The sequence below is a fragment of the Legionella qingyii genome (assembly GCF_003990155.1).
Classification (GTDB): domain Bacteria; phylum Pseudomonadota; class Gammaproteobacteria; order Legionellales; family Legionellaceae; genus Legionella; species Legionella qingyii.
In genome coordinates this window covers 1-57671 of sequence record NZ_RZGX01000024.1, presented here as the reverse complement: position 1 = coordinate 57671, position 57671 = coordinate 1, and the positions used below count along the sequence as shown (strand labels likewise).

Here is a 57671-nt window from a genome sequence, read left to right as displayed (position 1 = left end):
ATTACTATCTCTCAAGAAGTTTTTGAGAAACTTTTAAGCATGCTGTATCAGTGTGCTATTCAGACTCAACAAGAGAGTCCTCACTATGGCTAAATTTTGTGAGGATCTCTCAGGCTTTATGCGCGGGCTCTCTACAGAGACACACTAAAACGCACCTATTTTTAATGCGGTCTTTACTGGACTCCGAGCATAAAGCGGGGAATGTAGGCTAATGCAGCATAACCTGAACGAATCGGAACCCCGAGTTTATCATTCTCACTTCACCCGGCATCCCAATTTTTTCCGCGCAGAAAAAAACTATTTTTCCAAAATTTCTTGCAAGAAATTGCTCATTGCTTGCCATGAACGTTGAGCGGCAACTGCATTGTAAATGGTTCCCAATTGCGTATCATGCGCCAATGGGTTAGTAAAAGCATGCTGTACATGTCCGTACATATGCATTTGCCAATCTACATTCGCATCAGTCATCTCTTTGCAAAATGCCTGTGCTGTATCGGGTTGAACCATGGGGTCATCATAGCCATGTAAAGCTAAAATTTTAGCTTTAATCGGTTCGGATTTCAGATTTCCAGGTTTGTGCAGCAAACCATGAAAACTTACTACACCTTTGATGGATGCTCCAGAACGTGCTAACTCAAGAGCACACATACCGCCAAAACAAAACCCAATAATTGCAACTTGCTTACTATCAACCTCAGACATAGAACTTACAGCAGTCAATCCAGCTTGAACACGACGTCGTAATAGGGCCTGATCAGAAATCAAAGGAGTCATTAATGCCTGTTTTTCTTCTGTAGTAGAACCAAGCTTGCCTTGACCATACATATCTACAGCAAAACCAACATAGCCCATCTCTGCAAGTAATTTTGCCTTGTCGCATGCAAATTCATTACGACCAGACCAATCATGAACGACCAGTACAGCAGGACGCGGGGCCGCAAAAGATTTGTCATAAGCAACAAATCCATGGAGTTCCTGTCCATCATCATGATAAATATAATTTGAAGTATGCATCTCAAGCCCCCTGAAATAAACCCGAATTAACTTTTAGGAGCTCTAGTTTATAAAATTGAGCTAAAGAGATAAAGTTATGAAATGCATTAAGTTCTACTGCTGCATATAACATCATTTGCATTTTCCACCCTTTTTTTTACCGTAAAACGTTTGCCAGGTTTAAACCAATTAAAGATAAAACGATCAAATACTCCATTGATAAAATGTTGTATTTTAGATGCTACACTTAAAATAAAAAGGACTTACGAAAAACTCCAAGGTCGAGGCAAACAATGTTTTTAATGAGGGAGTTTAGATAGACTAAATGACCGAAGTAAAAACATTTTTTAACGAAGAGATTGGGGTTTTTCGTAAGTCCCGACAAACTCAGAAGGGGATATAATTATGATAACTTCATCATTAATCCATGTACGAGATATTTTACATGCACAATTGTGTTATCAAGCGTTTATTACTCCTATCTTTTTTCCTTTGGAAAAGGAATATAGAGATTTTGCCAAACTGGCTTGTGAGTTTATTGAGGGAAAGCGAACGGAAGTAATTCACCAAGAGTTCCCACGACACCATGTACTGCATCGTTTTGTAGCCCCAAAAAACTCAAATGGGAAAAAAATACTGATTACTCATGGATGGATATCACGTGCAGCCTATATGGCACGCATTATCCAGGCTCTATACCAGCAAGGTTATGAAGTATATGCTCTCGATTTTCCCGCACATGGAGAAGCAAAAGGATTACAACTCCCCTGGACTGATGCGGTTGCTATTCTGAAGGATGCCATCAATCAACATGGACCATTCTATGCCGTCATTGGACATTCTTTCGGTGGCTCGATGTTACTCAATACCCTCAATATAGCGGGTCAACTTCCTGAATGGCAATTAAATCATAAACCTGAACGCGCAATTTTAATTGCATCACCAACACGAATGCGCAGTCCTGTTAATCACATTGCAAAAAAATTCAAACTAACTGGCCATGGGTATCTGCAGTTACGCCAGGTTATGAAGCAACAAGCACAATTTGATATTAAGCTAATACGGTTACACCATTTCATTGCTCAATCCCCTGACATCTCTTTTTTATGCATTCATGGTGAGTTAGATAATACAATTAGCACTAAAGAATCAATTGTGTTTTGTGAAAAATATCCAAACTCCAAGCTTTGCTTACTTCCCGATGCAAATCATGTAAGTGTTTTATTGGATGAACGAGTTGGACCATTGGTTTGTAATTTTTTGGAGTGAACGGTAACCGGGGTGAAGCGAAGCCCGGTATTTCTATCATAGATTGCCCGGGTTCCGCCTCGCTTCACCCAGGCTAGATGTTATGTGTTCGCGAGGATAGGTCAATCCCGAACGCAGTGAGGAAGCTCCAGAATTAAGGAATTACTCACTTTCTATATATTGCCGCAGTTTTTTCATGGCATTTTTTTCAAGCTGACGAACCCGTTCAGCAGACACGCCGTATTTCTTAGCCAAATCGTGCAATGTTAGCTTTTCTTCAGCTAACCATCGTTGCTGTAAAATGTCTTGGCTGCGCTCGTCTAACTGATCCAGAGCAAGCATCAGTCGTTCACGCCCATGATCGCCAGCATTTTCCTTTTCCAACAATATAGAAGGGTCGTCATTCGCGTTAAATAAATAACGCTCTGGTGCTGTATAAAACTCATCATGCTCATCCGCATCAGGAGCATCATAAGGTGTGTCCATCGCGTTCAGACGTTGTTCCATGACTAATACGTCTTCGCGGCTTACACCCAAATCATTTGCTACAGCATTCACCTCTTCATTACTCATCCAGCCTAAACGATTTTTCATTTGGCGAAGATTAAAAAATAATTTACGCTGTGCTTTGGTTGTTGCAATTTTCACGATACGCCAGTTGCGTAAAACAAACTCATGGATTTCTGCTTTTATCCAGTGCACGGCAAAGGAAACAAGACGAACACCCATCTTGGGATCGAAGCGTTTGACCGCCTTCATCAAACCTATATTGCCTTCCTGAATTAAATCGTTCAGAGGTAAACCATATCCTAAATAACCACGAGCGACTCGAACAACATAACGTAAATGAGCAAGAACCAAAAGTCGTGCAGCTTCAAGATCCCCTTCAGTATGAAAACGCTCGGCATAAGCGATTTCTTCCTCTAAGGATAACATAGGAATTTGATTAACCCTGTGAATGTACGAATCAAGACTGCCCACAGGTAAATTCATTTCGGCAAGTTGCAAATATTGACTCATGCTTCTTCCTTTAAAAATTTCTCTGTAAAAACAAGATGTAAAATTAAAGAACAACTCATAATTGTGGTTCAATGGAAGCCAATTGTCGTTTTACAGATAAACGCGCCCCCATCCATCCTAGTATAATTGCAAATAAAATAAGTAGCAAGATCTGTCGCATTGATAAGCCAGTTAACGGATAGTGCATTTGATAAGCAACGGCCAACTGATTTACCGCAGCTCCCAAGCTAAAAATAAAAATATTCACCATAAAAATCGCAAAAACAGCACCTAGAGCACCATACCAAACCCCTGAGTATAAAAAAGGCCTGAGAATAAACGGATCTTTTGCTCCAATTAACTTTAAAACCTGAATTTCTTCTTGTCGGCTATGAAGGGCCAGGCGGAGTGTAGTACCCACAATCATAATGACCGCCGTTGCTAGTAAGGCCAATAATGCATCTGCAAACTTGGCTGCAAAACCTAAAAGTGCATGCAAACGACTAATCCACTCCATATCAACCTTTGCATTTTCTACTTGCGCTATAGTTTTTAATTGCCGTGCTAATAAATCTAATTTTGCGGGCGAGTCGATAATCAAAGCAGGGACAACATCCACTACGGCAGGTAAAGGGTTTTCAGGAAGATAACGCATAATATCCTGCATCCCCTCTTGATGAATTAATTCAGACAACCCCTCCGCAGAAGTTTTTAAGGAAACTTGAGCCACGCCATCTGTTCCACGAACTTTTTGCAATACTAATTGCTGTTCTGTTTCTGATAACCCAGGTGTTAAATAGAGCGAAATGTGCCCTCCACGTTGCCAACTCGCGGTTAATTTGGCCAGGTTGTCAGAAAACACCCAAAAAAGAGCCGGCAAGGCTAAAGCAATAGCAATCACAAGGGAGGTCATCATGGTAGCCAATGGTTTGCGGCATAATGAATTTAAACTGAGGATCGCTGCTTGCAGATGATAAGCGAGGATTGCTTGTGCTCGTTTTAACACATTCGTCCTCCTTTAAGCATGACAATACGATGTTTCATTCCTGCAATCAATGGCAAATCATGTGTGGCAATGAGTATACTGACACCCACTTGATTAAATTGCTCAAAAATAGTCATGATTTCTGCTGACAGTTTGGGATCAAGATTTCCAGTAGGCTCATCAGCCAATAACAAGGCCGGCTTATGTACTACAGCGCGCGCAATTCCCACGCGTTGCTGTTCACCACCTGATAAATGGACAGGAAGCATTTTTTCCTTGCTTAATAGCCCCACCATATCCAAAGCTGCATGCACTCTTTTGGCAATCATAGGATAAGCCATGCCTTGAATTTGCAAAGGCAAAGCTACATTATCAAATACGGTGCGATCATTAAGTAAATAGGGGGATTGGAACGTTATACCCAATTGGCTGCGATGTGCAGCAACATCGCGTTTTTTTAACTGGTTCAAACGCAAACCATTCACAGTTAGTTGACCGGAAGTGGGCCACTCTAAAAGAGCTATCAATTTAAGTAAAGTACTTTTCCCCGCCCCCGAATGACCGGTAAGAAAAGCCATCTCTCCTTTTTGCAAAGAAAAATTTACCTGGCTTAACGCTTCAAATCCACCTGGATAGCGTTTAGTCACTTGGTCAAATGTGATCATTAAATAGTGCACCAACAAATTGCGCTGCATCAAAGGGTCGTAAATCCTCTATCCCTTCACCAATCCCTATGTAACGAAAGGGTATTCCTAGTTCATTAGCAATAGCAAATAAAATTCCACCTTTAGCAGTACCATCTAATTTTGTCATGGTAATTCCGGTCAATCCAATTGCTTCATTAAATTGTCGTGCTTGAACTAAAGCATTTTGCCCTATGCTTGCGTCCAATATCAACATTGTTTCATGAGGAGCCTCAGGACATAGTTTCTGCAATACACGTTTTACCTTTTTCAATTCGTCCATTAAATTCCCTTGTGTATGCAACCTACCCGCAGTATCTGCGATTAAGACATCTATTTTGCGTGCTTTTGCCGCTTGCAGAGCATCAAAAATCACCGAAGCACTATCTGCTCCTGTATGTTGGGCAATCACTGGGATATCATTTCGCTCCCCCCAAACATGCAATTGCTCCACTGCGGCTGCTCTAAAAGTATCACCCGCAGCCAGCATAACCTTTTTGCCTTGCTGCTGAAATTGCTTTGCCAGTTTCCCTATGGTAGTCGTTTTACCTGCACCATTCACGCCGACCATTAAGATAACAAAAGGAGAATGATCTGCGGTTTCTATAGTTAAGGGCTGATTGTTTTGACTCAAAATTGATTGTAAATGCGACTTCAATGCGTCATAAACGGCATTACCATCAGATAACTGTTTACGAGCCAAGCTATCAGTCAACTGATTTAATACAGCTTGTGTTGTCTCCACACCCAAATCAGCACTGACTAAAAGAGTTTCCAACTCATCCAATAAGTCTTGGCTAATTTCCTTTTTACCTAACAAAAGTCGGCCAAGCCCATCACCAAGTTGGTGACGGGTTTTACTTAATCCTTTCCTGAAACGTGCAAAAATCCCTTCCTTTATCGGCTCTTGTTCCTGCTCGGTCACCTCTATAGGAGTTTGACGCAACGAATCAGTTTCACCTTGCGAACGATCGGGCTCTGCAGGAGTCGAATTATGACTTTTTTTAAACCATTTAATCATTTACTGTACAAATCCTGTAAAATATGGAATTCTATCATCTTTTTCACTTTGAGGTTAAGTTGTGCGCAAAATACTCTTTACTCTATTCATGTTACTATCTTGCCAGACCTTTAGCCAAGTTCAAGAGTTTACCTTGAATAATGGTTTAAAAATATTGGTTAAAGAAGATCACCGAGCGCCTATCGCCGTATCCATGATTTGGTACAACGTAGGATCCGCAGATGAGCCAGGTGGAATCACAGGTGTATCTCATGCTATGGAACATATGATGTTTAAAGGTACTAAAAAATTTCCTTTAGGCGTCTTCTCTAAAACTATAGCATCAATTGGTGGCCAAGCGAATGCATTTACCAATAATGATTACACCGCTTTTTTTGAAAAAACAGATGCCTCAAAACTTGCCAGCAGTTTCGAGTTGGAAGCCGATCGCATGAATCATTTACTTTTTGATTCCAATGAATTTGCTAAAGAAATTAAAGTAATCCAGGAAGAACGGCGTCTTCGTACTGATGATAATCCTCAAGCACTTGCCTTTGAACGTTTTCTGGCAACTGCTCATCTAAACGCTCCTTATCATCATCCGGTGATTGGTTGGATGAGTGACCTAAAAAACATGAAGGTTGAAGATCTACAAGAATGGTATAAAAAATATTATGCGCCGAATAATGCAACGTTGGTTGTAGTAGGCGACGTTAATCCCGAAAAGGTTCGTATTTTGGCAGAACAATACTTCGGCGCCTTACCAAAATATCCAATTCCTGAGCGTAGATTGCAAAAAGAACCGCCTTCGTTAGGTCAAAAGATTGTTCGAATTCAAGCCCCGGCAAAACTACCCTTATTGATGATAGGTTATTCAGCGCCGAGCGTAAGCACGACAAAAGAACCCTATGAGCCTTATGCTTTGGAAATCATCGCAGGAATTTTGGATGCAGGTGAAAGCGCTCGTTTTTCTAAAAATCTGATTCGCGGCAAACACATTGCCACAGGTGCGGACACTTATTATAACCCATATACAAGATATCAAACTCAATTTATCATATATGGTTCGCCCAGCCAAAACCATACCCTAGATGATTTGCAAAATGGGCTTTTTAGCGAATTAGATGATTTGAAGAACAATCCTGTTAGCGAGATAGAATTGCAACGAATTAAAAATCAAATCATTGCGCAAAAGACTTTTGAAAAGGATTCAATCTTCGGACAAGCCTCAGAATTGGGTCTTTTACAAACTATTGGGATCGGCTGGCAAAAAGCAGATGATTATACCAAAGCAATCAATGCGATTACGCCACAACAAGTACAACAAACGGCTCAACGTTATTTTCAAGAAAAGAACATGACAACGGCAATATTAGAACCTCAAACACAAAAGGTGACAGCATGAGAATTTTTAGCGCATGTATTGCGGCATTGCTGATTGCACTGCCACATACAACAGCAGCAAATACGTTCAAAACAGAAAAATGGTTCACTAAAAATGGAGTTCGGGTTGTTTTTTACTCTGCCATGGAAGTGCCCATGCTTGATATCAGCTTAGCATTTGCTGCAGGGTCTGCATATGATGAAAATCAATTTGGATTAAGTGCCTTAACAAGCCGTGTAATGAACCAGGGTAATGCAGGTCAAGATGCAAACAAAATAGCTGAGTCTCTGGCAGATGTGGGTGCTCAATATGGAGCCGAGATCAACAGAGATATGGTGATATTTAGTCTAAGAACTCTAGTCGACCAAAAGGCATTGCCCAAAGCAGTGAATACCTTTGCCCAAATCATTAATCACCCGGACTTTCCTGAACAAGCGTTTGCAAGAGAAAAAAAACAACTGCTAATGGCTATTGAACAACGTCAAGAGTCACCCGAAGAAGTAGCCAACCTGCATTTTTTCCAAGCTTTATATCAGCAACATCCCTATGCGCATCCTGTTAATGGTACGGCCGAGACTGTTAATGCCATTAATAAGAACCAGGTTATTGAATTTAATAAACGATATTATGTCGCAAAAAACGCTATTTTAGTTTTGGTAGGTGCAATTAATAGTGAGACGGCCCATCAGCTTGCCGATCAACTGACGCAAGAACTTCCCGAAGGACATTCAGCTCCCCCCATTCCCAAAGCCACCCAATTAGCTAAGGCAGAAACAGTAAATATTCCTTTCCCCTCCTCCCAAACGGTGATACGGCTTGGCCAGATTGGTATTGATCATCATGCACCAAACTATTTCCCTCTCATTGTAGGAAATTATATTTTAGGCGGTGGTGCTTTAGTGTCCCGACTCGCGATAGAAGTTAGAGAAAAACGAGGCTTGACCTATGGAATCGATAGTCAATTTGTTCCTATGTCAGGAAAAGGGCCTTTTCTTATCAGTCTATCCACGAAAAATAAACAAACCAAAAACGCATTAGATATCATTCAAGATGTTTTGCGAACCTACATTAATAAGGGACCAACTGATGAAGAAATGAATGCGGCAAAACAATACCTTACTGGAAGTTTCCCTCTTTCTTTATCAGGTAATCGCAGTATTGCAAATATTTTATTGCGGATGACTTTTTATCATCTGCCAGAAGATTTTCTCGACACTTATACTGATCGTATTAATTCGGTAACCAGTGATCAAGTAAGACAAGCATTCCAGCAACAAGTTAATCCCGATAAATTATTACTGCTTACGGTAGGCAAATCGTGAAACAGGTTATTCGCATTATAGGCGGGTTATATCGAGGAAAAAAATTACATTTCCCAGATGTAGAGGGGTTACGCCCCACCCCGGATCGGGTGCGCGAGACTTTATTTAATTGGCTCATGCATGACATCAGAGATGCACGCTGCCTGGATGCGTTTGCAGGCAGTGGTGCCTTGGGTTTGGAAGCATTTTCCAGAGGAGCAGCACGAGTTGTTTTTCTTGAGCAATCGCCAAAAGCATATTCCAATTTACAGAAAATAATCACTGCGTTTAACAGTCCAACACTCAAATTACTGCAAACAGATGCATTGCAATATTTTCAGCGCAGCCAGGAAGAGTTTGATATCATTTTTCTGGATCCTCCTTTTGCTCAAAATTATCTCCCTCAGTGCCTTGCAGATATAACACAAGGCAATATTCTAAAACGAGGAGGTCTTATTTACTTGGAATCTCCGACTATTATCGACTTGGATGAAAAGCAGTGGCGTCAAATAAAACTTAAACACGCGGGACAAGTTGTATATGCATTATTTGAAAAATTAAATTAATCTTCATATTTGCCATCTCTGTGCAGCGAAATAAAAGGCGATTCTATGCTATCAAATAACAAATTTTGCTTCGCTGCATCTAGGCTACGATATGATTAATAGCAAAAATTTTGCAAAATTATTTCCATTTAAATTCATACAATTCCTCATTTATAGGCTTGACAAGCAGCCTAGCTCCTGTTTCAATCAAACGAATATTTCCAGACATTAAAGAAGATTGAATGAACAATAAGCTTCTCATGCTATTTATTGCCTCAGTCCTGCTTGTGGGTTGTAAACATGGTGGAGTACTCTTTAAAAAACCACCGGTAAACAATCCTAGCGATGATGCTACAATTAAATTAGCAGAAGCAGCTGTATCTGTAAGCGATTCCATGCATGAAATGGCACGCGTCGAAAAAGTAATTCTACCACCCCATAAAGACAACACGCTTACGATACCTAATGCATATAACTTACAAGCTAGAGCCAGTGTGGATTGGTCAGGACCTATTGAGGAGTTAACTGCCCGTATTGCCAAATCAGCCCATTTCAGGCTACGTGTTTTAGGAAAAGCCCCTTCAATTCCAGTTTTAATCAGTCTTAATATTAAAGATCAAAGTTTAGCTGAAATCCTGCGTGATATAGATTATCAAGCAGGTAGAAAAGCTGATATTCATGTTTATCCTAACAGTCAGGTTGTTGAATTACGCTATGCCAAAATTTATTCCTAGCTTAATAGTTGTTGTATTATCGGCTTTGTTGCTTGCATGCCACTCTTCAAAAAATATGGGTGATACTGGCTCATTAGAAGGGCTACAAGCTATGGCCAATGTGAATGTAAAGCAACGGAATAAAAAGCAAAACGGTAAAATTCGGCAGATGGCTTTGAAAGAAACTGCTTTAAGTCTCGGCGCGCAAGCAGGTTTAGCCTGGCGAGCAAAAGTCATTGATGAACATTTGATTAAGCAATCACGCAGGCTTGATGCTATTTATGATTTTAATTCCCTGATTCTGGAACACAATATCTTACCTCCAGTGCTCTTGGAAGGTAGAAACACCCTCAATCTTGCTGATGCGCAAACCATCCGCATTTCTGACCGTACTTATAGAGTTGCAAAACAGGCACATTTTGTTACCACCCCACCAACTTGGCGGCAATATTTATGGCTCGATTATGTTAAACCAGAATATCCTCACTATACGCTGTTGCCTAAAACTAAAGTAGAGAAAAAAATATGGTGTATCTATACAGCCAAAGGTTGGAAAAATGGTATTGATCAAGCCAATACCATTCTTGAAGAAAATATCGCTCGCATTAAAGAAGATTTTGGCGGAATGATTCTTTATAGAAAATTATTAGCAATGAATATGGTAACTCCTCCTTATGTCTCTCATACAGACTTAGGAATCACAGGTGATGCCTCAGAAATTCATATTGATGATCGCGTATTAAGAATTACTGCATTACCAGCTCTGAATATAAACAGTGAACAATGGCGCGCTGCGGTTTCTAAGGATGAAAATGCTTTAGAACAATTCAAAAACATGGAAAAATTGGCAAATCGTTCTAAAATTATAATAACGGATAAATCCTGGCAGCCGACAATCGCTCCAATTAACGATAACAATAGAATTCACTGATACGAAGTATGAATAACAATTCTTATTTGATGCCCGATGAACCCACGCGTTTTACTCCACTGTTCATGGACAAAATGTTGGAGCACACAGAGCGTCTGAGTGCTTCCGATATTACAATCCAAACGGGTGAGCCTATTTATGCTGAAGTTTATGGAAAGCTATTACGAATTACCAATCGTCGTTTATCTAATACCGAACTGGGTGATTTAATAAATGCGATATATGGCCCCAACGCCACAACACAACTTCTTTCAGGTAAAGATATCGATACCCACTATGAATTTCGCCCTAATCGGGGTGTTCGATACCGATATCGGGTCAATGGAACAGCATGCCTTGTAGAGGGTCACGATGCAATCCAAATCACGTTAAGAACTATCCCGACCACACCTCCCAGGCTTGAAACCATGAATCTGCCAGAGAATATCCTTCAAGCCATCGCGCCTCAGGAAGGTATTGTATTTATTACAGGAGCAACCGGCTCTGGTAAATCAACATTATTGGCATCTATTATTCGTGATTTGATAGAAACAGAAGATTCAAACCGTAAAGTACTGACCTATGAATCTCCAATTGAATTTGTCTATGATGAAATTGAAACCATATCTGCCGTAGTTAGCCAATCAGAAATTCCTCGGCATTTGCCGAGCTTTGCAGATGGAGTAAGAAACGCTTTGCGACGTAAACCGCGCTTAATCATGGTAGGTGAGTGTCGTGATGCGGAAACAATTAGTGCCGCATTAGAAGCAGCACTTACTGGACACCCCGTATATACAACCTTACATACTTCAGGCGTTGCCGAAACCATGCGTCGGCTTGTAACCTCATTTTCCGGTGAAGAGCGATTAGGAAGAACCATTGATATCCTAGAAACAATTAGATTGTGTATTTGGCAAAAACTTGTCCCTACCGTAGACGAAAAAAGGGTGGCATTAAGAGAATATCTTGTATTTGACGAAGAAGTCCGGGATATTTTACTTGAAAGTGACCCTAACGAGGTAACCTCTGCTACGCGTAAACTGGTACGGCAAAAGGGACAACTTATGACCTGGGATGCGAAAGCAAAATTCGAGCAAGGCATTATCAGTGAACGAGTTTACAAATTAATTATTGCCGGTGCAAAGGAATATCAACAATAAGCTGACCGAAGAATCTTTTTAGAAATTCGCTTTATCGATGCAACACTTGCTGGCATGGGTAAAGGAATTGGTAATTTGAAAACAGAGTTTTTTGTTGCTTATTTACATTCGATTCAACGAAACAAATACAATCTGAACAGCATATTAGAGGCAGCAAACTTTGTCCGTAGCTCATTAAAAATAGGTCAAGAGTCGATTGAAATGTCGGAGTTTATCCGTAGAATTTCTGATCGTTCCGTTGAAAATCATAAACCTGAAAAATAGCTATGTGAATTTAATTGATTATTGGGAATCCCTCACTGCGTTCGCAGTTCGAGGAATTGGAGATATCCTGGGACAAGTCACTAGCCGTAATCTGGGCAGCTATTTCACGAAAAACCCAGGCTACACTTCTTTTCACCCAGGCAAGTATAATGCTAATTCATAGGATCAGCTTTTAGTTAAGGCTTATTCATATTGATTGACTGTTGAGATTCTTCTGCAACCGCAGCGCTCAATCTATCAGAAGATTTACTATTAGTTTTTTCCAAATACCCTTTGGCTAGAGCTTTTAAATCTTGATTTTCAGGATCGTTCTCTAAAGCTTTTTCTAGTTGCTGAATTTTTTTATCTCTCATGTCACTGGTAAAATCTTTATAGCGTTGTTTTACTTCATCACGTACTTCTTGATTCACATGCTCAAAACCGCCTTTGCGATTTGCTTCTTGACATAGAAGTATTCCATGAATATTAGCGCGCGTATTTGCTATAGTACAATTATCATATTTTTGTGGTTTTTGATCGATAGTACATACAGGATCTTTGCCTTGAGTGACCTGCTTAATTGACTCCATAATTTGTGCATGGGATTTTCCATTATCATGACCGCTCATCACATTGTTTATAAAATCTGGAGTAATATTTTTATTATCTATTTCATAAATTTGTGTCCCATACTTTCCTGCAGCACCTACCCCTCGGTTGGTAAATACTAAATATGTTTTATCAGGATTTCCTTCGACTGGCATAAAAGCAAGTCCCATGGCGTGTCCTTTACAATTAATAGGGACGCTAGTTACATCTCCTGTTTGTATTCGTTTACAAAGCGCATCTCCTGCTTCTGGACTTCCTTCAGGGGTACTGTGTTGAAAATTAGCGGTTTTATTTGCAAAAGCAAAGGCATCTGAAATTTGCTTGAAGTCCTCTTTTGCGGGTTCTTTACTACCGCTCTGGCTATATTCCTTTACAGTATCCGTCATCAATTGATATGTAGGTCCTACATGAGCGCGTTGAGAAGAAATACCATCTTGGCTGGTCATTACTATACCCAATACAAGACCAAATTCTTTAACTGGGTGTAACTTATCCGGAGCTGAAGGAGTATAGGCTTCGGGAGGGGTAATTATCTGTTGTTGAAGCGCCTCTTGCCCGCGTTTACTGTTTATAGCAATATCATATTCCTCTATTGCCTGAGCATCATAATCGGCACCAGAATCGAGTAAAGCTCTTGCTACGGAGAAATCCTGATCTTGCAGCGCTTGCACTAGTGGTTTCTGCCCACGTGCATTTTTTGCATTATTTAAAGCCGTAGGAAGATCTTGATAGCCACAATCCTTCGCAAGTTCTGTTAATGGGGTTTTCAGGTCAAATTGCTGTTCCAGGATTGATGCACGTCTATTTTGCAAAAAAATAAACAGTTCCTGCATGAATCGTTCTTCATCCATTTTTGCTTGTTGCACAATCTTAAGTTTCTCTTGAGCCAGATCAGAATGACTCATTATAGTACTCTGAGGAGCAGATAATTCGACCATAATAAATACAATTTTAAGTGTTTATTTTATGCACAATAATAACATGCTGGATAATATTTTCCATCTAAAATGACCATCAAATTTTCATCCCTGAAAAAAGATGCTCATCTTCATCAACCGCTACTTGACTATTGGCATATCGGAGTCACCCAAATCGGAGTTCTTGGAGCCCTGCTGCTTAGACTTTTTTTTATCTTTTCCCCCATCACCTTCGTCATCAGGACTACTTGGAGTAGAATTACCTTCAGCAGAAACACCGCCACCGCCGCCACCTTTGCCAAGAAGGCCCTTCGCCATGCCAACACCTTTCACACCATATCCACCCAAAGTCTTATCGATTTGACCTTGTGCAGTCTGGGTTTCTTTACCTGCTTCCTGGGTCTTGCCTTTTACTTCCTCGCCCCATTGCGCTGCTTCTGCGCCTATTCCTTCAGGAGTACCCCCAATCCAACGTAAGACCTTATCCGGTAAATAGGTTATCAGAGTGAAGGATTTTTGTATGATCGTCAGATACAAGGTGGTATAAGTCAATATCGAGAAAAAGAATGCATAAATTCCAGCCCAATCGGTATAACTCACGCCCCCAATTCCAGAACCTGAAGAAGATGGAGAAGATCCAAGGAGTCCTTCAATAAGGACAGAGTTGTCAGTGTGTTGCTGTTGCATGAATGACACTGCTTGATCGTATCCCGCATTTAAAATCCAGACACCCACATAAGAAAGTGCAATAGCAGTAATATAACCAATAATCATCATGGAAGGTCTTAGGAAGACATTCAACAGAATCATGATTGCTGCCTCACCTTTACCAAAGGCATCGTGTCCTTCGGGATGAATCACTCCCAATGCGACAATCGGTGCAGCAACCATCGCTTCTATAACTGCAATCAACCACCCTAAAGCACTAAAAGTAAAAATCACATAGGGCAACAATGGAATGTAATAAGCTGTAGTAAAACCAACACTGACCATTACGCCGACCCAAGCAATTACAAGCGGCATTGCTAAAGACATCATGGCAAAAATAAAGATACCAAATATCGGAATAATTGCACTGGAGATTGCCATATTTAACAGCATCATCCACAAATTACCGGCAAAATTAATGTAATAATTTCCCATATTTGCTAAAGCAACAATTGGATTTACTCCAGGTTCAGCAAGAATCTTCACTCCTTGTTGAAAAATATTTGCCATTCCCTGCAATGGAATCATTAAAAACGCTAAGACCACCTGATTTATAATCTGGCCAAATATATCCAGAAACAGATTATATATAGTCACTAAAATAATGTTATAAAATATATTTCCAAGAATTTGTCCCAAACAAATTGAAAAGAACGGTTTGACTTCACCACAAGAAAAATTTTGCCGCTGCAAGCGATACAAATCTGTATTAATCGCGAAATTGATTGAATTGGCAAAAGTGAGTGGCTGGACTCCGGGTTGACCAGGCGTTTGCATCATTAATGCATTGTTTATATACCCATAAACTGTAGACGAGGGAGTACTTCCCACTGCAGTCATGTTGGACGACAAAGAAGGTTTTTTAGGTGGAGATGTATCAGTAATTAACGCCTGAATCTGTTGTACTTTTTGAAGTCCATCACTATTTTCACCCAACCAAGTACATAACGTACTAAAATCTTTGTCTTTCATATTTCCTGGACCACAGCTAATGGATTTTCCATCGCTGCCTACAACAAACGGACTCGCCATCACTGTAGGGTCAAAAGAACTTGAATCCAGTCCTGTCTTTGAGTCAACTTGTCCTGCATTCTCTATTGAAGACGTTCCCTGAATTTGTACAAGATTAAAGAAATACGCACCAGCCATTATCCATCCCTGCGTCGTTGCCTTATTGATAAAATCAGTAGATTTACTTTCATCTGATGATTGAGAAATAAGACGGGCCAGATTAACCGTAGGCATCATAATACCGTTATAATCATTAATCGCATTGATTATTTCGGCACCATTAAACAAGACTCCACCAACTGATGAACCTTGCACAGGTCCCCAAATCACACACTTATCTTGCGATGACGTACTGCTGTTATAACTTGTACAAACGGTTCCATTTTCTTTATAAGGAACACCAAATTGCTGCAAGGCAACATCAGAATAAGGAGTCATATTGGTATTCATAGTCGGAGACAGCTGAGGATCATTACCCACCATCGTTCGTGCTACTGAAGTCAGATCCATATACATTTGCTGCACAGCAATCCCGCGCGACAATTGCGTCGCTGCAACTTCTGCTGGAGTCAGCGTGTTATTTCCAACTTTGACATTGTTTCCTGCAGTAGGTTTCGCTGAAAATTGTGTACTACCAAAATTAGAGTTCAGGGAACTAATATTGTTCCAGGAGATGGTGCCACAAATCCCATTCAAAAAACTATAAGGTGAGCTGGAGTCAAAATTGGGCATGCTCACAGTCCATGAAGGATTCTTTGGAGCCGCATTTTGCACAGCAACCGCATTGACCGAACTTAAAAAATCAGGGACTACGGTAGAGCAATATTTCTGCATCAAGCCACCCGGTTCAGCAGAGTTACATGCTCCCGAATTTTTGGATTGAGCATTAAGAAGATCTTGTCGTGTATTTTCCAATTGTCTCTGTAAGCCCAGCATACATACTTGGCCAGCAAGCATATTTACCGCACCCGTAGCAATACCTGCGATTCCAGAGGTGCTCGAATTCTCAGTCAATGAGGCCGTAGGATTTATCTGTTGAGCCTGAATAATAACACCGCCGCGATTCAAATAACTTAATGCAGCACCCCATATTTTATCTGCTGCGCCAACTCCTTGCACAACGATCCACATGACTAAAATTTGCATTAAGCAATAGCCAGATGTTTTGGGAATTAATAACGCTAAACCTATAACACAACGGATTGGAATCCAAATAGAAGACCATTTTTGACCCAGCATCTGACCTTCATGAGCTGTATTCATGGTAGCCACTATTAGGGTGTACATAATGACACACCCTCCTAATGCCAACACCGCAGCATTTAATACTGCAAACATACTTCCCATGATTTGGCTGCCGGTACCGCTTAAAACTCCATCTACAACACCAAATAAATTACCAAGAAATACAACAGAATAATCGCTAGCAGGAGGGGCAAAACTCAAAGAACCATCCGCTAAAACCAGACCAGGACAAACAAGGAGAATCAGCGTTACTAACAACTTATTCATTTCTTTCTCCCAACAACCCCTTTCTATACCATTCATTAAAGGTGCACCCTAACTTACGATTTTTTATTTGATAGTACCAAAAGTGGTAACGAAAGGCTAAAACCAACGCAATCAAAGTAACAATGAGGCTTACAAAAAACGATTTTATCGAACCATAAAAAAGCTGAAATCCAGCATATCCCAAAATCAAAAGAGCGGTTAATAGCATAATAATACTCAACCGAAATAAAGATTTTTGTTTGATAAGTAAACTCTCATCAGTCAGATTCAGGAGTTTAACTGCATCGTTGAATGACTCAGCCTCACCTTTTTTCTGTGGTACAAATAAACGCCTAAAACCGTTTACCAAATATAAAGTAAAGGCCTTCATTCGATCCCAATCAAACCACCTACGAACATTAATGATTCTTCTGAGCAGATTACCAATTCTCGACTGCTTTTTCATATTTTTTACTTCTTTCTTTTATCTTTCATAATATACTATAGTAGTAAGTGATGATTTCGTCCATCCGCTAAAAATACAGTAAAGAAAGAGTAAAAGTATGCCTGATCTTAGTCATGAAGCGTCCGCTCAATATTGGTTTGAATATATCGATCCTATGATTTATAGGGTGATTACCTTTATGGAAAGTGTAGAAGATTGGACTCTGGATGGAAATCCAGAGTTTGAACGAGCCATGGAGCAATTAGGCAAAGAACTTGATGACATAGAAAAGATAGATATGAGTCTCTTATCGGAAGAAGATAAATTTATTCGTATTGTAGGGAATATCAAATCGGGTCGAGGGCTGCGTCTGCTGCAAGCAATCGATACCGTGCATCCAGGCAGTGCTTCACGTGTTTTGATTCATGCCGAAGAAACAAGCACCGGAAGCCATGATCCCGCAGGGGTTTTTCTCAAAAGAAACATCGTGTTTGAACGTTTAAGGTTGTTGTCGCGAGTTTTTTGTCAGTACCGTCTAAAACTTGTATTACGTGCACTTGAAGGGGAAGAATAAATGAAATTAGTGTCGAAACTTGTATTGCTTAATCTGCTTTGTTTTACGGTGTTTCCTGCCATAGCAGATGAGGCAACCGATTCATATAATCAGCAACAAACAGCTACTAATATGCAAAAATTAGTAGAATACTTCAAAAATCTTGGTGATTATTTAGGTTACAATGTAATGCAAGAACCTACGCAAGGCAATCAAAACTACTCAATAAGCTATTCGCTCATCAATTTAACAACCTCACAACTCGCTCAAGCCTATCAGTTTTACACTTTATTAGGTTCTATTCCAGTAAATACGTTTACTGCAAGTGGCAATGCAGGGGGAGGTGGAGGAACAAATACAGGAAATGCAGGCAACCCCTATGCTCAGTTTCTGCCTAGTGAAAGCACTGCCACATCAACTCTTAACCCTAGTGCATCAATCCTTAACCCCCTGGCAAATAATGCTTTTCCCAGTTACAGTTCAACTTCATCTTCCGGACAAGTTAGTGTAACTGAGTTAATAGACCAAAAAACCTATCAACAAGATCCAGTAAGTCAAGCGGTATTAAATATTTTGGGAACTCCTGACTATACGTACTGTATGGATTATAAGAATGCACAAATTTTTGATGGAAAGTGCTCCTTCCTCTATGAAACCCTGGTACCCACGAACGTGGTAGGAGAAATTCCCGATGCGACTACTTTTTTCAGCCCCAATTACCTCCAACAATTCTTAAACCATCTTAATAGTAATGCTTTAACTGGACCATTAATGTATTCAAGTCAAGACCTTGGAAGTACTCAGGCCACCAGTAATGTAGCAAAAAATGGCTTAACTGCACAAAATCAAGAACAACTTGCAGCGAATTTCATTCGTTACGTTACAGGAGGCGTAATTCCCATTGCATTACCCAAATGGAAAGATTATGACACGTTATACGGTAGGACCCTTCTTAAATCGACTACCGGCACCCCCTCAACCCCACAAATGCAAGCAACGCAAACACTTGCTAAATATCTTGCAAGCCTACGCACCTATGCAGCGCAAAACTCTGTAGGAATAAGCAACCTTTATTACATCATGTCAAAAAGAATGCCTCAAACTCCGCCTAATCAGCAGAGCGGGAGCCCAACGAGCCAAGCACTGAATGAATTTAATATGGCAACATGGAGATTATATAATACTACCAGTGCAGGCAGTACTGATACAGCTGGAACTGGTACTGGTGGGGCTGGTGGGACCACTGGTACGGGTGGTACAGAAACGAAAAATACCGCATGGATCAATAGCCTGAATAACGCACCACCGGCTGTAGTAGAAAAAGAAATTGCCATACTGCTTGCCGAGATCAATTATCAGCTTTATTTAGATCGTCAAATCCATGAGCGCTTATTAATGACTAACAGCATCTTGTTATTACAAAGTGTTCGTACAGGTGCCCCCTCAACTGATTTTACTGCAGCACAATAACCGTCGTTAAATTTCGGGGTGAAAGAAACACCTTTCATCCCGACCACAAACTCTTGGTAGCTTAATCACTACATCATAAAGTTCACCATAATTTTCAGACTAGATTTTTATAAATAAGCTACCATCAAATCATTTTTAAAAAACATGGTGCAAAAAATGATGCATATGATATGATTTCACTCACATTGAAACCTCTAGTTTTTAAGAAAACTTAAGGCTTGATATTTTCTAAACTCAAGTAAAAACGTCTTGTTTTTCAATGATTAAGACCGACACATGGAACACATGTACATAATTAAGTTCAGAAAATCACGATGTATCTCGCCTATATGAAATATCAAATCTTAACAAATTAACCTTAATCAACGAGCCAATATGTCCAAATTTAAAACCTATACTTTTTATGTCGACGGAATGACCTGTATCAGCTGTAGTAAAACTCTTGAGAACTACTTAAAAGAAAAACTCGAGGGCAGATTCAAAGGGTTCCATGTAGATGTCACCACACCTGATCCTAAAAGGGCAATAATTACTCTAGAGGAAGATCAAGAACATGATGACCCATATGAAGTATGGACCGAAGTAAAAGGCTATATCGATGAACTATTTAGTTGTAGAGAATTTGGATATCGACCAATAAATGAAGAACCCAGCGAAGAGGCTCAAGTAAAAAATCAGCAACCCAATAATTTGGAGAAAGCCAAAAGCTTTTTTACATCGCATTGGTTTCTTGGTGGGGTTGGGTGTGTATCAGGGCTTGTCGTGCTCATCATTTGCCTCGCAACGAGTGGGCTTCCATTAGCAGTGATGGGTTCACTTGCTGTTTTTAGTACTTTATTAACTTTAATCTTAGGCGCAAATTCCTATTACGACGCCTGGATCAAACTAACCAAGGCTAAAACGTTAACTATGGATAGCTTATTTGCGCTCAGTACCGCCTCCATATTAGTCGTATCCTTTGCCTCGCTATTTGTCCCCTGGCTTCCCATGATGTTTGAAGCCGGTTTGCTTATTTATGGTTTTAGACATATAGGAATTGCCATAGAAGAAACCATTAAAGAAAAAATTGGTACAGCAAAATTCCAGGACAGAGCCCCAAAATCAGTGAGAAAAAAAGCTAATCAAGATTTTGATGAAATTAAAATAGATAAGATCAATGTAAATGATGTAATTATTGTATATCCGGGTGAAATTATTCCTCTTGATGGCATTTGCGAGGATGAAAGCCTTATTTACAAGACAATTGACACAGGAGCAATCCTACCACAATATTTTCCTCCGCATACTGAAGTACTCGCCGGCATGCGCCTAGCCGACAATGAAAAACCGTTAGCAATACGTGTTACGAAAATACAAAGCGAATCGTACTTGGCTCGACTCGACAAAGCAATAGAAATATCCGCATTGGAAAAAGCACCTATTGAAATAAAAACAGGGCAATTACTCACGTATTTTATCCCAGCCGTAATTGCACTGGCAGCGGCTTCTGGCGTAATTATTGGAGTTTTTTTTCCTGCAGCCGTGGCAATTCAATGTGCTGTGTCTGTTTTAGTAAGTGCATGTCCTTGTACTTTAGGGTTGATTACGCCTCTAGCAGTAAAAACTGGGATGCATAAAGCAGCAGAGCATGGGGTACAATTTAAAAGTGCCAAAATACTACAGCAAGCAGAACAAATAGACACCGTAATTTTTGATTTGAATGGTACCCTGACTACTGGAGTCCCTAGTGTAAGAGAACTGTATTTGTTTGAAGAAAGTAACCTTTCAGAAATAGAATTTCTTTCCTATTGTGCTGCCCTTGAAAAGGAATCAAGTCATCCTATAGGGAAGGCCATTTATTCTTTTGCAAATCAAGTCGAGATTAAAAACGTTGAAGCAAATTTGTTGGATCATACTCATCATTCTGGAATTTCTGGGATGATAAAAAATAAAGACTATGTCATTGGCAGCATGACTGTAATGAAGGAAAAAGGAATTGAAATCCCACTCAATTTCAAGCACCCCAACTTACAAGCAGGTGATCAAATAGTCTATGTAGCACGTAATAAAGTGGCAATAGGATTTCTGGTCATAACAGATCCCCTGCGGGATGATGCGTACTGCACTATTAGAGCATTAAAAGCAATAGGAAAAAAAATCTGTTTATGCACTGGAGCAGATGAAGAAACGGCTCATCGTTATGCTCAAGCACTGGGCATTGAAACAGTTTACGCCAACTGTGTTGCAAGCTCTCTTAAAAGAAACGAAAATCATCTATCAAAAACATCCCATATTAAAGCCCTAAGACGCAAAGGTCATAAGGTAGCCATGATAGGAGATGCTGGGAATGATACTCCTGCAATTACAGCCAGCGACTTAGGTATCGCGGTGGTTTCCGATGGTAGTGATATCTTAACCCAACAAGCAGCCGGTATTGTAATTCATAATGGAGCATTATTATCTATCGCCTCGGCTTTTGCTGTCTCCAAACAAACCGTGTCCAATATAAATCAAAATCTGGTGATGAGCCTGATTTACAATCTTGGATCAATCCTGGTTTCAGGAGGATTATTGGTTGCTATAGGATTAACTCTTAATCCTGTCGTCGGTGTTGCATTAATGATCTTCCAAGCGTGCATGATTTTAATGAATGTTTATCGCTTTAAACAACAACCACTGGAACATTTACAACAAGAGAAAAAACAATATCAGGAAGCAAGTTCTCCGAGAGAGTCCTCTCATGCAAAAATGAACAAATACAAATCTGAAAATTCAAAAGACTGTCTTTGTGACCAAGAGCCAACCCATGTTAAACCTGCAAATGCGCCAGCCCCCTCCTTTTGGAGTTATTGCATGCCTAATGGGTCTTCAACTAAAGAAGAGGAGGAAGAGCTTCTTTTACTTAGGAATATTAAGAATGAATCTATTATGAATAGTGCAAACTGTTCCTTTAAGTACTAAATCAGAGTCCAGATTTACCCACGTGAGAATCGCTCACGAGAATATTGCCATCCTAAACGCAGAGAGGGGACTCAGTAACTGTTTTGACATTAGAATAAAAATACAATGTTCAAAGCAGGAGCTCCCTCGTCGTAAATTCCTTTGGCATAGGCGTTAAGTTTTGCCGCGCGGCATGCAGACAACAAGAAAGTCAGCTCAATTAGTCTGTTGATTTATATCCATCTAAAATAATTGATAGCTTCTCCATCACCTCATCGACAGGAATCAGTTGCATGGGTTCGTCACCATGCACATGCAGCCCCCAAACATCTTCGATGCGTTTACTACCTAAAATTTTTTCTGCCGCTTCAGGATAATGATTCACAACCAAATGTTGAAAAAGATAAGGCCCCGAAATAAGGGGGTTAGTCACCGCATGTAATGCAATAACTGGAGTATTTACAGCAGTAGCCATATGTGAAGGCCCTGTATCAGGACAAAGAACAACTGTTGCTTTACTGATAAGCGCCAATAATTGCTTGGGTTTCGTTTTGCCAACGAGATTAATTGCAGGAATAACTTGGGTAATTTGGTCCGCCAAGTGCTTATCAAAATCAATTGGCCCACCTGTTATGATCACCTGTACATTCCATTTTTCCCTAGCCCTTCGCAACACGTCAATATAACGAGCCACAGGCCAACTTCGTTCCGGTTTACTTGCAGCGGGATTAACCACCAAAATCGGACCTTGCTTTGGTAAATGTTGTTCTGCCCATTCATAATCTGCAGAAGTAATAGGTAAATCCCAGCGAATAACCCGCTCCTTTATTCCTAAAGATTGAGCAAACTTCAAGAACCCATCTAAGGTGTGCTCTAAACCTGGTGTTATTCGTTCATTTACAAATAAGCCATGAGCATCATTCGCTCGATGCTCATCATAGCCAATTTTTCGTTTCGCTTTGATAAAAGGATAGAGTAAATTCGTCCTTAGACTCGCTTGCGGGGCTAATAATACATCAAAGGTACGTCCTTTCATTTGCTTTTTAAAGCGCCAATAATCTGCAATATTGTTCGGTTTATCAATTAAAATAAATTCTACTCCATCCATCCCCTCTACCAAATCAAAAGCAGGTTTGGAAATAATCCAAGTCAACTTTGCTTGCGGTAGATTCGCTTGCAAGGTTCTAATGAGTGGCACCGCCATTAGAACATCGCCTAGTGCAGATAATCGTACAATACAAATGGATTTAATCATTCTGTAAAACAAACCGGGAACCACAATAAGGGCAAACCTCTACGCCAGTTTTTTCAATTGGCAAATAAACCTTTGGATGAGCGTTCCATAATATCATATCTTTTGTCGGACAGCTCAGAGGTAATTCATTACGATGCACTACGTAATTTTTTTTCGTACTTGCTGGTTCTTTTTTAGCTTTTAACATAATGTTCCTTTAACTCTTATTTGGTAAGATTATCTAATATTTCCCCGATTTTCGCTATAATCTCATCGCGAAAAGCCTCATTTTGTGGATCATAAAAAAAAGCATCTCCCCAATGCCTAAGCCAAGTTAATTGGCGTTTCGCTAATTGCCGGGTAGCAGCAATACCTTTATCACGCATGATGGAGTAATCGTAATCGCCTTGAAGAAATTCAAGAGCTTGTCGATACCCTACACAACGCATTGCAGGTAAATTCATGGTTAAATGCCATTTTTGCTTTAACTGCTTTACTTCCTCAATAAAGCCTTCGGCTAACATATGATCAAAGCGTTGTGCAATACGTTCATGCAGCCACGCCCTTTGCTCTGGAAAGAGAATAAAATTTACAAAATGATGTTCTGGCTTTTCCTTATCCTGCTCAAGAAAAGCAGATAAGGTTTTACCTGTCACATAATATACTTCCAGTGCACGTTGAATTCGTTGTGCATCATGCGCATGGATTCGTGCAGCAGATTCAGAATCAATGCCTACTAACTTCTGATGGAGAACAGGCCAACCATATAAAGCGGCTTCATCTTCCAATTGCTGGCGTATAACCGGATTAGCTTCGGGTAAAGTTGATAGGCCCTTTTGTAATGCATTAAAATACATCATAGTCCCCCCTACAAGTAAAGGGATTTTGCCTCGCTTGTCAATCTCATCACATAAAGCTAAAGCATCAGCACAAAATTGAGCAGCAGAATAAGACTCAATGGGATCTTTAATATCAATTAAATGATGTGGTGCAATTCGTAACTCTTGGGGTGTGGGTTTGGCTGTTCCGATATTCATATCCCGATAGATCATTGCAGAATCGACACTAATAAGTTCAAAAGGATATCGTGTAACTAATTCACAAGCTAAAGCCGTTTTGCCGGAGGCAGTCGGTCCCATCAAACAAAAAACTAATTTACCCATTCATTATCTCAATAAAAAGCAAGCGGTGGTCATATTATTAAATATGAGGAATCTCCTTACCCACTCCAGGGAGAGGGTGAGTGTTCTTTATCGTGTCATGCCCCTAATCATACCTACATCCTCCCTAACGGACTCCTTCTCTCTTATGGGCGGCTTTGTTGAAAACAATCGTATGTCATTCCCGCGACGGCGGGAATCCCTCCATAAAATAGGCACAATGCGATTTCTTTAATTTAATTACGCCTCAAACTATGCATCTACAATTTTTTTACAATCTTCATTTGTTAATACTTTAAATAATCCTGACCGCTGATTGTTCTCTCTATAAATATTCAGCAACAGTTCATTTAATTCCATTTTTTCCTCAACACTTAAAAGTCTGGGATCAAATATTTGCGCTCGATTCATCAAATCAAGCAATACATTCTGATTAATTACATCACAAGCAGCAACAGAGTCCAAGAATAACCGTAAATCTAAATAGGGCATACAAAGTGGTATGCTACGAATGAGTACTTCATTAGCTCCCGTCCACTCAAGATTTATACCTAACGGCTTGAGGCCCTCTACTAACTCCATAGTTCTACTTTGGTGCTTTTTCGGAAAAGAATAACGAATTGGTACTAATAAAGGTCTACTTGCGAAAGGGAAGCACAACTGAGGTATTTGTTCCTGCATTCGACACTGGTACAAAGTCACAATATCAACAACATAAGGTAGTTGATTTATGAATACTAAAATGTATCTGCTATTTAAAATGACCCAAGATAACTCTGTTTCAAAATTATAAATGCTTTTACTTGGCGTCGCCAATTTGGGATAAGGTTCATAAATCATTTGAGTTTGATTTTGATGCTGCTGTTCGCTTAAAACATATGACACTTCTTCACTTGTTTCTTTTTTAGACTTCAATGCCGCTGTCAATTGTGAGGTAAAAAAATCAAACACTAAACGTGGCTGCTGAAAGCGGACTTCGTGCTTGGTGGGATGCACATTTACATCGACCTCTTCATGATTGATCATTAGATACAATACGCATGCAGGAAAGCGACCAGGATATAATAAACCATCATACGCTTGCTTTAGCGCCTGGTGAATTAGCTTGTCTTTTACCATCCGCTGATTAATATAAACCCACAATCGATCATTCTGACTGCGCTGAAAATTAGAGTTACTTATCCAGCCGCAGAGTTTCATGGCCCCATGTTCCACATCAAGATAAATTGATTCTTTAACAAAAGCACTGCCAAATATACGGCTTATGCGTGTTAAACGGGTTTGTTCATTGGTTGCAGCTGGAAGCGCTAAAACCTGTTTTCCATTATGTTTTAGCGTAAGCGCAATGCCTGGAGCACTTAAAGCAAAGCGTTTTACCGTGGTTTCTATCGCTTGAAACTCCACTTTTTCGCTTTTTAAAAATCGTTTTCGTACAGGTGCATTAAAGAATAGATCAACAACATCCACCGTAGTTCCTACACTACGAGCACAGGGAGTAATAGATCGCTCGACACCATGTATTCGTAGCATTGCTGCTGCCTCTTGGTGTTCAGGTCTTGAACTGATTGTGACTTTTGCTATAGAGGCAATACTGGCTAATGCTTCACCACGAAATCCCATACTATCAATTGAATATAAGTCATCAAGGGTGCTGATTTTGCTGGTCGCATGTGCAGCAATTGCCAATGGCAAATCTTCTGCCACAATACCCATTCCATTATCGCTGATCTTGATTTGATTGAGACCACCATAGCCTATTTCGATGGTAATCGCATCTGCGCCTGCATCAAAAGAATTTTCCAGTAACTCTTTTACTACTGACGCAGGTCGCTCTATTACTTCTCCCGCAGCAATTTGATTTGCTATGAGCGGCGGTAATTGTTGAATTCTTATGCCCATGCTGGAGGAATCACCAGTTTTTGCCCCGGCTTAAGTCGAGTGATTCCACGCAAATGATTCGTAGATTGTAGGGCTGCCACTGAAACATGATAACGCGCAGCAATAGCAGGTAAGGTTTCTCCAGCGCGAACCAAATGGACATTATTCGTCGTCATGGCTTCAATGCGTGATCCGTGAGGAGGATTTTCCCAGAAATATCCTTTAATGCCCTGAAAAATTGCCTGGCTCAAACGAGTTTGATACGCTGGATTAGTTAAATTACGTTCCTCAATAGGATTTGAAATAAATCCTGTTTCTACTAGAATCGAAGGAATATCCGCAGATTTCAAAACGACAAACCCCGCCTGCTCCACTTTATTATTATGTAAATTAGTGAAATTACCGAGCTGATTTAAGACACGCCCTCCCATTTGCAAACCGGAATTAATCGTTGCAGTTTGTGATAAATCAATGAGAACGGAACGCACTACACCATTTCGGTCATCCAAATCTCCTAGATTCACCCCTCCTAATTCTGAATAGTTCTCCTTTTCTGCAAGCCAACGTGCTGCTTCACTGGTAGCACCTCGTTGCGATAAAGCAAATACCGAGGCGCCATTTGAGTGAGGATTATTAAATGCGTCCGCATGAATCGCAACAAATACATCGCCATTATATTTTCTGGCAATGTCCAGACGTTGGCGCAGACCCACATAATAATCTCCAGAACGGGTTAGCACAGCGCGCATACCTGGTTGCCTATCTATTAATTGTTTGAGTTTCAAAGTAATTGCTAATACGACGTCCTTTTCTCGACTGTTGCGTGGGCCTCTAGCTCCTGGATCCTTACCTCCATGTCCTGCATCCAAAACAACAATAACATCACGCAGTTTAGAAGGCCTAGCACTTACCTTAATTGGCTGTCGGTTTGCTAAAATAGGTCGTGTTAGCTGCTTTGTTTCAATTTTTACAGGTAATTTTGCCTGTTGTATTTTCTGTGTTGTGTATGTTTTCGCTGCTACAGACAATCCTTTTTGAGGAGCGCTTGCAGCAATTGGCGCAACAAGATGACCACTATGTAATAAATCAACGCGTACGCCTCCAAACGCGCCATTGGGTTTCCATGGAGAAGATCTTAGTTGTACTTTTTGATTAACTTCAAAAACAAGCCTCAAGGTTCTAGGCTCAGAATGCCCGCTACGAACTTGTCTGACTAATCCATTGATTAAACCCAATTGGTTTAAATCTACAGCCAATTGGGTCTCTTTTAAGTCCAATACAACTCGCTCAGGATTATTTAACGAGAATACTTTGTGGGTGAATGGACCATTAATTGTTAGAAAAAGTGAAGTTTGATTTCCTTGTTGTTTTAAAACAATTGATTTCAGTTGGGCACCAAATGTTGTTACTGAGCAGAGAAACAGTACCACAAAAAACCATAAGCGAAATATCATATTTCACCTGCAAGACGCGCTAAAATTCTTTTCCCAGCTGTGCTCAATGCCATAATTTGCATTTCACGTCCAGCCCCCTTAATAGCTAACTTAAAACGAATATCGACTTGTGGCAATGCTCCTCCTGCATTTTCAGCCCATTCAATACAACAAATACTCTCTTGGGTAAAATAATCTCGAAATCCAAGATATTCCAACTCTTCCTCATGATGTATGCGATACAGATCAAAATGATGTATGGTTAGATGATTACATAGATAACTTTCTACTAGAGAAAAAGTTGGGCTTTTAATTGTAGATTGAACGCCCATATGTCTCAACATAGCGCGAATGATAGTTGTTTTTCCTGCCCCAAGATCACCACTAAAAGTCATGATTAGAGAAGGACAAAGACAAGAAGCCAGTTGAGAGGCAAAATGTTCACTCGCCGTTTCATCAGGTAAATCCAGTGTTATAACGGCATCTAATTTATTATTTGTCATCATTCAGGATAATTCAATACATGAGGTAAAACATCAAATAAATCACTGGCCAATAAACCAGCCCCCCCTAATTTTTTTGCTACTCGATCTCCCGCAACCGCATGGGCCCACACACCGCATTGTGCGGCTTCAGATAAAGAATATCCTTGAGCACAAAGACCAGCAATAATACCGCTTAATACATCGCCCATACCAGCACTCGCCATGGCCGGATTACCTCGAGGACAAACAGAGGTATCTTTGTCTGCTGTTTGAATCACAGTACCAGCCCCTTTTAATACAACGACCCCGCCATATTGTTTCTGGATGTTTGCCGCTGCCTGGTATCTATCCTTCTGAATCAAATCAGTAGAGCAAGAAAGTAAGCAAGCCGCTTCGCCTGGATGTGGTGTTAAAATCCAATTATCATCCAGTTGTGGGTTCTCAGCTAACAATCTTAACGCCGATGCATCAATTACCATAGGCAATTGTGATGTAATTGCAGTTAAAAAAAGGTTAGTAGCCCACTCACTTTCCCCTAGACCTGGACCAATAATGCAGACTGTGGCCTGAGCCAAGAGTGGTTTTAAATCTTGGGCAGTTTCAACACCACATACCATAGCTTCGGGGATTAATGATAAAGCACCCTTGGCATGTTCCGGCCACGTTGCAACTGTTACTGCACCAGCACCAGTTCGCATTACTGCTTTTGCAGCCAGACTAATAGCTCCAGGCATTCCAGGCCCTCCACCAATTACTAAAACATGGCCATAATTTCCCTTATGCGAATTCTTTTTACGTTTAGCAATGGGTAAAGGTAAGGTATCCCAACTTAAAAGGCGAGCAGCTGGAATCAATTGAGACACACACGAATCAAGTTGTAAAGAGCAACTATGAATTTCACCACAATAATCCGGCCCATCGGCAGTATACATGCCTTTTTTTTGAGCAATAAAGGTTAAAGTCGTGTTGGCTTTAACACAAAAGTTTTCTATCTTTCCTGTATCTGCATTAAGGCCTGAGGGTATATCCAAAGACACAACAGGTAGACCACTTGCATTGATCTGATTAATTGCTGATGCAATAACCCCATGCACAGGCCCAGTCAAACCAATCCCTAAAAGAGCGTCAACAATTAATTCGACTTCGCTGTCTAATGGTTCATCTGCAGCTTGACACTCAACTCCTGCATTTATAGCCATTAACGCCGCATGTTGCGCGGCAAAAGGTAGATCAATCACTGCCTTACATTGATAAATCGTGACTAATAAACCCTGTTCATGCGCTAATCTGGCAACAACATATCCATCGCCAGCATTGTTTCCAGCACCGCAATAGATAGCAATATGTCGCACATTCGGATAAAGCTTTGCTATATGAAAAAATGCCTCTGCACCTGCGCGGGACATGAGTGTATTTTCATCTAATTGATATAAAGAGGTAGCTTGTTGCTCGCACGCTCTAATTTGCTCACAACGATAAAGGGCATTTGCTGGCATGATCATCTTGTGCTCCAAATCTACTATTTCGAACACGTTCTTAGTAGTCTAGTGTAGTATCGTAGTCTTGATGAAGCACAGCGAAACCCGGGGATTTGCTGGATGTAAATAAAACCGCTTTACCTAGGTTTCGCTACACTTCACCCAGGCTAAAAAGCCCAGGCTACGTCCATTTACTTAACTAATTTTAATGAAGGTTTACTTTTAGAAACAGTTGAGCCATCCGATTCAGCGCCAGAAGTCCCAGAAGATGCTGGAGGCGGTTCTTCTTCATCTTCAACAGCAAAAGCAATGCCTCTACCATTTTCTTTAGCGTAGATTTCTAATACTGCTCCTGGTGGAACAAAAATTTGTTCTGTTTTTCCTGAAAAACGTGCAGTAAAGATGATTCGATCGTTTTCTAATAAAAGACCGCGAGTTGCTGCTGGAGAAATATTTAACACGATACGATCATGATTCACATGCTCTCTTGGAACCTGGACTCCCGTATATTCAGCATTAACCATGATATAAGGGGTTAATTCGTTATCTACTATCCAATCGTAGGCAGCGCGAATTAGATAGGGTTTGTTTGATGTCATTGTCATATAATTATGCCGCTCTTAGTTGTCGCTCCGCGTCAGTCAAACTTGTTTGAAACGATTCACGTTTGAACAAGCGCTGCATGTAAGCAATTATTCCTTTAAATTCCGGTGCAATTTCAATTCCCAATCGAGGCAAACGCCACAATAAAGGTGCCAATGCACAATCCAACAAAGAAAACTCATCACTCAAAAAATAAGATTTATCTGCAAATACAGGGTCAAGAGCAGTTAAACTTTCAAATAAATTTGCTCTGGCCTGATCCGCATTATCATCTCTTAAAATTCGGTTCATTAAATAATACCAATCATGTTCTATCCTGTGCATCATTTTTCTTGTTTCAGCACGAGCTACAGGATAAACAGGCAATAATGGTGGATGAGGAAATCGCTCATCTAAATATTCCATGATAATACGTGGCTCATAAAGCACAAGTTCTCTATCAATTAAAGTAGGAACCGTTCCATATGGATTAACTGATAACAGATCAGCGCTGGGTTCAGCCTGCTTAGCAGCAAGAATTTCTACATTTACCCCTTTTTCAGCCAACACAATTCGAACCTGATGGCTGTAAACATCGTCTGTATCAGAAAATAAAGACATTATAGTGCGCTTTGCAACAATTGCCATGAGCAACTCCTATTTAATTCAACCTATAACAAAGGTAAGTACACACACACAAAAACGCGCATTTTACCACATTTTTACCTTTTTGGGTTACTTTACACCGACTTTTCGCCAATAAATTGTTTTTAAACCCAACGCGGCGATAAATAAAATCAATAAAAAACCAACTACAAAAAAACCTAAATAGTGACGCAGTGACTGTACTGGTTCACTAACATAGGCAAGAAAAGTCACCAAATCCTGTAAATTAGTATCAAATTGTCCACCGGATAAATCATGATTCAATGTTTCTAAAATATTGGGCATGGCAACATCAGGAACAAGATGATTATTTGTACCAAATTGTCGAGAGTCATCCTTATAAAAACCATTTAGATAACTATAGAGCCATTTCGTCCCTTTCTCTCTAGCAATCAAAGATAAATCTGGTGGTACTATCCCAAACCATTGTTTTGCATCTTCTGGAGGCAAGGCGATACGAATTGGATCATTAATCGTTGCTTGGGTAAAAATCAGATTATTTTTTAATAAATCTTGATTTATTTGACCATCAAATCCTATTAACCCTAACCCCTTGGCCATATGATTATAGCGTAAATATTTTAAAGAGTGACAACCAGAACAATAATTCATAAATAGTCTAGCACCTCTTTGTAAGCTAGCCTGGTCTTGGACATCGATTTTTAGAGGATAGGTCCATCCGACCGGATTTAAAGCGACGCATCCAAACCATACAGCCAAGTAAAAAACAACTCCTTGCATCCGCATCATTGCCCTCCCAGGCGAGAAGGTACCGGGCGTGGTGCTTCAAAACGAGTATAAAAAGGCATTAATACAAAATATGCAAAATAAAATACTGTACTGACACGGGCCAAAAACAAACGCATGGGAGTTACAGGAATTGTTCCTAAATAACCCAATAGCAAAAACGCAGTGACACCGAAAAACAACATAATCCTTGAGCAATTTCCTTTATAACGCATTGAGCGAACCGGACTGCGATCAAGCCAAGGTAAAAGGAACAGGAGTAATAAAGCAGATCCCATACAGATAATTCCTAATAATTTATCCGGTACCGCCCGCAACATGGCATAAAATGGCGACATATACCACATGGGGGCAATATGATCTGGGGTAATTAACGGATTTGCGGGTACAAAATTATTATGTTCTAAAAAATACCCCCCCATTTCAGGGGCAAAAAATACAACCGCAAAAAATAAACTAAGAAAAGCAAGCACCATGACTAAGTCTTTAACAATGTAGTATGGGTGAAATGGAATTCCATCTAAAGGCTTGCCTTGTGCATCTAATTTATTTTTGATCTCAATTCCTTCTGGATTATTAGAGCCGACCTTATGTAAGGCAACAACATGCAAGAACACCAAGAAAACGAGTAAGAATGGAATGGCAATTACATGTAGTGCAAAGAAACGTTGTAGCGTAGCATTACCCACTGAGTAATCTCCTCTGAGCCAAACAACAAGGCTTTCACCAATATATGGAATAGCACTAAGCAATGAGGTGATTACTTCTGCTCCCCAATAGGACATTTGTCCCCAAGGCAATAAATAACCAAAAAATGCACCAGCCAAAAGTAAAATATATAAACACATTCCCAAAAGCCAAATCAACTCACGTGGTTTTTGATATGAGCCATAAAGTAAGCCACGGAACATATGTAAATAAATAACAATAAAAAAAGCAGATGCGCCAGTTGAATGCATATAACGCAGTAACCAGCCAAAATTTACATCGCGCATTATGTATTCTAAAGATGCAAAAGCCTGCTCAGCGCTTGGAGTATAAAACATGGTAAGCCACAAACCAGTAATCAATTGATTGATTAAAACGACAAGCGCTAGTGAACCAAAGAAGTACAAAAAATTTAAATTCTTAGGAAGATAATAGGCACTGAAATAATTTTTCCAGGTGCTCATCAAAGGAAAACGCTCATCGAGCCATTTGAGGAGTCTATTCATTTAATCAAGCCTTATCTGTTATCAATCGTACATTTTAGCCTAGGTGCAGCGAAGCGAAACCCGGGGAAACCCTATTGTTTATTATCCCGGGTTTCACTTCGCTGCACCCGGATTACAGATTATGTAGGCATAGAATTTATGCCTTGTCCTCGCCAATAACAAGAGTATGCTGATCGATAAAATAATATGGTGGTACTTCCATATTAATTGGCGCAGGGACATCTTTAAAAACCCTGCCAGAAAGATCAAAAGCAGAACCATGACAAGGGCAGAAAAAACCACCTGGCCAGTCAGGCCCTAAATCACCTAGATTGGGTTTGTATTTTGGAGAACAACCCAGGTGCGTACAAATCCCTATAAGAACCAAGTATTCTGGATTAATTGAACGAAACTCATTTTTTGCATAGGAAGGCTGCTGCCTCGTCACAGAATTGGGATCACGCAATCTTGAAGAATCTATAGTCAAACGCTGCAACATTTCTTTGGTTCGTCTAATTATCCATACTGGTTTTCCACGCCATTCAACAACCGCCTGCTCCCCAGGCTCGAGTTTACTTAAATCGACGTGTACAGGCGCACTTTCAGCTTGAGCTTTAGCGCTAGGTAACCAAGAAGCAACAAAGGGAGTTAAAGCACATAAAGCACCTATGCCTCCTAATACACATGTTGTAGTTAACAAAAATTGGCGACGACCTTCATCTACAAGATCGTTTTTCTCTTGCTCGCGATCAGGATCAGTATTTTCATTCACCATATCATTTGCTTATGTAATGTTATAGCCTGGATGTAACAAAGCGGAACCCGGGGTCGCAAGGCAGTATGGATTCCCCGGGCTCCGCTGGCTGCACCTAGGTTACAAACTACTCCTACCCCAAACATGCAAAATAAAAAACCCCGCAAAAGCGGGGTTCGTTAACCAATAAACGATTAACGTTTTGAGTATTGAGTTGCACGACGTGCTTTGTGCAAGCCCACTTTCTTTCTTTCAACACGACGTGAATCACGAGTTAATAAACCACGTGCACGTAATCTTCTACGAACAGAATTTGGACTAGGCTCAGCATCTTCTGCTAATCCTGCTTCATCGTACGCAACTAATGCTCTTGCAATACCTAAACGTACAGCACCTGCCTGGCCAGAAACTCCACCGCCAGATACTGTAATGTAAGCATCAAATTTATCAACAAGGTCAACGGTTTCTAGTGGCTGCATCACAACCATGCAAGAAGTTTCACGGCAGAAATATTCCTGTAAAGTACGGCCATTTACTTTGATCTCGCCTTTACCTGGACGTAAAAACACACGAGCTGTTGAACTTTTTCTACGGCCTGTGCCGTAGTATTGCTTCACTTCAGCCATAATACTTATTCCTCAATATCAAGTTGCTTGGGTTGCTGTGCAGTATGTGGATGCTCGTTGCCTGCATATACTTTTAGCTTACGATACATCTCTCTACCTAAAGGATTTTTTGGTAACATGCCTTTAACAGCAAGTTCGATAATTCTAACAGGATTTCTAGCCTGTAATTTTTCGAAACTATCTGATTTTATTCCACCAGGATATCCGGTATGACGATAGTACATCTTGTTGGTAAATTTACGGCCGGTCACAATAACCTTTTCCGCATTAGTCACTACGATGTAATCGCCAGTATCAACATGGGGGGTATACTCAGCTTTATGCTTGCCACGTAAACGACGAGCAATCTCACTTGCTAAGCGACCCAAAACTTTGTCGCTGGCATCAACCACTAACCAGTCACGTTTGACTTCATGGCTTTTGGCACTAAATGTCTTCATTAAATGAACTCCGAACCGCCTAAATTGGTAATCTTCTATCATGGACGGGCGATTTTAACCAAAACAGAAACATCCTACAAGTAAAAAAGGATAAAAATTTATATACAATTATTAAATCCGCATAAATATAACAAATTTCAAACAAGAATCACAATAATTTTTTGTTCTATTGTGTAGTCTGGGCGAAGTAAAACGGCACTGCCAGTAAATTAATAGTAGTTCGATAATGCAAAACCTGAGAAATTCAAGCATTTCATAATTTTAATTTTGGGTTCTGCTTCACTACATCCAGGCTACACTTGATATATTGTTCATTCCCGGTCAATTAATAACTGCTCGACAATATTGCCAGAAATTAAATGCTTTTCAATGATTTCATCAATATCAGCAAAAGACGCATAAGTGTACCACACGCCTTCAGGGTAAATTACAATACATGGGCCAGAACTGCAACGCCCGAGACAACCTGATTTACTTACACGAACTTTACCTGGACCATGCATTTCCAGTTCCAGAAGTCGTGATTTCATATAATCAAAATAAGGCTCACCACCAGCATTGGCGCAGCATTGTTTGCCTGCCGCCTTTTGATTGGTGCAGATGAGAACATGTTTATTGTAATAAGCCAATGGACTACTTTCCTATAGATTCAATTTTTGTTTTTAACTTTAAACCGGGTTTAAAGGTTACAACTCTCCTGGCTACAACCGGAATTTCCTCTCCGGTTTTGGGGTTCCTACCGGGCCTTTGTGGCTTATCCCTTAGTGTAAAATTACCAAATCCTGATAATTTTACGTGATACCCATGCTCAAGAGCATGCCGCAACTCTTCAAAAAAATTCTCGACCATTTCCTTTGATGCAGGTTTGGACAGATTTAATTCATCACACAGGGTTTCTGCCATTATTGCTTTGCTTAGTGCATTCACGATTATTCCCTCAATATGATTGAAAATTTATTTTCTAACATGTTGATTATAGCACTAATTAAAGAGTTTATCTCTGTATCGACTAAAGTACGATTTTCATCTTGTAACGTCATAGCAACGGCAAGGCTTTTTTTTCCTTGAGGAATCCCTTCCCCTGTGTACACATCAAATACATCAAAAGATTTTAACCAGCTTTCTTTTATGGTTTCTCGGACCGCTGATTCAATCAGCATGACGCTGATGTCCGCATCGACCAAGAATGACAAATCACGACGAATTTGCGGGTATTTTGAAATGGTTTTATAGCGTGGCGCTTCATGGCCAATTAATGCCGCTAAATTGATTTCAAAGAGCAAAACATCCTCTTGTAAATCTAATGCATCTGCCAAACGTGGGTGTAACATCCCCATCCATCCGGCGAATACCCCATCGATATTGATTTGAGCTGATTGTCCAGGATGTAATGCATCATGCACAGCAGCTACGAATTCGACTTGTTTTAATTTAAGTGACGCAAATAAAGATTGAAGATCACCTTTTAAATCAAAAAAATCAAAAACCCGAGTAGGCTCACTCCAATTGACACTACCTTGTTCTCCCATCAACAAGCCTGCAATACAAGGACGCTCTACAAGTTGTTCCTTGTTCAAATCAAAAACGACACCTATTTCGAAAAATTTAACTGCATTTTGCTGGCGGTGAACATTATAAATCATTGATGCAATCAATCCTGGCCACATCCCGGCACGCATTTGTGATAATTCCGAAGAAATTGGATTAAGCAATTGCATAAATTCTTTGTGTGGATAAAGTTCACGTTGTAATTCAGGATCAACAAAACTGTAACTTATCGTTTCATGATACCCTCTGTTACTGAACCAGTGTGAAAGCTTCGCTGCTATTTCTTCATTACCACATGTTGTTCCTGCCTGCACTAATGTTGTGGTAGGTTGAGCATGCAAATTATCATATCCATAAAGACGGATGATTTCTTCAACTAAATCGACATCATGTTGAATATCAAAACGATGAGAAGGAATAGTGACATCAAGAAAATTATGGTGCTCTTTTCCTACTACGACACCAAGCCCTTCTAATAATGTTTTCATCTCTTGCAGTGAAATACTAAGCCCAGTTAATTTTTTCACTTTATCGGTATCAAAAGTAAAGTTCACCGTTTCTGGTAAATATTTGTTATCATCAGCTTCAATAACTGGCCCTACTTCTCCACCTGCAATTTCTAAAATTAATGCTGTAGCTCGTTCAAGAGCTTTCATTTGCAAGCATGGATCGACGCCGCGTTCATAACGTTGAGATGAATCACTGAACAAACCAAATTTTCTTGCTACTCCGGCAATAACAATCGGATTAAAATAGGCACTTTCTAAGAATACGTTTTGGGTATGTGCTTGTACCGAACTTGCTTCTCCACCCATGATACCAGCCATTGCCAAAGGTTTCTCTTTGTCTGCAATAACCAATACTTTTTCATTTAATGTTAATTCTTGACCATCAAGCAACGTTAACTGTTCTTGACTATTACTAAAGCGTACATTTATTTCACCTTTGATTGTTGCTAAATCAAAAGCATGCATAGGCTGGCCTAATTCAATCATTACATAATTCATAACATCCACAATCGGATGCAAAGTACGAATACCGCTGCGACGTAAGCGCTCACTCATCCATAAAGGGGTAGTTGCTTTAGGATTTATATTACGAATTACTCGACCACAGTATCGCGGACAAGCCTCAGGACTTTTTAACTGTATTGGTAATACATCATCGATACTGGGCGTCAGTTCAGGAATTGATTTTTCTAATAAGGGCAATTTGTTTAACACGGCTACTTCGCGAGCGATACCTAAAACGCTAAAACAATCAGCTCGGTTGGGAGTTAAATCTATATCAAAAATATGATCATCCAGAGTCAAATATTCGCACAGATCCATACCCACAGGCGCATCACTTTCCAATTCCATGATGCCTTCAGATTGCTCTGCCATACCTAGCTCGGTGACCGAACAGAGCATACCTTGAGATAATTCGCCACGCAATTTGGATTCTTTGATATTAAAACCTCCCGGCAGGCGTGCACCAATCATAGCCAAAGCTACTTTTAATCCAGCTCTTACATTGGAAGCACCGCAAACAATTTGCAGCGGTTTATCCATGTTTGCATTGACTTCACAAACAGTTAATTTATCTGCATTGGGATGAGGTTTGGTACTAAGAACTTCAGCAACGATTACATGAGTAAACTCTCCTGCTACTGGACTCACCGCATCTACTTCCAGGCCAGCCATAGTCAGTTGACTTGCTAATTCTTGTTCAGTTAATGAGTAATTTACCCATTCACGTAACCATAATTTACTTAATTTCATTTATAGTCCTTACCACCTGATTAAACTTTTTATTAGGTTCGCAGAGCTTCACTCGGATACCGAACCATAATACTGAAAACAACAGATCAACAGTGCAAAATATCTTAAAATTGATTTAAAAAAGTAAGATCATTTTCAAACATCATCCGTAAGTCATCTATTCCATAATACAACATTGCTAATCTATCCAACCCCATGCCAAACGCCCAACCTTGATATTCATCAGGGGAAATATTCACGGCCTTAAGTACATTAGGATGCACCATGCCACAGCCTAAAACCTCAAGCCATCCAGTAAACTTACAAGAACGACATCCTTTACCACTGCATTGGGTACATTCAATATCAACTTCTGCAGATGGCTCAGTGAACGGGAAATAGGAGGGTCTAAACCGCAATGCCAATTTTCGACCGAAGAAATCTGCGAATAAATCTTGGAGCAAGCCTTTTAAACTGGCTAAAGTAGCCTGCTTGTCAATTAACAACCCCTCAACTTGATGGAACATAGGTGTATGGGTTAAATCTGAATCGCAACGATAGACACGCCCTGGAGCAATTAAACGAAAAGGAGGTTTACGTTGTTCCATAGCACGAATTTGTACTGGAGACGTATGCGTTCTCAATAAACGACCATCACCAAAATAAAAGGTATCATGCATTGCACGTGCTGGATGATGTCCAGGAATATTCAACGCTTCGAAATTATAAAATTCAGTTTCTATTTCCGGGCCGTCAACAATGTCAAAACCCATACGACTAAAAAACTCATTAATTCTATGTTTTACTTGAGTTACAGGGTGCAATGAACCACCCTCTTTCTTCCGTCCTGGAAGAGTCACATCAATACGTTCTGCTGAAAGTTTTTCTAGTAATTGCTTTTCTTTGAGTTCAAGCATTTTTGTTTCAATCAATGCACTGATTTCACGTTTTGCCTGATTTACTAATTGACCTACTTTAGGTTTGTCTTCGGCGGATAAGTGAGCAAGTCCTTTTAAAATTTCAGTCAGCTTGCCCTTCTTGCCTAGAAAATCAACGCGAATTGATTCTAATTCAGATACATCTTGTGCATTGTTAATTGCTTCAGAAGCCTGCTCTTGTATGGTGATGATATCCTGCATAATTATACCCACAAGTAAAAAGGAGGCCGCAGCCTCCTTAAAATAAATTTCATCTTTAAGCTAGTGTTCTTAAACTAACGTGTAGCCTGGCTGCAAGTTAGTGGAACCGGGCTACAATAATTATCGATACTTTATAAAGATTATTTTGCTAATGCAGCTTTAGCTTGTTCAGCAATTGCAGCAAAAGCTATTTTGTCATGAACAGCTAGATCAGCCAATACTTTTCTATCCAGATCAATTGATGCTTTTTTCAACCCATCAATTAAACGGCTGTATGATAATCCGCACTCACGAGCTTGTGCATTAATACGCGTAATCCACAATGCACGAAATTGACGTTTTTTCTGACGTCGATCGCGATAAGCATATTGACCCGCTTTGATTACTGCTTGTTTTGCCATGCGGTAGGTTCGGCTACGGGCTCCGTAATAACCTTTTGCTTGGTCTAAAACTTTCTTGTGACGCGCTTTCGCTGTCACACCACGTTTAACTCTTGGCATTCTTCATTCCCCCCTTAACTACCGTGCAACATGCGTTCTGCCAAACGTGCATCGCATGGCTTTAAAGTACCAGCCTCTACACGCAAATGACGCTTTGCCTTAGTAGACTTTTTGGTGAGGATATGGTTTCTATAAGCGCCACGACGTTTAATCGCGCCACTTGCTGTCTTACGGAAGCGTTTAGACGCTCCGCGATGTGACTTTAACTTCGGCATAACAATGTACTCCGCATTTGATTTCAGCTACTTGGTTTTTTTGGGTGATAAAACCATCAGTAATTGTCTTCCTTCGCGTTTTGCTTGCTGTTCTACAACAGCAAATTCAGCGGTATCTTGCTGTAAACGCTCAAGAATCTTCATACCCAGTTCTTGATGAGCCATTTCACGACCACGAAAACGCAGCGTAATTTTGACTTTATCACCATGATTTAGGAAACGGATCAGGTTGCGTAGCTTGACCTGATAATCCCCATCTTCCGTCGTAGGACGGAATTTCAATTCTTTGACCTGAATTTGCTTTTGCTTTTTCTTTGCTTCAGCTTGTTTTTTACTCAGTTCAAAGAGAAACTTGCCATAATCCATGATCCGGCATACTGGAGGTTTGGCTGTAGGCGATATTTCAACCAGATCCAAGCCACCTTCTTCCGCTGCACGCAGGGCTTCACGTGTTGAGACAATTCCTGCCTGATTACCATCGACATCAATTAAGCGTACCTCAGGTACATTGATCTGTTCATTAATTCGTGCGCGATCATTTTCACGCTTAGTTGGTGCACTAATGGTTTAACCCCCCCTGCTTGTTAATTAGGAATTGATCCTTTCCGAGCAATTTCTTGCGCCAAGGTATCACAAATTGTATCTATTGTCATCACACCCAAGTCTGTTCCTTCGCGAGAACGCACTGCGACTTGGTTTGATTCAACTTCTTTATCCCCTATCACTAAGAGATAAGGTACTTTTTGTAAAGTATGTTCACGAATTTTAAAGCCAATTTTCTCATTTCTCAAGTCATAGTTGGCCCGAATACCTCTTTTTTGCAAAATTTGAGTTACCTTTTGGGCATACTCATTCTGTTTTTCACTAATTGTGAGCACAATCGCTTGTACAGGGGACAACCATAAGGGAAACTTCCCTGCGTAATGTTCTATCAAAATCCCCATAAAACGCTCAAAAGAGCCTAAAATTGCACGATGCAACATAACAGGAATTTGTTTGCTACCATCTTCAGCAACATATGAAGCATCCAAACGACCCGGCATCGAAAAATCAACTTGTATGGTTCCACACTGCCAAATTCTGCCTAAACAATCAGCCAAAGAGCACTCAATTTTAGGTCCATAGAAAGCACCTTCACCTGGCGCATCAACCCATTCTATATTGCGATCTTTCATTGCTTGTTTTAAAGCAGCCTCTGCTTTATCCCATACATCATCACTACCAACTCGTTTTTCAGGACGTAATGCCAATCGATATTTAATTTCTTTAAAACCAAAATCAGCATATACGGATTGAACCAATTCGAGCATCATCGCTACTTCTGATTGGATTTGATCTTCAGTACAAAAGATATGAGCATCGTCTTGAACCATATTACGGACACGCATCAAACCATGCAATGCACCAGAGGGTTCACAACGATGACAATTACCAAACTCAGACAATCTTAATGGCAAATCTCTATAACTTTTTAAACCTTGATTGAATACTTGCACATGGCATGGGCAATTCATAGGCTTAACAGCATAGTGACGATTTTCAGTTTCGGTAACGAACATTTCATCTCTAAAATTAGCCCAATGACCTGATTTTTCCCAAAGAATCCTATCAACTAATTGAGGGGTCTTAATTTCTTGATAACCAAAATCAACCAGACGATGACGCATATAGCGTTCAAGCTCTTGATAAATTGTCCAACCTTTGGGATGCCAAAATACCATTCCAGGAGCAATATCCTGGAAATGGAATAACTCTAAGCTCTTGCCTAATTTACGATGATCGCGTTTTTCAGCTTCCTCAAGACGGAATAAATAGTCGGTTAAGGATTTTTTATCAGCCCAGGCAGTACCATAAATGCGTTGCAACATTTCGTTATTGGAGTCACCACGCCAGTAAGCACCTGCTAATTTAGTCAGCTTAAATGCCTTTAAAAATCCCGTGGAAGGAACATGAGGACCACGGCAAAGATCTTCAAAATCGCCTTGCTTGTACAAAGACAACACTTCATCTTTAGGAATATCAGCAATAATCTTGGCTTTGTATTCCTCGCCAATACCCTTGAAATATTTAATTGCCTCGTCACGGGGTAACTCTCTACGTGTTACGGGGTAATTCGCTTTGGCTAATTCCATCATTTTCGCTTCGATTGACTCTAAATCTTCTGGCGTAAAAGGTCTTTGAAAGGCGAAGTCATAATAAAAGCCATCTTCGATAACAGGGCCTATAGTCACCTGCGCTGTTGGAAAAAGACTTTTAACTGCTTGCGCTAATAAGTGCGCTGTAGAGTGGCGAATCACTTCAAGGCTTTCATCTTGTTTTTCTGTAAGGATGACTAATGCACAATCATTCTCAATAAGGAAAGAAGTATCGACTAAGCGATCATTGATGCGGCCTGCTATAGCCGCTTTAGCTAACCCAGGACTTATGCTATGAGCTACATCATAAACAGTTAAAGGCGCTTCAAAATGTTTTATACTTCCATCCGGCAATTTAATGTTTGGCATAATTTTATCCGTAAGCACTTCTTTTCAAAAAAAAACCCTGCATGGCAGGGCTTAAACCTTAATTTAAAAGGAGTCAATCTTAAGCATCATCCCAAATGAAAGCGGGGCTCCTGGAATACGATTTAGTTGCATGGTAGGCACGAGTGGGATCGAACCACCGACCACCACCATGTCAAGGTGGTGCTCTACCACTGAGCTACGTGCCTATAAAACGACCTGCATACCCAATGTGGGGAAGTATATAATAAGGTTATATTACAAAGCAATCATTTACCTAGAAAAAACGGATGAATCTATCGTGATCGAGTTAAAATTGCACAATGGCCTTTCCAAGCTACATTTTCAGGACTTACGAAAAATCTCAAGGTCGAGGCAAAAAATGTTTTTAATGAGGGAGTTTAGATAGACTAAATGACCGAATTAAAAACATTTTTTAACAAAGAGATTGGGGTTTTTCGTAAGTCCTGATTTTATTTTTAAGAGAATGACAGTTTACGTCCATATAAAGGCACTTGTAAGTATGTTGTAAGCCCCTGTTTGATATTTTTAAAGGGTCATAGATAGGCTCAAATGGAGGGGAACCATTCAAGCCATGATATTGCGAGGTAAACTGCTACGAGTCATACCACTTTTTCTCGATTGGACTATACTGTGATATTTGTTCCATCGTACATCACTGTTCCTTTTGGGGCTGATAACCTTTCCATAGGTTTCTCTGGCATTATACTTCGTTTGCCATTTTTGTCAACAATCGGTTTCCATTAGAAACCAATGGTTTCGCATATTATAATATTTTGCATGTTTCGTTTCTATTGATTATAATTTATTTACTCTTAAATTGGAGCTCTATACACCATGGAAAAAATCAACCTGGCAAAGCAGTTCGCTGATCGCCTGCGTGATGCCATGATCGCGGCAGGATTTAATTCACAACGATCTACTTCGGGAGTTTGCATTCATAAATTGTCGGAAATTACCGGCTATTCGTTACAAATATGCCGCAAGTATCTTCGCGGCGAAGCCATTCCTGATCCTGTTAAACTGATAGAAATCGCAGCGAAACTTCATGTTTCACCAGGGTGGTTGTTATTTGGCGGCTCTCATAATGACCAAGGAATTGCCCAAGAAAAAGTATGCATTAGTAAAAATTTACTTCACTATATTTTTACTAAAGCTTCCTGTCTTTATAATGAAATGCTTCCAGAACAAGAAATACCCAATTTTTTAATTGAATTAATCAATGATGTCAGCCTAATTAATGCAGACGAAGAACAGTCTAAAAAAATTATTGATCTAGCTTTGGCTTCGCTCAAACATTTTAGTCATTCACACCAAACATAATAAAACGGCTCTTTATAAGAGAGTCAGAAAGACATAATGACCGTCATCGGCAATTCATGTTTAAAGATAGGGTAATTTAACAATTAATAACCATTCGAACCTGACTCATCAAGCCTTTGGCAGCGGCATCTTTATTTATTGATATAGAGCCAAAAATCAAAATTTGTTTGATAATACACATTTTGCAAAAGAACTCCTTTCTATATATTTCGCCATTTGGCCCAATAGTGATATCATTGCATTTTAAAAACACACTGAGTTTATATGTTACTCCATTGTCTTTTCATCATTGGTATTTGTGTTGAAGCAATCACTGGCGCCTTAGCGGCTGGTCGTAAAAAAATGGATTTCTTTGGAGTTATGTTGATTGCAAGCATTGCTGCATTAGGTGGTGGCACTGTACGAGATGCCCTATTTAACACGTACCCTCTAACTTGGGTTATTCATCCTGAATATTTATTATACACATCAGTATGTGCATTCCTGACTATATTTATTGCACATTCATTGATTCGAATCATGAAAATATTTTTAATCCTCGACGCATTGGGATTGTCTACATTTGTGATTATTGGTACTCAAAAAGTACTCAACCATGGTTTATCACCCAGCATTGCCGTCATTAGTGGCATGATTACCGGTATTTGTGGTGGTATGTTACGTGATATTCTATGCAACGACATTCCTTTGGTATTAAGAAAAGAACTTTACGCAGTAATTGCTTTGGCAGGTGCGGTACTGTTTACCACCCTTCACTATTTTGAGATTTCAGAAAATCTCAATGTGATTATTACACTAATCAGTATTTTTAGTGCTCGACTTATAGCCATTTTTTTCCACATTGAAATACCGATATTTGACTATTCAGAAAGTATCAAAAAACGGAAGCGAAAATCGTAGGACAAACAGAACTGTAGAAATATAGCCTGGGTGAGGCGAAATGAGGGAAAAACCGTTAGCAAAACCCGGGTTCCGCTTCGCTTCACCCAGGCTAAAAATCACTCTTAGACTTCTTTAACTTCGATAATACTCACTTCTTCATCGGGTACATCAGCGTGTCCCATACGTTGCCCAGTTTTTACTTTAGCAATCGCATCTACAACGTCCATACCCTCAACTACCTCACCAAATACACAATATCCATATCCTTGCATATGATCACCACTGTAGTTCAAAAATGCATTATCAGCGACATTAATAAAAAATTGCGCTGTTGCAGAATGTGGATCCATAGTTCTTGCCATTGCAATAGAACCTCGTTTATTGGGCTTAGCGTTCTTAGCTTCGTTTTTAATAGGCTCACGAGTTGATTTTTGTTTCATCTCTGAGTCAAGTCCACCACCTTGAATCATAAAGCCTGCGATAACACGATGGAAAATTGTATTATTATAAAAACCGCTGCGCACATAATTAAGAAAATTTTCTGCTGTAGCTGGAGTATTTTCTGTATCTAACTGTAGATGAATATCACCTTTAGATGTGCTAATTACAACCATTAATATCTCCTGTCATTTTTTAAATAAATTGATGAATCTTAGTATAGGTAAAAAGACTATGCTTTTTACAGGATATTATTCGTAATATGACTTAAATGCATGAGTGCCTTTTAATTCACACGTTCGTTAATTATTAACTCACGCATTTTATCACAAACATCATGCATTACATGAACATTATGAATGCTTGCCAATGCTGTAAATAAATTTGCTTTTTGTTTTGTTAACTGATGTAGATAAGAACGTGAATAGTTACGGCAAGTGTAACATGTACACTGTGCCATAATCGGCGACATATCATTAGCAAAGCATGATTTTTTTATTTGAATGCGTTCATTCTCATACTCACTGGCAAAACGCAACCAATTGCCTTCTCGAATCAATTCACCGCAATATAAAGATCCATGTCGCGCATTACGCGTCGGAGCAACACAATCGAACATATCAATTCCTTCAGCGACTACATCCAAAAGGTCCTGAGGTGACATTCCAACACCCATGGTATATCTTGGTTTATTTTCGGGTAAGTAATCGCGCACCCAGCGTATAACTTCCACCGTAGTTTTCATATCAAAGCCAATAGTTTCACCACCTATTGCAATCCCTTCGGTATCCATTGAAGAGACAAAATCCGCACTTTCACGACGTAAATCTTTAAAAGTTCCGCCTTGAATAATGCCAAAAAGCGCTTGCTCATAACCATAGCGTGAATTGGGATATTGTTGATGATAATGTATGGATTGGTTTAACCAACGATGAGTACGCGTCATGATATGACTGACCTCATCTTTAGTACAACTATCCGGCGTGCACTGATCAAAGGCCATAATAATATCCGCACCAATAATCTTTTGGGTTTCTAAGGACATTTCCGGCGTCATATGAATTAGCCGCTGACTCCCAGGCAATCGAAAATGCGCGCCATCCTCATCAATCGTACAAATTTCTTTATTCTTGGATAAACTAAAAACCTGAAAGCCGCCACTATCCGTTAACATCGGTCCATGCCACCCCATAAAAGGATGCATTCCTCCCGCTTTTTCGATGACCTCCATACCTGGGGCACATAACATATGATAGGTATTACCCCCTAAAATGATTTGACTGTGTGCGTCATGCAATTCAGCGGGAGTCATATTGTTTACACCAGCACGCGTACCAACTGGCATAAAAACTGGTGTTATAAATTCACCGTGAGCTGTAGTAACACGCGTCACTCGCGCTTGAGTAGATGAGTGTTTATGCAACACATCGCAAGAAAAGGTTTTCATCGGTTAGAAATAATTCAAAAATGCCGATAATAGCTAAGTCAAACTCAGATTACCAGCATTAGCCCTGTTAATAATTAATCAATAGACTACTTTCGCAATGCACACAGGTGAGTAAAAGTCGGGGAGAAATGGAGCAAAAATCAGTGTGTACACGCGAAATGCATGAGAATCAGAGCACCGAATCAACAGAGCAATTTGCCACTCCAGTAGAGTTTCGAAAGAAGTCTAATCTATGATATCATGCGCAAAACCTATGGAAGCATGGCCCTATTAATCCAAATTCTAAAAAGGATATATGTATATGCCCAGTTCAAATTCAAATTTATTCATGATCGATATAGAAAGTAATGAACTTTCAGACATTGAACGGGAAATCATAAAACATCCTCTGGTAGGTTCCGTGATTCTTTTCACTCGTAACTTCTCAAGTCCACAGCAGTTAGAACATTTAATTTGTGAAATTCGCGAAATCAATCCTAATATTTTTATAGCAACCGATCATGAAGGTGGTTTTGTGCAACGTTTTATGCGCCATGGATTTCGTGCTTTGCCTGCTCCTCGCGTTTATGGCGATACCTATGATCTTAACCCGGAAGTCGGCATCAGACTTGCAAGACAATACGGCGAAATTATGGCCAAAGACCTATTAACTTGTGGTGTGGATTTAAGTCTTGCCCCAGTCCTTGACCTACATGATAAAAATCTTATTATTGCACGTTTAGATCGTGCTTTTCACCATAATCCTGATGTGATTGTCACTTTAGCTGGTGCTTTTATTGAAGGGATGAATGCGGCTGGTATGCCAGCTGTTGCCAAGCATTTTCCAGGACACGGTTCGGTCAGTGGGGATTCACATAGCACAATGCCGGTTTCTCTTGCCTCGATGGATGAGTTGAAAACCAAAGATTTAAAACCATTTATCGAGCTAATCGATAAAGGACTGCTTAGCGCAGTCATGCCCGCGCATGTAACTTATAAGGCAGTTGATGCAAATAAGCCTGCTGGCTTTTCAACCATTTGGTTGCAAGAGATATTACGCCATGAATTAGATTTTACAGGTTTGGTTTTAAGCGATTGCTTGAGCATGACCGGTGCCGATATAGGCAATTTAATGACCCGAACAGAAGAAGCCCTTAAAGCAGGTTGTGATATGTTGATCGTCTGCCACCAACCACGGCAAGTATTGTTGGAGTTATTGCAAAAAATTACTTTAGCTCAATCACCCGAATCAGCCGCTCGTATCGCTCACTTTAAAAATCAGATGCTTCGCTTCGCACATCCGGAAACAAATCAACCCAAGTCTTATTTATCCTCGATAGTGCCAGAATGCGCTCCAGCTACTGTTAGCAAAAATCTGCAATTCAATACTTCAAAAACAATTTAACAAAATGCTCATATAGCCTGGATGCAGCGCAGCGAAACACAGGTTTTAGGACATAAACAAACCGCTCAATCCTGGGTTCTATTTTGCGGCACCCAGGCTACAAAGCACGAGCTTAAAAATTATCTTCGTGAAGCGCTCTTCGTCGGGTATGCCAAAATAAAAAACATCCCATTAGTACCATGAATGAAAAGTATAGAGCACACCATCCTGGCATTGATATTCCCAGCATCTGCCAACTTACCTCAGCACAATCGCCGCTACCCCAAAATAGAGTTTTTACTACAGTTTGCCAGGGAAAATAACGGATTAAAACATCGAGACCAGGCATACACGCAGGCGCCTCGCCCGCAGGTAAAGACTGTAACCATAATTGGCGTAAAGCAAAAAATAAACCGGCACACGCAATAAGACTTTGTAGAAAACTAATAATATGCGCCTTTTTTAAGGTTTGAAAGCTCAATCCCATAACGGCCAACAACAAAAAGACACAGATGCGCTGCATGATGCATAAAGGGCAAGGAATAAGACCAACAACGTATTGAAAGTAAAAAGATGCAAATAATACAAACACGGTCAGTGTTGCATTGAGCGTTTGAATTCTTCGATAAGTAAGCTTTCTCATGATTTTGGCAACATATAAGATATAGCTGCTTTAAGATCATCATCACTGCATTTAATACACGTTCCTTTTACAGGCATAGCATTTAAACCTTTTATTGAAGAAGCAAGTAAATCATTTAATTCTCTCTTGACTAAACGCGGTTTCCAATCCTGTTCATTTCTGAATTTTGGTGCTCCCGCGAGACCGTCTCGATGACAAACAATACAATATTGCTGGTACGTGTCTTGTCCGGGTTCTTTTGTCGCTACATTACTAATTGCCTTATTATCTGTCTGAGCCTGACCTTGTACAGTGACCTTTCCTACAGGTTGAATTCTTAATTGAATTTCTCGTTGTTGCGATTCTTCACTTGCATACACCACAAATGAAAAACAAAACAATGATATTAAAAACTGCAACCTCATGCCGATACACCTCATGATAATAATTTAGGATAATACCTAGAAGTGAATTTTTTTTCCAGCAGGATCAAAATCAAATAAGTGGAAAATCATCTTGTATCCAGGAAACAATCTTCAAACTATAATGGATCGTTAAAAAAACTAAGGAGCAAAAACATGGTCCAAGCAATTCCTGAAGGCTTTCATACCGTAACGCCAGCCTTTACTTTTAAAGATTGTGCGAAAGCAATTGAGTTTTATAAACAAGCATTTAATGCTAAAACACTACATATTTTCCCTTCCTTGGATGGAAAAGGCATTATGCATGCTCACATTCAAATTGGTAACTCGATTATTATGATGGGTGATGAAATGGAAGGAGAGGGTTGCTCCAAAAGTGCTGAAACGCTTGGAAAATCACCAATCACACTTTTTGTATATGTTCCTGACGTAGACTCCTTTTTTCAACACGCTGTAAATGCTGGAGGTCAAATAACAATGCCTGTAGCGGACATGTTTTGGGGGGATCGTGCCGGGTTAATTAAAGATCCTTTTGGCTACTCGTGGATGATTGCCACACATACCAAAGATCTAACCGATGAAGAAATCAGGAACAATGCAGCAGAGGCATTCGCCTCTATGGAAAAAAATAAGCTATAAGGATTTGAAATGTCAGACTACACCATACAAGACTCTATTTTGCTCATTGCCGATCCTAAGATAGTTGCCATTCCGGTGATTGATAATCACGACCCGATGATTGATTTAATGAATCATCCTGAGATTAGCTATGGTCCGTCTCCAGAAATACCGAATAATACTGATTACACCAAAATGCGAAAAGCGGTTTATGAAAAACTAAACCAAGCCCAATCCTTGTTACCTAAAGGATTACGTTTTTGCTTGTATGAAAGCTACCGTAGTCTGGCATTACAAAAATTGCTTTTTGATACACGTTATGGAAAAGTTAAAAATAAACATCCCGAATGGTCATCAGAGCAGATTTTTACTGAAACAACACGACTGGTCTCCCCCGTCATCAACCTGGATGGTTCACCCAATATTCCACCTCACTCGACAGGCGCTGCAATTGATGTCTATTTAATCAATGAACAAGGAGAGGCCATTGACATGGGAATTCATCCTAAAGATTGGATGGAGGATTTAGACGGTTCTCTGTCATTAACTGCTTCAGAAATTATTACTCACGAAGCAAAACAAAATCGAAAAATCATGTGCCATGTCTTAGACACTGTAGGTTTCGTCAATTATCGCAATGAATATTGGCATTGGTCGTATGGAGATCGTTATTGGGCCTACTATAAACAACAACCTTATGCCTTTTACGATAATTATAAATAATCTAATTTTTATAACCCAGGCAAAGAGCGGCCACATTGTAACGCCATTCGACAACTATCGGAAAATTAGGTTATATTTCAATGGTATTGATTGATTATGGATGTTTAAAATAAGGAAAGGAAAGGATATGACAAATACAAATGAAATTTACACCCCAAGCACGTTAAGACGAAATTGGGGTTGGCTTTTGGGATTAGGAATATTACTTGTTTTTCTAGGTTGTGTAGGCTTGAGCATGGTCATCGGGTTGACCTTAGTTAGCATGTATTTTTTTGCTGCCTTATTAATTATTTCTGCGATATCCCATTTTATTGATATTTTCAAACATCGAGACTGGAAAGGTATCTTCTGGCAAACAATAATTGCAGTTTTATACCTAATCGGAGCTGGTGTTGTTCTTTATGATCCCTTTTTAGCATCTACTTTAATTACTGCACTCTTAGCTGGCGTGCTCATTGTTATTGGCATCACACGAATAATTCTTGCCTTTTCTTTAAAAGACAGCAAAGGATGGGGTTGGTTATTATTTGCAGGAATTATTGCTATTATTCTTGGTGTGTTAATCATCATGCAATGGCCAATTAGCGGCTTATGGGTTATAGGAATGTTCATTGCTATTGATATGATTGTAAATGGATGGACTTACATTTTTATCGCTCTTTCTGTACGTGCATCTGTGTAATGAACATAGTATGATACTGCATGCTCTTCAAAATGCGGTATCATATGTACTCAAGAACCCTACGCATAGCAACCCGCCAAAGCCCTTTGGCTTTGTGGCAAGCCAATCATGTTCGAGATTTATTGTTAAATAAATGGCCGAATCTGCAGATTGAACTATTACCTATGAGCACATCTGGAGATAAGTTCCTCAAGGATAAGCTTCTCACTGTTGGCGGCAAGGGTTTATTTGTCAAAGAGCTCGAAGAAGCTTTGCTGGACAAAAGAGCTGATTTTGCTGTTCACTCTTCAAAAGATATGCCCGCGGAATTTCCTGAAGGCCTCGGTTTGGCTGCGATCTGCAAAAGAGACAATCCATTTGATGTCTTTGTCAGTTACCAACATACCGATTTACAAACACTCCCCCCACAAGCTATTGTTGGAACCTCAAGTCTTAGGCGGCAATCTCAATTATTGGCGTACAGGCCGGATTTAAATGTTAAGTCCTTACGAGGAAATATCAATACTCGACTTGAGAAACTGAAAGCAGGAGAATTTCAAGCAATTATCCTTGCTGCTGCGGGTCTTGAGCGTATGGGATTTACCGATCTAATAACAGAACAATTATCTGCTCAAATCATGCTTCCTGCGTGTGGTCAAGGCGCTCTAGCAATCGAATGCAGAAGTGACGATCATGAAATGCAAGCACTGCTTGCCGAACTTAATGATCCAGTATCCTCTATTTGTGTACATGCAGAGCGAAAGGTCAATGCCCTCTTGGGTGGTAATTGTCATGTTCCTTTGGCAGTTTTTTGTGTCCCGATAGCAAGCAATCAACTTTCCTTACAAGCAAAAGTTCTAACTCTTGATGGTTCGCAAATCATTAAGAGCGAGCAAATAGGCCTCTTGGATCAGGCAACACACTTGGCTGAACTTTGCGCCCAAACGTTGTTAGCTCAAGGAGCCGCAAACATTCTGGCATCAGTACCAAAATGAACAGCTCCCTACTCGGTTTACGCATTTTAAATACTCGCCCACAAGAGCAGGCACAGCCGCTGAGTCAAAGCATTCGCGACGCGGGAGGCGTCGTAATTGAACTACCCACTCTAGAGATCCAAGCAACCGATAGTAACTGGATCAATTTATTGCCTGATTTAAAAAAAGTAGACCAAGCCATTTTCATTAGCGCCAATGCCGTTCATTATTGTTTTACTCAATTAAACAGTCAAAATATTAAATGGCCATCTTCAATTCAAGTCATTGCAATCGGTCAAGGTAGTGCTGCAGCACTCCAAAAATTTGGCATACAAGTCAACGCAATCCCCGATATACCTGATAGTGAACATTTATTGGCATTAAAAACATTACAACAACCAGCCAAACAAAACGTACTACTATTTAAGGGCGAGGGAGGCAGGCCACTTATTGAGGAGCAATTAATAGAAAGAGGAGCGAACCTGATTATTCTTAAGGTATATAAAAGGGTGATCCCTAAAATTAGCTGCAATTTGATTGAGTCGATATGGCGCAATGATTTAGTGGACATTATACTGTTAACAAGCGAACAGTCTCTGCATAACCTTTTTAAACTGTTTGATAAAGAGGCCCAGGAATGGCTCCGTAATAAAAAATGGCTCATGATCAGCGAGCGCCTGGCTCAAGTAGCTTCATCGATGAATATAAAAAATATCAGAGTTTGTAACCCTAATCGGGTGATGAATACATTGTTTGATTACGTGAAAAAGGATTAACTTATGGCAAACGGCAACGAAGATCAAATACAAAAAGTAAAAACAACACTCAGTACTGCTCAAAATGAAAAGACAAAACCTCAAAATAATTCTACTGGGTGTAAAAATAAATACCTGATATCTACCATTGCCTTTATATTTGCATTAGGAGGATTAGGTGTTGCTGCCTATACTCTTTCCAAGAACAATCAATTGCAAAATCAATTAAGCAAGGCGCAAAATACTTTCTCCACCCAGCTACAACAATTGGAGCAAAGTCAAGACCAAGTCCAAGAACAAATCAATGTAAGAGCAAATAAGGCCGAAGAAACACAAACACAATTACAAGCCAAATTTGAAAATTTAAATAAGCAAATCCAAAATGCAATGCAGCAAAAGTTCTATCAAAATCAGGATTGGCTTCTCCTCAAGGCACGTTATTATCTTGAGTTAGCACAGATCAATGCACATTGGAGCAACGAAATTGACTCAACAATAGCATTGTTGGAGCAGGCTGATCAGCTCTTAAATCAATTAAACGACCCTAAAATTTTGAATATCCGCCAAGCAATAGCTAAAGATATAGCACAAATTCAAGCTCTACCCTCTGTCGATATTGCTGGATTGCTTAGTCAATTGGATGCAGCGCAAAACAGCATTAACGATTTGAGCATCCCATTACCGGTAAGTGGAAATACACCACCGAAAGAAAAGACAACAGTCCCAGCAAATGACTCTTCTACATGGAAAATTCGTTTACAAAGCAGTATGAATGTGCTGGAAAAGCTTGTTGTAATTCGACGACATGATCAAGGGATTGAACCACTGATGTCTCCTTTATTTGAAGCCTTAGTTAAAGAAAAGCTCCGCCTCAATTTCCAGGAAGCGCAATGGGCTGTTCTTAATAATGAGCCTTTTGTTTATCAACTGGTTCTAAATCAAGCGATTAGTAGTCTTAAAACAAATTTTAATGAAAACAAGCCAAGCACTGCCACTTTAATCAGAAAGCTGACTGAGTTACAGCAAACGAATATCACTCGAAAAAGACCAGCGATGGGTTCTGCGCTCCCCATGCTCAATGAATTGATTGAAACTAAAAAGACTCCAGGGACTCAATCTTTAAATCATGAACAAGGAGGAAATCAACCATGATGCGTATTATCTTGGCCTTCTTGATCTTACTCGGCTCCGTAGCTTTAGGAATTCAACTCAATAAAGACCCTGGCTATGTATTAATTGCAATCAACCAATGGACCATTGAAACTACGGTCTGGGTAGCTGTCTTTGGTATCATTATTTTATTCATTGCCATGTATCTTGTTTTGCGCTTATGTCAGAAAATTTCTCATACCCCAAGTACATTAACGCAATGGCATTCGAAACGGCTTGCTCAAAAAGCACAGGCAATTACTCGAAAAGGATTAATTGAATACAGTGAAGGATATTGGTTAAAAGCCAAAAATCATTTGATTCAAGCCTTGCCGAATACGGACACACCTTTACTTAATTATTTAACAGCAGCTCGCGCCGCCCAAAAAATGGGAGACAATCAATTACGCGATGATTATCTGCGTGAAGCACAACAATCGATGCCTGAGGCTAAAATTGCCGTTGAACTAACCCAAGCAGAATTGCAACTAGCCAATCATCAATGGGAGCAAGCTCTGGCAACACTCAAGCATTTACATGATATAGCCCCTCGTCATCCTTATGTTTTAAAGCTCATAATGCAACTTTATCAAGAAGTAAAGGACTGGCCTCAGCTCATTCATATTTTGCCTGACTTAAAAAAATATCAGGTTGTTAATCCACAAGAATTTGAATTATTACAGTACAATGCTTATTTACAGCGGCTTATTGACCTTGTTAGGCAAAATCAACACGAGGCAGTGAATACGTTCTTCCATTCATTACCCAAAGCTTTAGCTAATGAGCCCAATATCATAGCAGAATATGTTCGATTCTTATTAAAAAATGCTGATTATACTACCGCAAGCGACCTATTACGTCGTACACTGCGCAAAGACCTCAGTCCCCAATTGATCGGGCTCTATAGCCTATTACCAATAGATGAAAAACAACTGGCTTTTGCTGAAGGATTACTGAAAAAAAATGCTCATTCAGCGGCACTTTATTTATGCTTGGGACAAATCTGCATGAAACGAAAATTATGGGGAAAAGCCAAATATTATCTTGAAAAATCAAACGAGATAGAGCCTACCGCTTTAGCCTATGAAACTCAAGGGCAGTTACATGAAAAGCTTGGCGAAGAAGCGCTTGCTTGTAGAAGCTATAAGCAAGGCTTAGCATTAACAACAAAAGAAATTTAAACCTATGTTTAGAAATGGAACTGCTTCTCCACCATAAATAAGAAGAAGGCTGATTAGGCCTTCTCACCTTTGATGCCAGATTTAAGCTAAAGTTCTAACACAAACTATTGTGACTTAGATCAGTGTCTGATTTAGTTCGACGCCACCTATACCTATATCTGTATATGTTCCTTGTAATGATAGAGTCGCATCTGTTTGGCCTGAAATTATAGCAGTTGAACTATCTACTGTTGCAGTTGAACTATCTACTATTGCAGTTGAGCTATCTACTATTGCAGTCGAACTATCCACTGCGGTCACAGTTAAACTATCTGCTACTGTCATAGTTGAGCTATCTATTGTTGTAATAGTTGAACTGCTATCAGCAGCTGCCACACTTAAAACACTTTGTGCACTTACATCTAAAATACTATCTTGTGGAGTTAAGTCAATTGTGGGAACAAGTGCAGCGGAATCAAGAGAACTCCCAGTTAAAGCACCTTGCAATGCGGGATCAGTTGCATATGCATAGTTTGTATCTCCTACAGTTTCAACAATACGATCAAGGCTCACCACTCCGGGACCTGACTCACCCCCTGCATAAGCGAGTGAACCATCTAACGCTGTCGTAGTTGAACTATCTAACACTGCCGTTGTACCATCTAACAATGCGGTTGAACCATCCACCACTGTCGTAGTTGAACTATCTAACACTGCCGTTGTACCATCTAACAATGCGGTTGAACCATCCACCACTGTCGTAGTTGAACTATCTAACACTGCCGTTGTACCATTTAACAATGCCGTTGAACCATCCACCACTGTCGTAGTTGAACTATCTAACACTGCCGTTGTACCATTTAACAATGCGGTTGAACCATCTACCACTGGCACAGTTGAGGCACCTGCCAATGTCAAAGAGGAATCACCTGCAAATGTCAAAGAGGAATCACCTGCAAATGTCACAGTTGAACCACCTGTCACAGTAATAGTTGAACCACTTGTCACTGTAATAGTTGAACCATCTGCCGTTGTTACTGTCATTGAACCACCTGACACTGTCACTTTCATATTTGAACCATCTGCCAATGCTATGGTTTCGCCATCTGTCAATGCCATAGTTTGACCAGCTGTGAATATCAAAGTTGAACCCCCTGTTCCTATCGTAGTTGAACCATCTGTTCCTATCGTAGTTGAGCCACCTGTTCCTGTCGCAGTTGTACCATCATTTGCAGAAGCTAGTGATCCTGAATCAATTGTAGTAACGGGTTTTATGGTAACTAATTGAGTTGTAGTCGCTGTAGCTACTGAGTCCTCTACGGTGGAGTAGGCTTTTATTGCTAATTCAAGGTTGGTTGAGACAGTTAAGTCCCCGCTTACCATAATGGCAAGATCCTGCAATTGGCTCGCACTGAGCGTATAAGTACCATCGGTATTAGCTACTAAAGCAGTCCCTCCTGAACTTAGAATCGCGCCATCAGGAACATTGTCAATCGTTACTGACAACGAGTCTGTGGTATTTCCCACTGGAAGTGCAGCGTTTATATCAAGAGCTATTGCGGTATTTGCATCTCCAGAGACCGCTTGCGCACCTAAGATAGGAACATCCGCAACAGGATTAACGGTCACCGTTTGAGTTGCCGTCGCGGTGGCTACTGAAGTTCCTACGGCAGAGTAAGCCGTTATTGCTAATGCAAGATTGGTGGTGCTGGCCAATTGGTCATTTACCGTAATGGCCAGATTCTGCAATTGGCTCGCACTGAGCGTATAAGTACCATCGGTATTAGCTACTAAAGCAGTCCCTCCTGAACTTAGCGTCGCGCCATCAGGAACATTACCAATCTTTACTGACAACACATCCGTGGTATTTCCCGCTGGAAGTGCCGCGCTTATATTAAGGGGTATGGCTGCACCCTCATTCCCGGAGACCGCTTGCGTATCTATGATAGGAGCATCGGCAACAGGATTAACAGTCACCATTTGAGTTGCCTTTGCAGTAGCTACTGAAGTTCCTACGGCAGAGTAAGCCGTTATTGCTAATGCAAGTTTGGTGGTGCTGGCCAATTGGTCATTTAACGTAATGGCAAGACCCTGCAATTGGCTCGCACTGAGCGTATAAGTACCATCGGTATTAGCTAGTAAAGCAGTTCCTCCTGAACTTAGAGTCGCGCCATCAGGAACATTACCAATCTTTACTGACAACACATCCGTGGTATTTCCCGCTGGAAGGTTTGCGCTTATATTAAGGGGTATGGCTGCACCCTCATTCCCGGAGACCGCTTGTGTACCCAAGATAGGAGCATCGGCAACAGGATTAACAGTAACCATTTGAGTTGCCTTTGCAGTAGCTACTGAAGTTCCTACGGTGGAGTAGGCCGTTATTGCTAATGCAAGTTTGGTGGTGCTGGCTAATTGGTCATTTAGCGTAATGGCAAGACCCTTCAATTGGCTCGCATTGACGGTATAACTACCATCAGCATTACGCACCAACGCAGTCCCTCCTGA

At 40.1% G+C, this 57671-nt stretch carries 56 protein-coding genes and 1 tRNA gene; 21 read left to right on the top strand and 36 right to left on the bottom strand.

Features of this window, described 5'->3' with window-relative positions:
• Positions 1 to 297 precede the first annotated feature (297 nt).
• A complete protein-coding gene (locus ELY20_RS15005) occupies positions 298 to 1014 on the bottom strand; it encodes a dienelactone hydrolase family protein (RefSeq protein ID WP_110143562.1) in 717 nt (238 codons plus the stop codon).
• A gap of 384 nt (positions 1015 to 1398) precedes the next feature.
• On the opposite strand from ELY20_RS15005, the gene ELY20_RS15000 reads away from it, so the two are divergent.
• Positions 1399 to 2262 (top strand): alpha/beta hydrolase, encoded by an 864-nt coding sequence (locus ELY20_RS15000; RefSeq protein WP_110143563.1) that lies wholly within the window; start codon positions 1399 to 1401, stop codon positions 2260 to 2262.
• A gap of 141 nt (positions 2263 to 2403) precedes the next feature.
• On the opposite strand, the gene rpoH is transcribed toward ELY20_RS15000, so the two are convergent.
• The 4 genes from rpoH to ftsY are packed head-to-tail and all read right to left on the bottom strand — an operon-like array spanning position 2404 to position 5929.
• Positions 2404 to 3261, bottom strand: coding sequence for an RNA polymerase sigma factor RpoH (rpoH, locus tag ELY20_RS14995; RefSeq protein WP_110143564.1), 858 nt, complete (start codon positions 3259 to 3261; stop codon positions 2404 to 2406).
• 55 nt (positions 3262 to 3316) lie between these two features.
• A complete protein-coding gene (gene ftsX, locus ELY20_RS14990) occupies positions 3317 to 4246 on the bottom strand; it encodes a permease-like cell division protein FtsX (protein ID WP_110143565.1) in 930 nt (309 codons plus the stop codon).
• On the bottom strand, positions 4240 to 4890 hold the full coding sequence (gene ftsE / locus ELY20_RS14985) for a cell division ATP-binding protein FtsE (RefSeq protein WP_110143566.1): 651 nt from the start codon (positions 4888 to 4890) through the stop codon (positions 4240 to 4242). The genes ftsX and ftsE overlap by 7 nt, the downstream gene beginning before the upstream one ends.
• A complete protein-coding gene (gene ftsY / locus ELY20_RS14980; RefSeq protein ID WP_110143567.1) occupies positions 4877 to 5929 on the bottom strand; it encodes a signal recognition particle-docking protein FtsY in 1053 nt (350 codons plus the stop codon). Before ftsY ends, ftsE begins: the two co-directional genes overlap by 14 nt.
• An 88-nt stretch (positions 5930 to 6017) precedes the next feature.
• On the opposite strand from ftsY, the gene ELY20_RS14975 reads away from it, so the two are divergent.
• From ELY20_RS14975 to ELY20_RS14945, 7 genes are all read left to right on the top strand, one after another.
• Entirely contained in the window at positions 6018 to 7313 is a 1296-nt protein-coding gene (locus ELY20_RS14975; RefSeq protein WP_407656346.1) for a M16 family metallopeptidase, read from the top strand.
• On the top strand, positions 7310 to 8614 hold the full coding sequence (locus tag ELY20_RS14970; protein ID WP_110143569.1) for a M16 family metallopeptidase: 1305 nt from the start codon (positions 7310 to 7312) through the stop codon (positions 8612 to 8614). The genes ELY20_RS14975 and ELY20_RS14970 overlap by 4 nt, the downstream gene beginning before the upstream one ends.
• On the top strand, positions 8611 to 9159 hold the full coding sequence (gene rsmD / locus ELY20_RS14965) for a 16S rRNA (guanine(966)-N(2))-methyltransferase RsmD (protein ID WP_110143570.1): 549 nt from the start codon (positions 8611 to 8613) through the stop codon (positions 9157 to 9159). Before ELY20_RS14970 ends, rsmD begins: the two co-directional genes overlap by 4 nt.
• Positions 9160 to 9380: 221 nt before the next feature.
• Positions 9381 to 9872 carry a type IVB secretion system lipoprotein DotD gene (gene dotD, locus ELY20_RS14960; RefSeq protein WP_110143571.1) on the top strand — a complete coding sequence of 164 codons (492 nt, stop codon included), beginning with the start codon at positions 9381 to 9383 and terminating at the stop codon, positions 9870 to 9872.
• Positions 9853 to 10782, top strand: coding sequence for a type IV secretion system DotC family protein (locus ELY20_RS14955; protein ID WP_110143572.1), 930 nt, complete (start codon positions 9853 to 9855; stop codon positions 10780 to 10782). Before dotD ends, ELY20_RS14955 begins: the two co-directional genes overlap by 20 nt.
• A gap of 8 nt (positions 10783 to 10790) precedes the next feature.
• Positions 10791 to 11921 (top strand): Dot/Icm type IV secretion system ATPase DotB, encoded by a 1131-nt coding sequence (gene dotB, locus ELY20_RS14950; RefSeq protein WP_110143573.1) that lies wholly within the window; start codon positions 10791 to 10793, stop codon positions 11919 to 11921.
• 75 nt (positions 11922 to 11996) lie between these two features.
• Positions 11997 to 12185 (top strand): hypothetical protein, encoded by a 189-nt coding sequence (locus ELY20_RS14945; protein WP_233590619.1) that lies wholly within the window; start codon positions 11997 to 11999, stop codon positions 12183 to 12185.
• A gap of 176 nt (positions 12186 to 12361) precedes the next feature.
• Here the strand turns inward: ELY20_RS14945 and ankD are convergent, their stop codons facing one another.
• The 3 genes from ankD to icmV all read right to left on the bottom strand — a co-directional run bounded on the left by ankD (position 12362) and on the right by icmV (position 17366).
• Positions 12362 to 13711 (bottom strand): Dot/Icm T4SS effector AnkD/LegA15, encoded by a 1350-nt coding sequence (ankD, locus tag ELY20_RS14940; protein ID WP_110143574.1) that lies wholly within the window; start codon positions 13709 to 13711, stop codon positions 12362 to 12364.
• Between the two features lie 120 nt (positions 13712 to 13831).
• A complete protein-coding gene (dotA, locus tag ELY20_RS14935; RefSeq protein WP_110143575.1) occupies positions 13832 to 16921 on the bottom strand; it encodes a type IVB secretion system protein DotA in 3090 nt (1029 codons plus the stop codon).
• Positions 16914 to 17366, bottom strand: coding sequence for a type IVB secretion system protein IcmV (gene icmV / locus ELY20_RS14930; RefSeq protein WP_110143576.1), 453 nt, complete (start codon positions 17364 to 17366; stop codon positions 16914 to 16916). The genes dotA and icmV overlap by 8 nt, the downstream gene beginning before the upstream one ends.
• Positions 17367 to 17463: 97 nt before the next feature.
• On the opposite strand from icmV, the gene icmW reads away from it, so the two are divergent.
• From icmW to ELY20_RS14915, 3 genes are all read left to right on the top strand, one after another.
• The gene (icmW, locus tag ELY20_RS14925; RefSeq protein WP_110143577.1) at positions 17464 to 17919 is read left to right on the top strand and encodes a type IVB secretion system protein IcmW; all 456 of its coding nucleotides are present in this window, start codon (positions 17464 to 17466) and stop codon (positions 17917 to 17919) included.
• The gene (gene icmX / locus ELY20_RS14920; RefSeq protein ID WP_110143578.1) at positions 17920 to 19368 is read left to right on the top strand and encodes a type IVB secretion system protein IcmX; all 1449 of its coding nucleotides are present in this window, start codon (positions 17920 to 17922) and stop codon (positions 19366 to 19368) included.
• 375 nt (positions 19369 to 19743) lie between these two features.
• Positions 19744 to 22308, top strand: coding sequence for a heavy metal translocating P-type ATPase (locus ELY20_RS14915; RefSeq protein WP_110143579.1), 2565 nt, complete (start codon positions 19744 to 19746; stop codon positions 22306 to 22308).
• Positions 22309 to 22507: 199 nt separating this feature from the next.
• Here the strand turns inward: ELY20_RS14915 and ELY20_RS14910 are convergent, their stop codons facing one another.
• From ELY20_RS14910 to ELY20_RS14800, 23 genes are all read right to left on the bottom strand, one after another.
• On the bottom strand, positions 22508 to 23542 hold the full coding sequence (locus ELY20_RS14910; RefSeq protein ID WP_110143580.1) for a glycosyltransferase family 9 protein: 1035 nt from the start codon (positions 23540 to 23542) through the stop codon (positions 22508 to 22510).
• Positions 23535 to 23729 (bottom strand): zinc-finger domain-containing protein, encoded by a 195-nt coding sequence (locus tag ELY20_RS14905; RefSeq protein WP_058468769.1) that lies wholly within the window; start codon positions 23727 to 23729, stop codon positions 23535 to 23537. Before ELY20_RS14905 ends, ELY20_RS14910 begins: the two co-directional genes overlap by 8 nt.
• 16 nt (positions 23730 to 23745) lie before the next feature.
• Positions 23746 to 24684, bottom strand: a complete 939-nt coding sequence (gene miaA, locus ELY20_RS14900; protein WP_110143581.1) for a tRNA (adenosine(37)-N6)-dimethylallyltransferase MiaA — start codon at positions 24682 to 24684, stop codon at positions 23746 to 23748.
• Positions 24685 to 24933: 249 nt separating this feature from the next.
• Positions 24934 to 26580 carry a DNA mismatch repair endonuclease MutL gene (gene mutL, locus ELY20_RS14895; protein ID WP_110143582.1) on the bottom strand — a complete coding sequence of 549 codons (1647 nt, stop codon included), beginning with the start codon at positions 26578 to 26580 and terminating at the stop codon, positions 24934 to 24936.
• Complete coding sequence (locus tag ELY20_RS14890) at positions 26571 to 28013, bottom strand: N-acetylmuramoyl-L-alanine amidase family protein (protein ID WP_110143583.1); 1443 nt, start codon at positions 28011 to 28013, stop codon at positions 26571 to 26573. The genes mutL and ELY20_RS14890 overlap by 10 nt, the downstream gene beginning before the upstream one ends.
• Positions 28010 to 28495: a tRNA (adenosine(37)-N6)-threonylcarbamoyltransferase complex ATPase subunit type 1 TsaE gene (tsaE, locus tag ELY20_RS14885; protein ID WP_407656345.1), complete on the bottom strand. Its 486-nt coding sequence runs from the start codon at positions 28493 to 28495 to the stop codon at positions 28010 to 28012. Before tsaE ends, ELY20_RS14890 begins: the two co-directional genes overlap by 4 nt.
• Positions 28495 to 29973 carry an NAD(P)H-hydrate dehydratase gene (locus ELY20_RS14880; RefSeq protein WP_110143612.1) on the bottom strand — a complete coding sequence of 493 codons (1479 nt, stop codon included), beginning with the start codon at positions 29971 to 29973 and terminating at the stop codon, positions 28495 to 28497. The genes tsaE and ELY20_RS14880 overlap by 1 nt, the downstream gene beginning before the upstream one ends.
• Before the next feature lie 173 nt (positions 29974 to 30146).
• Complete coding sequence (locus ELY20_RS14875) at positions 30147 to 30560, bottom strand: ClpXP protease specificity-enhancing factor (protein WP_110143585.1); 414 nt, start codon at positions 30558 to 30560, stop codon at positions 30147 to 30149.
• Positions 30561 to 30564: 4 nt separating this feature from the next.
• Positions 30565 to 31185: a stringent starvation protein SspA gene (sspA, locus tag ELY20_RS14870; protein WP_058468774.1), complete on the bottom strand. Its 621-nt coding sequence runs from the start codon at positions 31183 to 31185 to the stop codon at positions 30565 to 30567.
• A gap of 87 nt (positions 31186 to 31272) precedes the next feature.
• On the bottom strand, positions 31273 to 31950 hold the full coding sequence (locus ELY20_RS14865) for a cytochrome c1 (RefSeq protein WP_110143586.1): 678 nt from the start codon (positions 31948 to 31950) through the stop codon (positions 31273 to 31275).
• The gene (locus ELY20_RS14860) at positions 31950 to 33164 is read right to left on the bottom strand and encodes a cytochrome b (protein ID WP_110143587.1); all 1215 of its coding nucleotides are present in this window, start codon (positions 33162 to 33164) and stop codon (positions 31950 to 31952) included. Before ELY20_RS14860 ends, ELY20_RS14865 begins: the two co-directional genes overlap by 1 nt.
• 136 nt (positions 33165 to 33300) lie before the next feature.
• On the bottom strand, positions 33301 to 33918 hold the full coding sequence (gene petA / locus ELY20_RS14855; protein WP_110143588.1) for a ubiquinol-cytochrome c reductase iron-sulfur subunit: 618 nt from the start codon (positions 33916 to 33918) through the stop codon (positions 33301 to 33303).
• A gap of 173 nt (positions 33919 to 34091) precedes the next feature.
• On the bottom strand, positions 34092 to 34523 hold the full coding sequence (gene rpsI, locus ELY20_RS14850) for a 30S ribosomal protein S9 (RefSeq protein WP_110143589.1): 432 nt from the start codon (positions 34521 to 34523) through the stop codon (positions 34092 to 34094).
• A gap of 5 nt (positions 34524 to 34528) precedes the next feature.
• Positions 34529 to 34963 (bottom strand): 50S ribosomal protein L13, encoded by a 435-nt coding sequence (gene rplM, locus ELY20_RS14845; protein WP_028380713.1) that lies wholly within the window; start codon positions 34961 to 34963, stop codon positions 34529 to 34531.
• Between the two features lie 311 nt (positions 34964 to 35274).
• On the bottom strand, positions 35275 to 35592 hold the full coding sequence (locus ELY20_RS14840; protein ID WP_110143590.1) for a (2Fe-2S) ferredoxin domain-containing protein: 318 nt from the start codon (positions 35590 to 35592) through the stop codon (positions 35275 to 35277).
• A gap of 4 nt (positions 35593 to 35596) precedes the next feature.
• The gene (locus tag ELY20_RS14835; protein WP_165831631.1) at positions 35597 to 35890 is read right to left on the bottom strand and encodes an integration host factor subunit alpha; all 294 of its coding nucleotides are present in this window, start codon (positions 35888 to 35890) and stop codon (positions 35597 to 35599) included.
• 2 nt (positions 35891 to 35892) lie between these two features.
• Positions 35893 to 38274, bottom strand: a complete 2382-nt coding sequence (gene pheT, locus ELY20_RS14830) for a phenylalanine--tRNA ligase subunit beta (protein ID WP_110143592.1) — start codon at positions 38272 to 38274, stop codon at positions 35893 to 35895.
• Between the two features lie 104 nt (positions 38275 to 38378).
• Positions 38379 to 39392 (bottom strand): phenylalanine--tRNA ligase subunit alpha, encoded by a 1014-nt coding sequence (gene pheS, locus ELY20_RS14825; RefSeq protein ID WP_110143593.1) that lies wholly within the window; start codon positions 39390 to 39392, stop codon positions 38379 to 38381.
• Positions 39393 to 39532: 140 nt separating this feature from the next.
• On the bottom strand, positions 39533 to 39892 hold the full coding sequence (rplT, locus tag ELY20_RS14820; RefSeq protein ID WP_058468783.1) for a 50S ribosomal protein L20: 360 nt from the start codon (positions 39890 to 39892) through the stop codon (positions 39533 to 39535).
• 14 nt (positions 39893 to 39906) lie between these two features.
• Positions 39907 to 40107 carry a 50S ribosomal protein L35 gene (gene rpmI, locus ELY20_RS14815; RefSeq protein ID WP_019234612.1) on the bottom strand — a complete coding sequence of 67 codons (201 nt, stop codon included), beginning with the start codon at positions 40105 to 40107 and terminating at the stop codon, positions 39907 to 39909.
• 27 nt (positions 40108 to 40134) lie between these two features.
• Positions 40135 to 40671 (bottom strand): translation initiation factor IF-3, encoded by a 537-nt coding sequence (gene infC, locus ELY20_RS14810; protein ID WP_110143594.1) that lies wholly within the window; start codon positions 40669 to 40671, stop codon positions 40135 to 40137.
• A gap of 20 nt (positions 40672 to 40691) precedes the next feature.
• Entirely contained in the window at positions 40692 to 42611 is a 1920-nt protein-coding gene (gene thrS, locus ELY20_RS14805; protein ID WP_110143595.1) for a threonine--tRNA ligase, read from the bottom strand.
• Between the two features lie 131 nt (positions 42612 to 42742).
• Positions 42743 to 42817 (bottom strand) — tRNA-Val (locus ELY20_RS14800).
• 649 nt (positions 42818 to 43466) lie between these two features.
• Here ELY20_RS14800 and ELY20_RS14795 point away from each other — a divergent pair.
• On the top strand, positions 43467 to 43952 hold the full coding sequence (locus tag ELY20_RS14795; protein WP_110143596.1) for a helix-turn-helix domain-containing protein: 486 nt from the start codon (positions 43467 to 43469) through the stop codon (positions 43950 to 43952).
• 264 nt (positions 43953 to 44216) lie between these two features.
• Complete coding sequence (locus ELY20_RS14790) at positions 44217 to 44852, top strand: trimeric intracellular cation channel family protein (RefSeq protein ID WP_110143597.1); 636 nt, start codon at positions 44217 to 44219, stop codon at positions 44850 to 44852.
• Positions 44853 to 44956: 104 nt separating this feature from the next.
• Here the strand turns inward: ELY20_RS14790 and ELY20_RS14785 are convergent, their stop codons facing one another.
• Together ELY20_RS14785 and tgt are read right to left on the bottom strand one after the other, a co-directional pair.
• The gene (locus tag ELY20_RS14785) at positions 44957 to 45448 is read right to left on the bottom strand and encodes a peptidylprolyl isomerase (protein ID WP_110143598.1); all 492 of its coding nucleotides are present in this window, start codon (positions 45446 to 45448) and stop codon (positions 44957 to 44959) included.
• Between the two features lie 110 nt (positions 45449 to 45558).
• The gene (gene tgt / locus ELY20_RS14780) at positions 45559 to 46719 is read right to left on the bottom strand and encodes a tRNA guanosine(34) transglycosylase Tgt (RefSeq protein WP_110143599.1); all 1161 of its coding nucleotides are present in this window, start codon (positions 46717 to 46719) and stop codon (positions 45559 to 45561) included.
• A gap of 301 nt (positions 46720 to 47020) precedes the next feature.
• Between tgt and nagZ the strand changes: the two genes are divergently transcribed.
• Positions 47021 to 48103: a beta-N-acetylhexosaminidase gene (gene nagZ / locus ELY20_RS14775; RefSeq protein WP_110143600.1), complete on the top strand. Its 1083-nt coding sequence runs from the start codon at positions 47021 to 47023 to the stop codon at positions 48101 to 48103.
• A 112-nt stretch (positions 48104 to 48215) separates the two neighbouring features.
• On the opposite strand, the gene ELY20_RS14770 is transcribed toward nagZ, so the two are convergent.
• Both ELY20_RS14770 and ELY20_RS14765 read right to left on the bottom strand, forming a co-directional pair.
• Positions 48216 to 48725 carry a disulfide bond formation protein B gene (locus ELY20_RS14770; protein ID WP_110143601.1) on the bottom strand — a complete coding sequence of 170 codons (510 nt, stop codon included), beginning with the start codon at positions 48723 to 48725 and terminating at the stop codon, positions 48216 to 48218.
• On the bottom strand, positions 48722 to 49129 hold the full coding sequence (locus ELY20_RS14765) for a c-type cytochrome (protein ID WP_110143602.1): 408 nt from the start codon (positions 49127 to 49129) through the stop codon (positions 48722 to 48724). The genes ELY20_RS14770 and ELY20_RS14765 overlap by 4 nt, the downstream gene beginning before the upstream one ends.
• Positions 49130 to 49282: 153 nt before the next feature.
• Between ELY20_RS14765 and ELY20_RS14760 the strand changes: the two genes are divergently transcribed.
• The 7 genes from ELY20_RS14760 (at position 49283) to ELY20_RS14730 (ending at position 55187) form a co-directional block, all read left to right on the top strand.
• The gene (locus ELY20_RS14760) at positions 49283 to 49765 is read left to right on the top strand and encodes a VOC family protein (protein WP_110143603.1); all 483 of its coding nucleotides are present in this window, start codon (positions 49283 to 49285) and stop codon (positions 49763 to 49765) included.
• A 9-nt stretch (positions 49766 to 49774) separates the two neighbouring features.
• The gene (locus ELY20_RS14755; RefSeq protein WP_110143604.1) at positions 49775 to 50467 is read left to right on the top strand and encodes a M15 family metallopeptidase; all 693 of its coding nucleotides are present in this window, start codon (positions 49775 to 49777) and stop codon (positions 50465 to 50467) included.
• Between the two features lie 127 nt (positions 50468 to 50594).
• A complete protein-coding gene (locus ELY20_RS14750; protein ID WP_110143605.1) occupies positions 50595 to 51149 on the top strand; it encodes an HdeD family acid-resistance protein in 555 nt (184 codons plus the stop codon).
• Positions 51150 to 51193: 44 nt separating this feature from the next.
• Positions 51194 to 52123 carry a hydroxymethylbilane synthase gene (hemC, locus tag ELY20_RS14745; RefSeq protein WP_110143606.1) on the top strand — a complete coding sequence of 310 codons (930 nt, stop codon included), beginning with the start codon at positions 51194 to 51196 and terminating at the stop codon, positions 52121 to 52123.
• Positions 52120 to 52878, top strand: coding sequence for a uroporphyrinogen-III synthase (locus ELY20_RS14740; protein WP_110143607.1), 759 nt, complete (start codon positions 52120 to 52122; stop codon positions 52876 to 52878). The genes hemC and ELY20_RS14740 overlap by 4 nt, the downstream gene beginning before the upstream one ends.
• A gap of 3 nt (positions 52879 to 52881) precedes the next feature.
• Positions 52882 to 54009, top strand: coding sequence for a uroporphyrinogen-III C-methyltransferase (locus tag ELY20_RS14735; protein WP_110143608.1), 1128 nt, complete (start codon positions 52882 to 52884; stop codon positions 54007 to 54009).
• Positions 54006 to 55187, top strand: a complete 1182-nt coding sequence (locus tag ELY20_RS14730; RefSeq protein ID WP_126955308.1) for a heme biosynthesis HemY N-terminal domain-containing protein — start codon at positions 54006 to 54008, stop codon at positions 55185 to 55187. The genes ELY20_RS14735 and ELY20_RS14730 overlap by 4 nt, the downstream gene beginning before the upstream one ends.
• 114 nt (positions 55188 to 55301) lie before the next feature.
• On the opposite strand, the gene ELY20_RS16810 is transcribed toward ELY20_RS14730, so the two are convergent.
• The coding region (locus ELY20_RS16810; protein ID WP_158618893.1) for a beta strand repeat-containing protein at positions 55302 to 57671 on the bottom strand (2370 nt) is incomplete at its 5' end.

Bases quoted from the DNA above. Each gene is read 5' to 3' on its own strand.
- ELY20_RS15005 (WP_110143562.1), bottom strand. From the start codon at position 1,014: ATGCATACTTCAAATTATATTTATCATGATGATGGACAGGAACTCCAT.
- ELY20_RS15000 (WP_110143563.1), top strand. From the start codon at position 1,399: ATGATAACTTCATCATTAATCCATGTACGAGATATTTTACATGCACAA.
- rpoH (WP_110143564.1), bottom strand. From the start codon at position 3,261: ATGAGTCAATATTTGCAACTTGCCGAAATGAATTTACCTGTGGGCAGT.
- ftsE (WP_110143566.1), bottom strand. From the start codon at position 4,890: ATGATCACATTTGACCAAGTGACTAAACGCTATCCAGGTGGATTTGAA.
- ftsY (WP_110143567.1), bottom strand. From the start codon at position 5,929: ATGATTAAATGGTTTAAAAAAAGTCATAATTCGACTCCTGCAGAGCCC.
- ELY20_RS14975 (WP_407656346.1), top strand. From the start codon at position 6,018: ATGTTACTATCTTGCCAGACCTTTAGCCAAGTTCAAGAGTTTACCTTG.
- ELY20_RS14970 (WP_110143569.1), top strand. From the start codon at position 7,310: ATGAGAATTTTTAGCGCATGTATTGCGGCATTGCTGATTGCACTGCCA.
- dotD (WP_110143571.1), top strand. From the start codon at position 9,381: ATGAACAATAAGCTTCTCATGCTATTTATTGCCTCAGTCCTGCTTGTG.
- ELY20_RS14955 (WP_110143572.1), top strand. From the start codon at position 9,853: ATGCCAAAATTTATTCCTAGCTTAATAGTTGTTGTATTATCGGCTTTG.
- dotB (WP_110143573.1), top strand. From the start codon at position 10,791: ATGAATAACAATTCTTATTTGATGCCCGATGAACCCACGCGTTTTACT.
- ankD (WP_110143574.1), bottom strand. From the start codon at position 13,711: ATGGTCGAATTATCTGCTCCTCAGAGTACTATAATGAGTCATTCTGAT.
- dotA (WP_110143575.1), bottom strand. From the start codon at position 16,921: ATGAATAAGTTGTTAGTAACGCTGATTCTCCTTGTTTGTCCTGGTCTG.
- icmV (WP_110143576.1), bottom strand. From the start codon at position 17,366: ATGAAAAAGCAGTCGAGAATTGGTAATCTGCTCAGAAGAATCATTAAT.
- icmW (WP_110143577.1), top strand. From the start codon at position 17,464: ATGCCTGATCTTAGTCATGAAGCGTCCGCTCAATATTGGTTTGAATAT.
- icmX (WP_110143578.1), top strand. From the start codon at position 17,920: ATGAAATTAGTGTCGAAACTTGTATTGCTTAATCTGCTTTGTTTTACG.
- ELY20_RS14915 (WP_110143579.1), top strand. From the start codon at position 19,744: ATGTCCAAATTTAAAACCTATACTTTTTATGTCGACGGAATGACCTGT.
- ELY20_RS14910 (WP_110143580.1), bottom strand. From the start codon at position 23,542: ATGATTAAATCCATTTGTATTGTACGATTATCTGCACTAGGCGATGTT.
- ELY20_RS14905 (WP_058468769.1), bottom strand. From the start codon at position 23,729: ATGTTAAAAGCTAAAAAAGAACCAGCAAGTACGAAAAAAAATTACGTA.
- miaA (WP_110143581.1), bottom strand. From the start codon at position 24,684: ATGGGTAAATTAGTTTTTTGTTTGATGGGACCGACTGCCTCCGGCAAA.
- mutL (WP_110143582.1), bottom strand. From the start codon at position 26,580: ATGGGCATAAGAATTCAACAATTACCGCCGCTCATAGCAAATCAAATT.
- ELY20_RS14890 (WP_110143583.1), bottom strand. From the start codon at position 28,013: ATGATATTTCGCTTATGGTTTTTTGTGGTACTGTTTCTCTGCTCAGTA.
- tsaE (WP_407656345.1), bottom strand. From the start codon at position 28,495: ATGACAAATAATAAATTAGATGCCGTTATAACACTGGATTTACCTGAT.
- ELY20_RS14880 (WP_110143612.1), bottom strand. From the start codon at position 29,973: ATGCCAGCAAATGCCCTTTATCGTTGTGAGCAAATTAGAGCGTGCGAG.
- ELY20_RS14875 (WP_110143585.1), bottom strand. From the start codon at position 30,560: ATGACAATGACATCAAACAAACCCTATCTAATTCGCGCTGCCTACGAT.
- sspA (WP_058468774.1), bottom strand. From the start codon at position 31,185: ATGGCAATTGTTGCAAAGCGCACTATAATGTCTTTATTTTCTGATACA.
- ELY20_RS14865 (WP_110143586.1), bottom strand. From the start codon at position 31,950: ATGCGGATGCAAGGAGTTGTTTTTTACTTGGCTGTATGGTTTGGATGC.
- ELY20_RS14860 (WP_110143587.1), bottom strand. From the start codon at position 33,164: ATGAATAGACTCCTCAAATGGCTCGATGAGCGTTTTCCTTTGATGAGC.
- petA (WP_110143588.1), bottom strand. From the start codon at position 33,918: ATGGTGAATGAAAATACTGATCCTGATCGCGAGCAAGAGAAAAACGAT.
- rpsI (WP_110143589.1), bottom strand. From the start codon at position 34,523: ATGGCTGAAGTGAAGCAATACTACGGCACAGGCCGTAGAAAAAGTTCA.
- rplM (WP_028380713.1), bottom strand. From the start codon at position 34,963: ATGAAGACATTTAGTGCCAAAAGCCATGAAGTCAAACGTGACTGGTTA.
- pheT (WP_110143592.1), bottom strand. From the start codon at position 38,274: ATGAAATTAAGTAAATTATGGTTACGTGAATGGGTAAATTACTCATTA.
- pheS (WP_110143593.1), bottom strand. From the start codon at position 39,392: ATGCAGGATATCATCACCATACAAGAGCAGGCTTCTGAAGCAATTAAC.
- rplT (WP_058468783.1), bottom strand. From the start codon at position 39,892: ATGCCAAGAGTTAAACGTGGTGTGACAGCGAAAGCGCGTCACAAGAAA.
- rpmI (WP_019234612.1), bottom strand. From the start codon at position 40,107: ATGCCGAAGTTAAAGTCACATCGCGGAGCGTCTAAACGCTTCCGTAAG.
- thrS (WP_110143595.1), bottom strand. From the start codon at position 42,611: ATGCCAAACATTAAATTGCCGGATGGAAGTATAAAACATTTTGAAGCG.
- ELY20_RS14795 (WP_110143596.1), top strand. From the start codon at position 43,467: ATGGAAAAAATCAACCTGGCAAAGCAGTTCGCTGATCGCCTGCGTGAT.
- ELY20_RS14790 (WP_110143597.1), top strand. From the start codon at position 44,217: ATGTTACTCCATTGTCTTTTCATCATTGGTATTTGTGTTGAAGCAATC.
- ELY20_RS14785 (WP_110143598.1), bottom strand. From the start codon at position 45,448: ATGGTTGTAATTAGCACATCTAAAGGTGATATTCATCTACAGTTAGAT.
- tgt (WP_110143599.1), bottom strand. From the start codon at position 46,719: ATGAAAACCTTTTCTTGCGATGTGTTGCATAAACACTCATCTACTCAA.
- nagZ (WP_110143600.1), top strand. From the start codon at position 47,021: ATGCCCAGTTCAAATTCAAATTTATTCATGATCGATATAGAAAGTAAT.
- ELY20_RS14770 (WP_110143601.1), bottom strand. From the start codon at position 48,725: ATGAGAAAGCTTACTTATCGAAGAATTCAAACGCTCAATGCAACACTG.
- ELY20_RS14765 (WP_110143602.1), bottom strand. From the start codon at position 49,129: ATGAGGTTGCAGTTTTTAATATCATTGTTTTGTTTTTCATTTGTGGTG.
- ELY20_RS14760 (WP_110143603.1), top strand. From the start codon at position 49,283: ATGGTCCAAGCAATTCCTGAAGGCTTTCATACCGTAACGCCAGCCTTT.
- ELY20_RS14755 (WP_110143604.1), top strand. From the start codon at position 49,775: ATGTCAGACTACACCATACAAGACTCTATTTTGCTCATTGCCGATCCT.
- ELY20_RS14750 (WP_110143605.1), top strand. From the start codon at position 50,595: ATGACAAATACAAATGAAATTTACACCCCAAGCACGTTAAGACGAAAT.
- hemC (WP_110143606.1), top strand. From the start codon at position 51,194: ATGTACTCAAGAACCCTACGCATAGCAACCCGCCAAAGCCCTTTGGCT.
- ELY20_RS14740 (WP_110143607.1), top strand. From the start codon at position 52,120: ATGAACAGCTCCCTACTCGGTTTACGCATTTTAAATACTCGCCCACAA.
- ELY20_RS14735 (WP_110143608.1), top strand. From the start codon at position 52,882: ATGGCAAACGGCAACGAAGATCAAATACAAAAAGTAAAAACAACACTC.
- ELY20_RS14730 (WP_126955308.1), top strand. From the start codon at position 54,006: ATGATGCGTATTATCTTGGCCTTCTTGATCTTACTCGGCTCCGTAGCT.